This window comes from Vicinamibacterales bacterium (assembly GCA_036504215.1).
GTDB lineage: Bacteria > Acidobacteriota > Vicinamibacteria > Vicinamibacterales > Fen-181 > FEN-299.
Genome location: DASXVO010000028.1, coordinates 1 through 57671, shown reverse-complemented (window position 1 = coordinate 57671; position 57671 = coordinate 1). Strand labels below are relative to the sequence as shown.

51 protein-coding genes (1 of these 51 running past the window's edge) are annotated in these 57671 nt (G+C 66.5%); 24 read left to right on the top strand and 27 right to left on the bottom strand.

Annotated features, from left to right (window positions below; translation table 11 throughout):
* A protein-coding gene (gene secA, locus VGK32_06695; protein ID HEY3381438.1) for a preprotein translocase subunit SecA crosses the window boundary here: on the bottom strand, positions 1–2079 show its 5' portion. The gene continues 813 nt to the left of window position 1, outside the view; only the first 2079 of its 2892 coding nucleotides appear in the window; it begins with the start codon at positions 2077–2079; the stop codon falls past the left edge of the window.
* Positions 2080–2204: 125 nt separating this feature from the next.
* Positions 2205–3122: a M23 family metallopeptidase gene (locus VGK32_06690; GenBank protein ID HEY3381437.1), complete on the bottom strand. Its 918-nt coding sequence runs from the start codon at positions 3120–3122 to the stop codon at positions 2205–2207.
* 252 nt (positions 3123–3374) lie between these two features.
* Here VGK32_06690 and VGK32_06685 point away from each other — a divergent pair, with 252 nt between their 5' ends.
* Positions 3375–4121 carry a Mut7-C RNAse domain-containing protein gene (locus tag VGK32_06685; protein ID HEY3381436.1) on the top strand — a complete coding sequence of 249 codons (747 nt, stop codon included), beginning with the start codon at positions 3375–3377 and terminating at the stop codon, positions 4119–4121.
* A gap of 42 nt (positions 4122–4163) precedes the next feature.
* Here the strand turns inward: VGK32_06685 and VGK32_06680 are convergent, their stop codons facing one another.
* The 4 genes from VGK32_06680 to VGK32_06665 all read right to left on the bottom strand — a co-directional run bounded on the left by VGK32_06680 (position 4164) and on the right by VGK32_06665 (position 10770).
* Positions 4164–6785: an ABC transporter permease gene (locus tag VGK32_06680; protein ID HEY3381435.1), complete on the bottom strand. Its 2622-nt coding sequence runs from the start codon at positions 6783–6785 to the stop codon at positions 4164–4166.
* A gap of 29 nt (positions 6786–6814) precedes the next feature.
* Positions 6815–7180 (bottom strand): PadR family transcriptional regulator, encoded by a 366-nt coding sequence (locus tag VGK32_06675; GenBank protein HEY3381434.1) that lies wholly within the window; start codon positions 7178–7180, stop codon positions 6815–6817.
* Between the two features lie 135 nt (positions 7181–7315).
* Positions 7316–8860, bottom strand: coding sequence for a YifB family Mg chelatase-like AAA ATPase (locus VGK32_06670; GenBank protein HEY3381433.1), 1545 nt, complete (start codon positions 8858–8860; stop codon positions 7316–7318).
* Positions 8861–9024: 164 nt separating this feature from the next.
* Positions 9025–10770 carry a LysM peptidoglycan-binding domain-containing protein gene (locus VGK32_06665; GenBank protein ID HEY3381432.1) on the bottom strand — a complete coding sequence of 582 codons (1746 nt, stop codon included), beginning with the start codon at positions 10768–10770 and terminating at the stop codon, positions 9025–9027.
* Positions 10771–11090: 320 nt separating this feature from the next.
* On the opposite strand from VGK32_06665, the gene VGK32_06660 reads away from it, so the two are divergent.
* From VGK32_06660 to VGK32_06610, 11 genes are all read left to right on the top strand, one after another.
* Positions 11091–11963: a hypothetical protein gene (locus VGK32_06660; protein ID HEY3381431.1), complete on the top strand. Its 873-nt coding sequence runs from the start codon at positions 11091–11093 to the stop codon at positions 11961–11963.
* 28 nt (positions 11964–11991) lie between these two features.
* The gene (locus VGK32_06655; GenBank protein ID HEY3381430.1) at positions 11992–12657 is read left to right on the top strand and encodes a lytic transglycosylase domain-containing protein; all 666 of its coding nucleotides are present in this window, start codon (positions 11992–11994) and stop codon (positions 12655–12657) included.
* A 114-nt stretch (positions 12658–12771) separates the two neighbouring features.
* Positions 12772–13986 carry a type II secretion system F family protein gene (locus VGK32_06650; GenBank protein ID HEY3381429.1) on the top strand — a complete coding sequence of 405 codons (1215 nt, stop codon included), beginning with the start codon at positions 12772–12774 and terminating at the stop codon, positions 13984–13986.
* 36 nt (positions 13987–14022) lie between these two features.
* A complete protein-coding gene (locus tag VGK32_06645) occupies positions 14023–15702 on the top strand; it encodes a GspE/PulE family protein (GenBank protein ID HEY3381428.1) in 1680 nt (559 codons plus the stop codon).
* Positions 15699–16670: a pilus assembly protein PilM gene (gene pilM, locus VGK32_06640; GenBank protein HEY3381427.1), complete on the top strand. Its 972-nt coding sequence runs from the start codon at positions 15699–15701 to the stop codon at positions 16668–16670. Before VGK32_06645 ends, pilM begins: the two co-directional genes overlap by 4 nt.
* Before the next feature lie 15 nt (positions 16671–16685).
* Positions 16686–17288: a PilN domain-containing protein gene (locus tag VGK32_06635; GenBank protein HEY3381426.1), complete on the top strand. Its 603-nt coding sequence runs from the start codon at positions 16686–16688 to the stop codon at positions 17286–17288.
* A 16-nt stretch (positions 17289–17304) separates the two neighbouring features.
* Positions 17305–17874 carry a type 4a pilus biogenesis protein PilO gene (gene pilO, locus VGK32_06630; protein ID HEY3381425.1) on the top strand — a complete coding sequence of 190 codons (570 nt, stop codon included), beginning with the start codon at positions 17305–17307 and terminating at the stop codon, positions 17872–17874.
* A complete protein-coding gene (locus VGK32_06625; GenBank protein HEY3381424.1) occupies positions 17864–18421 on the top strand; it encodes a hypothetical protein in 558 nt (185 codons plus the stop codon). The genes pilO and VGK32_06625 overlap by 11 nt, the downstream gene beginning before the upstream one ends.
* Before the next feature lie 96 nt (positions 18422–18517).
* Entirely contained in the window at positions 18518–21115 is a 2598-nt protein-coding gene (locus VGK32_06620) for a secretin N-terminal domain-containing protein (GenBank protein HEY3381423.1), read from the top strand.
* A gap of 13 nt (positions 21116–21128) precedes the next feature.
* Positions 21129–21644, top strand: a complete 516-nt coding sequence (locus tag VGK32_06615; GenBank protein HEY3381422.1) for a type II secretion system protein — start codon at positions 21129–21131, stop codon at positions 21642–21644.
* Positions 21645–21650: 6 nt separating this feature from the next.
* Positions 21651–22070, top strand: a complete 420-nt coding sequence (locus VGK32_06610; protein ID HEY3381421.1) for a prepilin-type N-terminal cleavage/methylation domain-containing protein — start codon at positions 21651–21653, stop codon at positions 22068–22070.
* Positions 22071–22284: 214 nt separating this feature from the next.
* On the opposite strand, the gene VGK32_06605 is transcribed toward VGK32_06610, so the two are convergent.
* The gene (locus VGK32_06605) at positions 22285–23538 is read right to left on the bottom strand and encodes an Ig-like domain-containing protein (GenBank protein ID HEY3381420.1); all 1254 of its coding nucleotides are present in this window, start codon (positions 23536–23538) and stop codon (positions 22285–22287) included.
* Positions 23539–23562: 24 nt separating this feature from the next.
* Between VGK32_06605 and VGK32_06600 the strand changes: the two genes are divergently transcribed.
* Entirely contained in the window at positions 23563–24336 is a 774-nt protein-coding gene (locus tag VGK32_06600; GenBank protein HEY3381419.1) for a type II secretion system protein, read from the top strand.
* Positions 24337–24606: 270 nt separating this feature from the next.
* On the opposite strand, the gene VGK32_06595 is transcribed toward VGK32_06600, so the two are convergent.
* Together VGK32_06595 and VGK32_06590 are read right to left on the bottom strand one after the other, a co-directional pair.
* Positions 24607–25710 carry a serine hydrolase domain-containing protein gene (locus VGK32_06595; protein ID HEY3381418.1) on the bottom strand — a complete coding sequence of 368 codons (1104 nt, stop codon included), beginning with the start codon at positions 25708–25710 and terminating at the stop codon, positions 24607–24609.
* 6 nt (positions 25711–25716) lie between these two features.
* Positions 25717–26985 (bottom strand): family 10 glycosylhydrolase, encoded by a 1269-nt coding sequence (locus tag VGK32_06590; protein HEY3381417.1) that lies wholly within the window; start codon positions 26983–26985, stop codon positions 25717–25719.
* 153 nt (positions 26986–27138) lie between these two features.
* Here VGK32_06590 and VGK32_06585 point away from each other — a divergent pair, with 153 nt between their 5' ends.
* Complete coding sequence (locus VGK32_06585) at positions 27139–28077, top strand: BadF/BadG/BcrA/BcrD ATPase family protein (GenBank protein ID HEY3381416.1); 939 nt, start codon at positions 27139–27141, stop codon at positions 28075–28077.
* A gap of 7 nt (positions 28078–28084) precedes the next feature.
* Here the strand turns inward: VGK32_06585 and murQ are convergent, their stop codons facing one another.
* A complete protein-coding gene (gene murQ / locus VGK32_06580; GenBank protein HEY3381415.1) occupies positions 28085–29059 on the bottom strand; it encodes an N-acetylmuramic acid 6-phosphate etherase in 975 nt (324 codons plus the stop codon).
* 138 nt (positions 29060–29197) lie between these two features.
* Here murQ and xerD point away from each other — a divergent pair, with 138 nt between their 5' ends.
* From xerD to VGK32_06565, 3 genes are all read left to right on the top strand, one after another.
* Complete coding sequence (gene xerD, locus VGK32_06575; protein ID HEY3381414.1) at positions 29198–30097, top strand: site-specific tyrosine recombinase XerD; 900 nt, start codon at positions 29198–29200, stop codon at positions 30095–30097.
* A 135-nt stretch (positions 30098–30232) separates the two neighbouring features.
* Positions 30233–31387 (top strand): methionine adenosyltransferase, encoded by a 1155-nt coding sequence (gene metK, locus VGK32_06570; GenBank protein ID HEY3381413.1) that lies wholly within the window; start codon positions 30233–30235, stop codon positions 31385–31387.
* A gap of 31 nt (positions 31388–31418) precedes the next feature.
* Positions 31419–33113 carry a CehA/McbA family metallohydrolase gene (locus VGK32_06565; protein HEY3381412.1) on the top strand — a complete coding sequence of 565 codons (1695 nt, stop codon included), beginning with the start codon at positions 31419–31421 and terminating at the stop codon, positions 33111–33113.
* Between the two features lie 167 nt (positions 33114–33280).
* Here VGK32_06565 and VGK32_06560 read toward each other — a convergent pair whose 3' ends face one another.
* The 6 genes from VGK32_06560 to recN all read right to left on the bottom strand — a co-directional run bounded on the left by VGK32_06560 (position 33281) and on the right by recN (position 41278).
* Entirely contained in the window at positions 33281–35641 is a 2361-nt protein-coding gene (locus VGK32_06560) for an LptF/LptG family permease (GenBank protein HEY3381411.1), read from the bottom strand.
* 262 nt (positions 35642–35903) lie between these two features.
* Entirely contained in the window at positions 35904–36698 is a 795-nt protein-coding gene (locus VGK32_06555; protein ID HEY3381410.1) for a ParB/RepB/Spo0J family partition protein, read from the bottom strand.
* A gap of 25 nt (positions 36699–36723) precedes the next feature.
* Positions 36724–37479, bottom strand: coding sequence for a ParA family protein (locus VGK32_06550; protein HEY3381409.1), 756 nt, complete (start codon positions 37477–37479; stop codon positions 36724–36726).
* Positions 37480–37638: 159 nt separating this feature from the next.
* On the bottom strand, positions 37639–38124 hold the full coding sequence (locus VGK32_06545) for a bifunctional nuclease family protein (protein ID HEY3381408.1): 486 nt from the start codon (positions 38122–38124) through the stop codon (positions 37639–37641).
* 92 nt (positions 38125–38216) lie between these two features.
* Entirely contained in the window at positions 38217–39560 is a 1344-nt protein-coding gene (miaB, locus tag VGK32_06540; GenBank protein HEY3381407.1) for a tRNA (N6-isopentenyl adenosine(37)-C2)-methylthiotransferase MiaB, read from the bottom strand.
* 5 nt (positions 39561–39565) lie between these two features.
* The gene (gene recN / locus VGK32_06535; protein HEY3381406.1) at positions 39566–41278 is read right to left on the bottom strand and encodes a DNA repair protein RecN; all 1713 of its coding nucleotides are present in this window, start codon (positions 41276–41278) and stop codon (positions 39566–39568) included.
* Positions 41279–41414: 136 nt separating this feature from the next.
* Between recN and VGK32_06530 the strand changes: the two genes are divergently transcribed.
* From VGK32_06530 to VGK32_06500, 7 genes are read left to right on the top strand one after another with little or no spacing between them, the layout of a single operon-like run.
* Complete coding sequence (locus VGK32_06530) at positions 41415–42188, top strand: MotA/TolQ/ExbB proton channel family protein (protein ID HEY3381405.1); 774 nt, start codon at positions 41415–41417, stop codon at positions 42186–42188.
* A gap of 4 nt (positions 42189–42192) precedes the next feature.
* On the top strand, positions 42193–42654 hold the full coding sequence (locus VGK32_06525) for a biopolymer transporter ExbD (protein ID HEY3381404.1): 462 nt from the start codon (positions 42193–42195) through the stop codon (positions 42652–42654).
* A gap of 10 nt (positions 42655–42664) precedes the next feature.
* Entirely contained in the window at positions 42665–43477 is an 813-nt protein-coding gene (locus VGK32_06520; protein HEY3381403.1) for a TonB family protein, read from the top strand.
* Positions 43477–44850, top strand: a complete 1374-nt coding sequence (gene tolB / locus VGK32_06515) for a Tol-Pal system beta propeller repeat protein TolB (GenBank protein HEY3381402.1) — start codon at positions 43477–43479, stop codon at positions 44848–44850. Before VGK32_06520 ends, tolB begins: the two co-directional genes overlap by 1 nt.
* 15 nt (positions 44851–44865) lie before the next feature.
* Entirely contained in the window at positions 44866–45459 is a 594-nt protein-coding gene (gene pal, locus VGK32_06510) for a peptidoglycan-associated lipoprotein Pal (protein HEY3381401.1), read from the top strand.
* A 20-nt stretch (positions 45460–45479) separates the two neighbouring features.
* Positions 45480–46346, top strand: a complete 867-nt coding sequence (gene ybgF / locus VGK32_06505) for a tol-pal system protein YbgF (GenBank protein ID HEY3381400.1) — start codon at positions 45480–45482, stop codon at positions 46344–46346.
* A 59-nt stretch (positions 46347–46405) separates the two neighbouring features.
* Complete coding sequence (locus VGK32_06500; GenBank protein ID HEY3381399.1) at positions 46406–46849, top strand: single-stranded DNA-binding protein; 444 nt, start codon at positions 46406–46408, stop codon at positions 46847–46849.
* Positions 46850–47034: 185 nt separating this feature from the next.
* Here VGK32_06500 and VGK32_06495 read toward each other — a convergent pair whose 3' ends face one another.
* The 11 genes from VGK32_06495 to VGK32_06445 all read right to left on the bottom strand — a co-directional run.
* Complete coding sequence (locus tag VGK32_06495; protein ID HEY3381398.1) at positions 47035–47403, bottom strand: hypothetical protein; 369 nt, start codon at positions 47401–47403, stop codon at positions 47035–47037.
* Entirely contained in the window at positions 47390–49219 is a 1830-nt protein-coding gene (ptsP, locus tag VGK32_06490) for a phosphoenolpyruvate--protein phosphotransferase (protein ID HEY3381397.1), read from the bottom strand. Before ptsP ends, VGK32_06495 begins: the two co-directional genes overlap by 14 nt.
* The gene (locus VGK32_06485; GenBank protein ID HEY3381396.1) at positions 49207–49485 is read right to left on the bottom strand and encodes an HPr family phosphocarrier protein; all 279 of its coding nucleotides are present in this window, start codon (positions 49483–49485) and stop codon (positions 49207–49209) included. The genes ptsP and VGK32_06485 overlap by 13 nt, the downstream gene beginning before the upstream one ends.
* 82 nt (positions 49486–49567) lie before the next feature.
* Entirely contained in the window at positions 49568–49999 is a 432-nt protein-coding gene (locus VGK32_06480; protein ID HEY3381395.1) for a PTS sugar transporter subunit IIA, read from the bottom strand.
* A gap of 69 nt (positions 50000–50068) precedes the next feature.
* Positions 50069–50986, bottom strand: coding sequence for an RNase adapter RapZ (rapZ, locus tag VGK32_06475; protein HEY3381394.1), 918 nt, complete (start codon positions 50984–50986; stop codon positions 50069–50071).
* Entirely contained in the window at positions 50983–51990 is a 1008-nt protein-coding gene (gene hprK, locus VGK32_06470) for an HPr(Ser) kinase/phosphatase (GenBank protein HEY3381393.1), read from the bottom strand. The genes rapZ and hprK overlap by 4 nt, the downstream gene beginning before the upstream one ends.
* Before the next feature lie 20 nt (positions 51991–52010).
* On the bottom strand, positions 52011–52559 hold the full coding sequence (gene raiA, locus VGK32_06465) for a ribosome-associated translation inhibitor RaiA (GenBank protein HEY3381392.1): 549 nt from the start codon (positions 52557–52559) through the stop codon (positions 52011–52013).
* Between the two features lie 9 nt (positions 52560–52568).
* Positions 52569–53996, bottom strand: a complete 1428-nt coding sequence (gene rpoN, locus VGK32_06460) for an RNA polymerase factor sigma-54 (protein ID HEY3381391.1) — start codon at positions 53994–53996, stop codon at positions 52569–52571.
* 37 nt (positions 53997–54033) lie between these two features.
* Positions 54034–54759, bottom strand: a complete 726-nt coding sequence (gene lptB, locus VGK32_06455; GenBank protein HEY3381390.1) for an LPS export ABC transporter ATP-binding protein — start codon at positions 54757–54759, stop codon at positions 54034–54036.
* Positions 54760–57000, bottom strand: coding sequence for an LptA/OstA family protein (locus VGK32_06450; protein HEY3381389.1), 2241 nt, complete (start codon positions 56998–57000; stop codon positions 54760–54762). It abuts the gene before it with no gap.
* A gap of 5 nt (positions 57001–57005) precedes the next feature.
* A partial coding sequence (locus VGK32_06445; GenBank protein HEY3381388.1) for a DHHA1 domain-containing protein occupies positions 57006–57671 on the bottom strand: 666 nt, incomplete at its 5' end.

The following is a 57671-nucleotide window of genomic DNA, read 5'->3' as shown; positions in this document are numbered from 1 at the left end:
GTTCATCACGTCGTCGTACTCGAGGAGATGCTTGCGGACGGAGAAGTTCTGCGCCTCGACCTGTTTCTGGGCACGCTCGATCGCGCGCGTGACCATCTTGTGCTCGATCGGGACGCCCTCTTCCATTCCCAGCCGCTGCATCAGGCCCGAGATCCGGTCGGACCCGAAGATCCGCATCAGGTCGTCCTGGAGTGACAGGTAGAACTGGGACGAACCGGGATCGCCCTGCCGGCCCGCGCGGCCGCGGAGCTGATTGTCGATGCGGCGCGCCTCATGGCGCTCGGTGCCGACGATGTGCAGGCCGCCGAATCGGACGACCTCCTCGTGTTCCGCATCCGTCTGTCGTTTGAAGTGACCGGAGATCCGCTCCCAGTCCTTCCGGCCGACGCGGTAGAAATACTCGATGTGGTAGAAGTAGACGTTTTCTTCGTCGTCTACGAACCGCTCCTGCCCTTTCGGCAGCTTGTCCGCCAGTTCGTCGGCCAGGCACTGCTGGCGCGCCATGAACTCCGGGTTGCCACCGAGCAGAATGTCGGTGCCGCGGCCGGCCATGTTCGTGGCAATCGTCACGGTGGCCTTGCGGCCCGCCTGCGCGACAATCTCTGCTTCCTGTGCGTGATACTTGGCGTTCAGCACGACGTGCTTGATACCGCGCCGGCGGAGCATCGTCGAGAGGTGTTCCGACTTCTCGATCGAGATCGTCCCAACCAGAACCGGCCGGCCGGCGGCCTGCTTCTCGATGACGTCGTGGACGATGGCGTCGTACTTCTCGCCCTCGGTGCGGTAGATGAGGTCCGGGTCCTCCCGCCGCAGCAGGGGCCGGTTCGGCGGGATGACCATCACGTCGAGGTTGTAGATCTTGCCGAATTCCTCGGCTTCGGTCTCCGCCGTTCCGGTCATGCCGGACAGCTTCTTGTACTTGCGGAAGTAGTTCTGGAACGTGATGGTGGCGAGCGTCTGGTTCTCACGCTCGATCTTCACCTTCTCCTTGGCTTCCACCGCCTGGTGCAGGCCGTCGCTCCAGCGCCGGCCTTCCATCAACCGGCCCGTGAACTCGTCCACGATGACGACCTGGCCGTCCTTGACCATGTAGTCCACGTCGCGCTTGAAGAGCGTGTGCGCGCGCAGCGCCTGGTTGGTGTGGTGGAGGAGCGGCATGTTGGCGGGGTCGTACAACCCGCCCGGCTGCAGGCGGCCGCCGAGCATCTGCTCGGCCTTGGCCATCCCGCTCTCGGTGAGCGTCACCGTCTTGTGCTTCTCGTCGACGAGGTAGTCGCCGGTCGTCTCGAGCGCTTCGCGATCTTCGGCCTTGGTGTCGCCCCGCGTGACGGCACCGGCCTTCAGGCGCGGGATGATGCGATCGACCTCGTAGTACAGTTCCGTCGATTCCTCGGCGGGCCCGGAGATGATGAGCGGTGTCCGCGCCTCGTCGATGAGGATGCTGTCCACCTCGTCCACGATGGCGAAGTGGTGCCCGCGCTGGACGTAGTGCGCGAGCTCGAACTTCATGTTGTCGCGGAGGTAGTCGAAGCCGAACTCGTTGTTCGTGCCGTAGGTGATGTCGCAGCCGTATGCCACCTGCCGCTCGGCGTCGGTCAGTTCGTGCTGGATCACGCCAACGGTCAGTCCGAGGAACCGGTAGACGCGCCCCATCCACTCCGAGTCGCGTCGAGCCAGGTAGTCGTTGACCGTGACGACGTGCACGCCCTTGCCTGCAAGCGCGTTCAGGTATGCGGGCAGCGTGGCGACGAGCGTCTTGCCCTCGCCGGTCTTCATCTCGGCAATCCGGCCCTGGTGAAGCACGACGCCCCCGATGAGCTGGACGTCGAAGTGACGCATGTTCAGCGTGCGCCAGCCGGCCTCGCGGACGACGGCAAACGCCTCCGGCAGCAGGTCGTCGAGCGTTTCACCCTTCGACAACCGTTCGCGGAACTCCACGGTCTTGCCCCGCAGTTCGTCGTCGGTGAGCGGCCGGATTGAGTCCTCGAAGCGGTTGACCGCGGCGATGAGCGGAGCAATCCGCTTCAGCTCGCGTTCGTTCTGGGTTCCGATGACTTTAGCGAGGAGAGCACCAAGCATGTGAGGAGAGATGCCATGACAACGGAGGTATCGACCGATTGTAGGAAACGGCTGCGGGTGTCGTCAAGGGAAGGAAACGGGCGCCATCGATGGACGCCCAAATCCAACGGGCTGGCGCGTCCGGATCACGGACGGTGCGCGCTGGTCAGCAGGCGCAGGGGATTGGTGAGCTGTCCGTTGACCAACAACTCGTAGTGCAGGTGCGGGCCGGTCGCACGGCCGGTCGCGCCGACGTAGCCAATCACCTCGCCGCGATCGACGTGAGCACCAGGCTTGGCGGCAAAGCCGGACAGGTGCGCGTACCGCGTCACCAGGCCGAAGCCGTGGTCGATGACGATCATGTTGCCGTAGTCGCCGCTCCACCCCTCGGATGCCAGCGTGCCATCGGCTGTGGCGTACACCGGCTGCCCCTTGTCGGTCGAGATGTCGATGCCGGTGTGCACGGCCAGGCCGCCGTTGAACGGGTCTTCGCGTTCACCGAACGTCGCCGACAGCGCGCCGTGGGCCGGCCAAATCGAGGGCGTCGCGTTCACGAGCGCCGTGCGCTTCTCGACGTCACCGCGGACGATCTGGAGGCGGCTTCCGAGACGGCCCAGCAGTTCGCGCAGGACGCCGAAGGTATCTTCCGGAGACGCGAACGCGGGGGAGAGCACCGACCGGGAGACCGGCGTATCGGGGTTCGCACCGCCCATCGCACGGGATCGGACGATGCCCGGCAGTTTCGCCAGTGCCCTGGCGGAGTCCGAGTCCAGGGGCGCGTGCACACTGAGGTCGGTGACGGCCGCCTGCACGCTCTCAATCTGATCGGTCAGTTCCTTGGTGGCCGCGCGGTAGCTGTCGTTCTCGAGGCGGAGCGTGGCCGCCGACGCCCGCAACCCACTAACCTCGGCCAGCGCACTCCACCGTGCGCCGAGGCCAACGAGCACCGGAAGGCTGAACAACATCGCGACCACGATCACCGTGGGCCGCAGGCTCATCGTGAAACGACGCACAACACCCGTCGTCCGATCGGCGATCACGATGGTATAGCGTCTTGAGGTCACCTGGCTGCTGCCTCCTCGAGTGATATCAGAAATGGACGTCCTGCGGCGCCAGCCCCTGAAGGACGCCAGAAGCAGCTTTGATACAGAACCGAGACTTTATCACGGGAACGAAGGTATTCCCAAGCCGGAAATTGCAGGCGGCGAACACAAGGCGAACACAACTCGGCTGCCCTCGATTCGGTCTCTTGGATCGTTTATCGGTTCCTGGCGGCATCGGCTTTGTACTCCGCCGGGTGCTAGACTCAATCTGCCGTGCATGCGACGCTGCGGTTCTACGCCGAGCTGAACGACTTCCTGCCTCGCGAACGACGCCAGATCGCGTTCGAGCACTCGTGGGACGGCCAGGTCGCCGTCAAGGACCTGGTCGAGGGCCTGGGCGTGCCGCACACGGAGGTAGATCTCCTTCTGGTCAATGGCGAGTCCTGCGGTTTTGAGCGGCTGCTGCACGACGGCGACCGGGTCGCGGTGTATCCGGTCTTCGAGGCGCTCGACATCGCCGCCGTGACACGCGTGCGGCCCGAACCCCTCCGGGAGCCGGCCTTCGTGCTCGACGCCCATCTCGGCCGCCTGGCCGCGCTGTTGCGCTTCGCAGGATTCGATTCCCTGTACCGAAACGACTTCGACGACAGGGAACTCGCGGAGATATCCGCCGTGGAGCGTCGCATTCTGCTCACCCGCGATCGGGAGCTGCTCAAACGGGCCGCTGTGACGCACGGATTCTACGTCCGCAAGGCCGATCCGATTGGGCAGTTCGCCGACGTCATCGAGCGCTTCGACCTTCGCCGCCTGGCCCGCCCGTTCACGCGATGCTCGCGGTGCAATCGGCTGCTCGAACCAGCGACTGCCGCCAGCGTGGCCGAGCGCGTTCCTCCGCGAAGCCGCGATGCATACCGTCGATTCCTGCGGTGCCCGGGCTGCGGCCGGCTCTACTGGGAGGGCAGCCACCATCGGCGGTTGGCGCAGCGGCTGGCGACGGTTCTGGTTCCGCAAAGCGGCTGACGCCGAGCGAGCGGACTCAACCATGCGGCAGCCGATTCCCGGTCATTCAGATCGCAGCGTCGCCACCGGATCGACCCGGGACGCCCGGTAAGCGGGGATGCAGGCCGCGGTCACGGCGATCCCGACCAGGAGCATGGCCGCCGCGCCGAACGCCGCGGGATCGGTCGCCTTCACCTCGAAGAGCAGCGATTCGATCGTCCGCGTGAGTGCGAGCGCCGCGGCCAGACCGAACAACAGTCCGGCCGCCGCGAGCCTCAGCGCCCGCCAGACGAGCATGGCCACCACCTGGAGCCTGGCCGCGCCGAGCGCCATCCGGATGCCGATTTCGCGGGTCCGTTCGGTGACGGCGTAGGCCACGATGCCGTAGACGCCGATGGCGGAGAGCGCGAGCGCCGTCAGGCCGAAGAGGACCAGGAGGAACATGCTCAGCCTGGGTTCCGCCATGTCCTTGTCCATGATCTGCTGCATGGTCTGGACGTTGGCCAGGGCAAGTTTCTTGTCGACGGACCAGACCGCGCTGCGAACCGACGCCAGTGCGCTGAGGGGATCGACGCGTGTTCGGATTACCAGTGAGAGCCCGTTCCAGGAATTCTGGGTGTGCGGGACGTAGACGTTGTGCGGGACGTCGCCCGCGAGGCTGTAGTATCGAACGTCACCCGCCACGCCGACGATCTCGCGGTAGAGGTTCTCGTCTCGCCACGATCGGATACGCTGGCCGATCGGACTCCGGTTTGGAAACATCTTCCTGGCCATCGCCTGGCTGACGATGATGACCGGTGCGGAGGTTGCCGCGTCGTGGGACGTGAACGCGCGCCCCTCGAGGATCGGGATCTTCATGGCTCCGAAATAGCCTGGCTGGACGACGCTCCAGGCCGCCTCGGTGTCGGTGGACGCGGGCGGGGCTGGCTGTCCCTCCTCGAGAAAGACACGACCGAGGTAGAAGCCGCCGCCGCCGATCGGCAGCGAGCTGGCGGCCGAGGCCGTGACGACGCCGGGCACGCGCCGGACGGCCGCCGTGATGCGGTCGAATGCGTCGGCGATCTGCGGGTCATTCGCGTAGCGCGCCGTCGGCAGCGTGATCTCGACGGTCAAGACGTCTTCTGGAGAGACGCCCGGATCGATGGTCGTGATTCGGCCGACGCTGCGGACCAGGAGCGCGGCGCCGGTGAGGAGCACGATCGCGAGCGCCAGTTCACACACGACGAGCACGCTGCGCAGTCGGCCGCCACGCAGAGTCCCGGAGACCGTGCGTCCGGCCTCGTGGAAGGACCGTGCGGGAGAGATCCGCGCGGCGCGGAGCGCGGGCGCCAGGCCCGCCAGCACGGTGGTCGCCAGGCACAAGCCGACCGAGAACACGAGCACCCGCGCATCGACGTGAGCCTGCTCGATGCCCGGGATGTCTCGCGGCGCGGCGAGGATCAGCGCCCTCAGCCCCCAGTAGGCGAGGACGACACCGGCCACCCCTCCGGTTGCCGAGAGCAGCGCGCTTTCAGCGAGGAACTGGACGGCGATTCGCCGGCGACCGGCGCCAAGTGCCGCGCGAACGGCGATCTCGCGCTCCCGGGCGATGCCCCGGGCGAGCAGCAGGTTGGCCACGTTGACGCAGGCGATGAGGAGCACCAGCAGCGCCGCGCCAAGCAGCACCCACAGCGTCCGTCGGGCCGACGGGCCGACGATGTAGCTGTCCATCGAGTGGAGCTTCCAGCTCGTCTCGGCGCGGTTGGTCTCGCGCTTGGCGATCACCGCGGCCACGACGGTCAGCTTCGCCTGCGCCTGTTCGATCGTCACTCCGGGCTTGAGACGCGCCAGCGCGCGGTACACGTGATTGTCCCGGCGCAGCATGTCGGCGTCGGGCTGCCCCCCCGTGCCGAGCGGGCGGACCAGTTCGGCGTCGGCCGGCCAGATTCCATCGGGCCGCGCCACGCCGACGACGGTGGTTGGGACGCCGAAGATCTCGACGAGGCGGCCGATCACACCCGGGTCGGCGCCAAACCGGCGCGTCCATAGCTTGTGAGACAGAATCATGACGCGTGGTCCGTTCGGGAGGTTTTCCTCGGGCGTGAAAAACCGGCCGAGCAGCGGCGTCATGCCCATCACGCGGAAATACACGTCGTCGGCGCGGAGGGCAGGAACGCGCTCTGGCTCCGCCCCCTCCGTAATGTCCGCTCGGCTGGGGTTGTAGGCCGCCACGATGTCGAGCAGGCCGCGCTCGGCCCTCCAGTCCATGATGTCCGCATAGGCCACGCTGCCGCGGTCCGTTCCGAGCCGCTTGAACACCGTGCACGGGACCACGAGGCGATCGGAGTCCGGATAGGGCAGGGGTTCGAGGAGCACAGCCTGGACGAGGCTGAAGATCGTGGCATTCGCGGCGATGCCAATCGCCAGCGTCATCACGGCGACGACGGTCCATCCTGGGCTCCTGCGGAGCAGGCGCGCTCCGTATCGGAGGTCCTGGCCGAGCGCCTGCAGCGGGGCGAAGCTCCGCAGTTCGGCACGCGTCTCCTTCAGGAACGTCACGTTGCCGAACTGGCGGACCGCCGCGTGCCGCCCCTCGTCCGGCGTCATGCCCTCACGCACGAATCTCTCGGCGAGCAGACCGATGTGGGCCTCGACTTCCTGGTCGAATTCGCGATCCGCTTGGCCGCCCTCGAAGAGACCTCGCACTCTGGCCAGGAATGCCGAGAAGCGCGCGATCAGAAGTCACCGCCGGGTGCCAGCTGCAGCAGGCGGGTGATGACACCGGAAATCCGCTCCCAGTTCTCCGTTTCGGTGACGAGCTGCTTTCGACCCCGCCTCGTGATGGAGTAGAAGCGCGCCTTCCGGTTGTTCTCGGAGACGCCCCACGCGGAGGCGATCCAGCCCTGCTGTTGGAGACGGAGCAGGGAGGTGTAGACGGTGCCCTCGTTCAGGCGGAGGACGTCGCGACTCAGTTGCTCGAGCCGGCGGGCGAGACCGTACCCGTGCAGCGGTCCCAGGGCCTCGAGGGTCTTGAGGACCATGAGATCGAGGGTGCCCTGGAGGACGTCGGACTTCTTGGACTCCGGTACTCCTATGGTCATTGCACAGAAGCTATCATCGCTCCTGTGTGATGTCAATAGGAGCGATCGATGGTCAGCATCGCGCGGTGCAGGCACAGGATATCGACGCAGGCGGTGTCTCTTGGCGTGGCGTGGCGCGTGGCCTCGCCGCGGCGTTCACCTCGAAGACGGGCGGCCCTGTCCATCAGGCTCCTGCGTGCGGTACTGCAGCGCTTCACCGACATGTTGGGCGGCAACCGTGTCCGCGCCGGCGAGGTCGGCAATCGTCCTGGCCACCTTGAGCACCCGCGTGTAGCCCCGCGCGCTGAGACCGAGGTGCTGCACGGCGCGCTCGATCAGGCGGCGCGCGGCCGGCTCCGGCCGACACTGTCTCAACACCCAGCGGCCCTGGAGAGCCGCGTTCACGCGGACGCCAGCGACGAGGTTCCGCGCCTCCTGTCGCGCCCGCGCGTCGAGCACCCGCGCCCGAATCGCGGCAGACAACTCGGCGCCGGCCTCCTCTCCGAGCGCGGTCGCCGGCACGGCGGGAACCTCCACGACGAGATCGAGGCGATCGAGCAGCGGACCCGACAGGCGGCTGCGGTAGCGCTGGATCTCGTTCGGTGTGCACCGGCAGACGCGTGTCTGGTCGCCGAGAAACCCGCAGGGACAGGGGTTCATCGCCGCGATCAGCATGAACCTGGCAGGGAAGACCGCGGTCCGCGCCGCGCGCGCCACGGCGATCCGGCCTTCCTCGAGCGGCTGGCGCAGGACCTCCAGGACCCGGCGGTCGAACTCCGGCAGTTCGTCGAGGAACAGCACGCCGTTGTGCGCGAGACTGATCTCGCCCGGGCGGGGCAGCGACCCGCCGCCGACGAGCGCGATGTCGGAGATCGTGTGGTGCGGCGCGCGGAACGGACGTTCGATCAGGAGGCCGGCGCCCGGAGGCAGCAGCCCGCACACGGAGTGGATGGATGTGGACTCAATCGCCTCGTCGAACGACAACGGCGGCAGGATGCCCGGCACGCGTCTCGCCATCATCGTCTTGCCGGCGCCCGGCGGACCGATGAGCAACACGTTGTGGCCCCCGGCCGCCGCCACTTCGAGCGCCCGGCGGGCCAACGCCTGCCCGCGCACCTCGGCGAAATCGACCGCGTCGGCGCGCGCCTCGGGAGCGTTCGATACCGTCGAGGGCGGTCCGGGCCAGGCCGCCGGGGCGTTCAGCGCCTCCACGGCCTGCGCCAGCGAGTCCACCGGCATGACCTGCAACGGCTGGACGATGGCCGCTTCCTGGGCGTTGCCCGACGGGAGCAGGATGGCGCTCAGACCCTCGCGCCGCGCGGCCGCCGCGATCGGGAGCACACCGCGCGTTGCCTGGATGCCCCCATCGAGCGAGAGTTCACCGAGCAGGACGATATCGTCGACACGGCGCCGTTCGACCACGCCGCTCGCGGCCAGTACACCCAGGGCGATCGGGAGGTCGAACGACGAGCCGGCCTTGCGGACGTCGGCCGGGGCCAGGTTGACCGTGATCCGGTGCGGCGGAAACTCGAATCCGGAGTTCCGAATGGCACTGCGCACGCGGTCGCGGCTCTCGCGGACGCTCGGGTCGGGGAGACCGACCATCGTGAACGAGGGCAGGCCGAACGTGACGTCCACCTCCACGTGCACGGGATAGGCGTCTACGCCGAAGACCGCCGCGGTGCGCAGGCAGGCGAGCACGCGGCAAGCCGATGCAAGCCGCGGCCCGGCCTCGAACCGTGCGAGATCCTCAGAAAAGAGAGGGGTTGGCGCCTCATGACCCGAACGCGTGGCGGAGAGTGCACGGCTCCGGGCCGTGGAAGCTGGCAGTTCCTGCCGCCCGGTCGCCTCGGTTCAGCAGGCCCTCAGTGATGCTGCGCCTGGTAGCCGCGTGACGCGAAGATTGTCAGGCGAGCGCCCGGGACGAGCCGGTCGTCTCGCAGGCTGTTCCACTGCTTGAGCGAGGCCACGCTCGTCTGGTAGACGCGCGCCACCGAGTACAACGTGTCGCCGGACTTCACCCGGTAGACCAGTCTGACGCGCTCGGACAGATCGCCTGACGGCGTCTGCAGGACCAGTCTCTCCGAAGAGGCCGCCGGGCGCGACTCTGCGAGCGGGGCCGGACGATCCGGCCGACCGGCCAGGAGCAGCGTGGGTTCGACCGGAATGATCAGGTTCTGACCTGGGGAGACCCGGGCCTTGGTCGACAGGTAGTTTGCGTCGGCCAGATCGACGCGGCTGACACGGAGCTTGTTGGCGATCGAAACCAGTGTCTCGCCCTTCTTCACGGTGTACCGCTTCAATGCGGCGAGATCGGTCGGCGCAAGCTCCGCCAGCCGTTCCTCGACGGTCCCGGCCGTCCCCCGGGGGACCTTGACCTCGTAGTCCGGATAGCGCACCGGCGTCGTCCAGCGTCGGAGTTCCGGGTTGAGTTCCTGGATATCCGACACGTTGACCCCTGCCCACTCGGCAATTCGGCGCAAGTCCACGGGGCGCGGCACCTTCACCTTGTCGTACTCGACAGGCGCACTCGGGACCAGGTCGAAACCGTATTGGGCGGGATTGCGTGCGATGACGACCGCTGCGAGGATCATCGGGACGTACTCTCGCGTCTCCCGCGGCAGCGCCTTTGGCATCTGAGACAGCGACCAGAAATCGACCAGCCCGGTTCGCTTGACGGCACGCTGCACGAGGCCCGGTCCGCCGTTGTAGGAGGCGAGCGCCAGGTGCCAGTCGCCGTCGAAGAGGGTCGCCAGGGTTTCCAGGTACCGGGCGGCGGCGCGTGTGGCTTTTTCGGGATCCGAGCGTTCATCCACGTACCAGTCGCGCTTGAGCCCGTGCTCGAGGGCGGTTCCGGCCATGAACTGCCATACGCCCTTGGCTTTCGCGCGCGACACGGCGTTCGGATTGAAGGCGCTTTCGATGAGGGGGACGTAGGCGAGATCGAGCGGAAGGCCTTCCGCTCTGAACACCTGCTGGATCATCGGGAGATAGCGGGCGCCACGTCGGAGGCCGGTCCCGAACCATTCCCGCAGACGCCCCTGGAACAACTCGATGTACTCCAACACCCGGGCGTTCAGCGGAATGGCGATGTCGTGCGTCGTGCTCCGCAGGTCCGACGCGACGGCCTGCTTCAACGCATCCGACGGCGATGACGGTGGCGTCGTCGACAGATCGAGGAGCGTGTCGATCGGGGCCGGCTCGTACCGTTTCTCGGTGAACCCGTCGCCCTCGGCGAGGGCGACGACCTCGTACGCGCTGATCCGATCCACGAGGCGATCGAAGTGCTCCCGGAGTCGGGCGTCGTACCGCGCGCCATAGGGTGACTGCAGCAGCACGTCGACCGCCTGGTTGAATTCCTGCTTGGCCCGATCCAGGTGGCCGATGGACAGTTCCTGCTGTCCCGCCTCGAAGTGCCGTTGTGAGGACTGGATGAGCGTCGCGATCGGGTCGGCGGGCGCTGCGAGTGGCGGAGTGGGCTGCGCCCGCTGCGCCACGACCGGCGGGGGCGCAACCACCGGCAGACGCGCGTGCGACCGCGTCGAACACCCTGCGATCGTCGTGGCAAGCACGGCCACTGCAAATACCGGCCGCGCGTCACGCAAGACCATTGAGAACTCCCCGGCAGGCCCGACCCGCTGGGATCGGACGAAAATTCGGGACGACGCCTGAACACGCGCCGCAGATTTCGGGTCGGGCAAGGAGACACCGCGCGGCGCCGGGGGGCGGGCACCGTGAACGCGGCAGTGACAATGCGACCGAACCATACCATGCGGCCGCAGCGCTGGTCAATCATTCCGCGACTGCAAGTCCTTCCACCTCAATGGTAAAGCTCGGTTTGCCTCCAGTTCCACTCCTGGGCTACCATGAATTGCCTTCGTCTATTCGACGCCACAGGTTCTCGGTCCGACAGCAATCTAGCGGAGTTGCCATGAAGAGTCGCGTGTTCGCCTGGTTTCTCATCGCGTTGACCGTGGTCGCGGTCGGCTGCCGCAAGTCAGCCAACGAACCGCCCGTTGCAACGCCCACACTGGCACTCGACCATCTCCGCGTGCCGCTCGGCAGCCCGCTCAACATCACCTACGAATTCAAGGTGGCGCAGAACGCCCCGGCCTTCACCGAGGACTACCGCGTCTTCGTCCACTTCGTCGATGCGGACGACGAGATGATGTGGACCGACGACCATTTTCCCCCGACGCCGACCACGCAGTGGAAGCCAGGTCAGACGATTAAATACAACCGGCTGCTGTTCGTTCCCGTCTACCCGTATGTCGGCGAGGCCACGATCGACATTGGTCTGTACAACAAGGGCGGCAAGCGTTTGGTACTGGCGGCCGCCGACAAGGGGCAGCACGCATATCGGATGATGAAGATTCAGGTCCTGCCCCAGACCGAGAACCTCTATCTGACGTTCAAGGACGGCTGGCACCTGACGGAAACGGCGCCGGACAATCCGGGCAACGAGTGGCACTGGACGAAGAAGGATTCGACGATCAGCTTCAAGAACCCCAAGAAGGACTCGATCTTCTTCCTGGAACTCGGCGGCCAGCCCAAACTGCTGGCAGAGCCCCAGGCCGTGACGGTGAGCGTCGGCGACCAACTGATCTCGGCCTTCACGCTGGCACCGAACCGGGAGTTGAGGCAGATCGCCATCACCGCAGCGCAGTTCGGACAGGCTGAGCAAGTCGAGTTGAAGTTGCACGCCGACAAGACGTTCGTGCCGACCGTCGCGAGCAACGGCGCACAGTCGGACAACCGGGAGCTCGGCTTGTGCGTCTATCACGCATTCGTCCAGCCCAAGTAGTCGTGCGAATGCGGTAAGCTGGGAGGACATGGGACAGACCCTCCGGCGAGCACTCTGGACGGCGGGCGTCGTCCTGCTGGCGTGGCAGGCGACCGGAGGCGTGTGCGCGGCCGAACTGGTCTTCCTCTCGAGCGGCCGGACGCTGTCTGTCCGCTCGCATCGCCTTGATGGTCCGTCGATCGTGCTGACGCTCAGGACGGGCGGGGAGATCACATGCGAGTCCGCGCTGGTTGAGCGGATTGCCCCCGACGAAGTGCCGTATCCAGCGCCGGAGACAACGGTGCCGGCGCTCGGTACGGAGGCGTTGCTCCCAGTACCCTACGCGGAGGTCATCGACAGAGCGGCCGCTCGCGAGGGGATTGATCCCAGACTCGTACGGGCGGTCATCCAGGTGGAATCGGCCTATCAGCCCAGGGCGCGTTCCCGGAAGGGGGCCATGGGCCTGATGCAACTCATGCCGGATACGGCGCAGCGCTACGCCGTGGAGAATCCGTACGATCCTGGTGCGAACATCGAGGCCGGCACCAAGCATCTGAAGACGCTGCTCGCACGATTCGATCTTTCGCTGGCCCTGGCGGCGTACAACGCCGGCGAGGCAGCCGTCGAACGCTTCCGTGGCATCCCGCCCTATCCAGAAACGCAAAACTACGTGCGCCAGGTGCTTGGCCTCCTCGGTCGCCTCCCCGCGCGCTAGTCGCCGGGATCGGCGGCGCCGGCCGCGGGCGCCCTGCCGGAAGCCCGGCAGAAACTTGGTATAATCAACTCATTACCAACGTCATGCCAATTATTGACGTCACAATGGCTTGCGATGGAATTCCGCTGTAGGCTCTCGTCTCCGGGCGGCGAGATCTCCGAGGGGATTTACGCTGCCGATAGCGAGGAGCGGCTGCGCCGCGACCTCGAGCAGAAGGGCCTGTGCGTGCTGGCCTTGCGGCCGCGCCACGCCATCGGCGGATGGTCCCCGCGGCTGCCGGCCCGGCGTTCGATACCGGCCCGTGAGTTCGTGGTCTTCAACCAGGAACTGGCCACCCTGCTGAAGGCCGGAATGCCGCTCGTGCAGTCGCTCGACATCCTTCGCCAGCGGACCAGTTCGCCGCTGCTCAAGAGGGTGCTCGACGAGGTCCACGAGGAGGTGCGTGCCGGCACCGCCCTGTCCGATGCGTTTGCCGCGCGTGGCGATCTGTTCCCGGGCGTGTACACGGCCTCATTGCTGGCCGGCGAGAAGAGCGGCAGCCTCGAAGCGGTGCTGCGCCGCTATGTGGCGTACGTGAAGGTGCTCTCGGCAGTGCGCCGCCGAACGTTGTCGGCCCTCATCTACCCGACGGTGTTGCTCGCGCTGGCGTGTGCGGTCGTGGGGATCATCGTGATTCGTGTGGTTCCCGCCTTCTCGGACTTCTACGGACAGTTCGGCCACGAACTGCCGCTGGTCACGCGGGCCATCGTCGCGCTGTCGGATGCCATCCGGTCGCAGTGGCTGCCGATCCTGATCGTGCTGGCCGGCCTCGCGCTCGGCATCAATACCTGGCTGCACCGTCCCGGACAGCGCGAGCGGTTCGACCGGCTGCTGTTGCGGCTGCCCGCAGTTGGTCCAACCGTGCGCAGGTTCTCGACGTCTCAACTGGCGCGTACGCTGGCCACATTGCTCGGGGGCGGAATCCCGCTCGTGAACGCGATCGAGATTGCGAGCCGCTCCATCGGCAATCGATCGATGGCGGCGGCGCTGGAGATGGTGGGCCACCGGGTGCGCGAGGGCGAGCCGTTCGCCGCCGCCATGGCGGCCCGACACGTGTTTCCGGATGTCGCCATCAAGATGGTCGAGGTGGGGGAAGCGACGGGCGCGCTTCAGGAGATGCTCAACAGCCTGGCGGACTTCTACGACGAGGAAATCGAGACGGACCTCGGACGGTTCGTCACGCTGGTCGAGCCCGTCTTGCTGGTCGTCATGGGGCTGGTCATCGCAGGTCTGCTGCTGGCGCTGTACATGCCCTTGTTCCAGTTGTCGTCGGTTGTCGGGCCTGCATAGCGGCCGGTTTCCAGGGTCGGGTGAGAGAGGACGCGCGTGGATCCACGGGTTCCGAACACGGCATCGCCACGGGGAGCGGCCACGACCACGGCCGCCCCGTTCTATGCGGACGGCATTGCACCGGTTGGAGAGGAACGCACCGAGGAGGCGGCACAGGCGCGCCGCCTCGCGGAGCGCTACGGGCTGGAGTTCGTGGACCTGGAACAGTTCCAGATCGATCACGACCTGTTCCGATCGATTCCCGCCGATCTGATGCTGCGCTACGGCTTCGTGCCGCATCACCGCGACGGCCGCTCCCTCGTCATCGTGGTCTCCGATCCGACCGACCTCCCGATGATCGACGAGCTGGCGCTGCTGCTCGCCGCGCCGCTGAAGGTGACCGTCGGCGCGAGGTATGCGATCGAATCGATCCTCAAGAAGAGCGAGAGCTCGCAGCGCGTGCTCGAAGAGGCCACCGAGGGATTCGAGATCACGCTCCTCAAGGAGGAGGAGAACGGCGACGAGAGCCTGACGGTCGAGAAACTGACGAGCGACATCAGCCCGATCATCCGGCTGGTGGACTCGACGATCTTCACGGCGATCCAGCGCCGGGCGAGCGACATCCACATCGAGACGCAGGACGATGCGGTGTACGTGAAGTACCGGATCGACGGCGTCCTGCAGGCGGCGATGAGGCCGATCGCGAAGCAGTTCCACGGCGCAATCATCTCCCGCATCAAGGTCATGGCGGAGCTCGACATCGCCGAGAAACGCGTCCCGCAGGACGGCCGCTTCAAGCTGCGCGTGCCGGGGAAGACGATCGACTTCCGCGTGTCGATCATGCCGAGCGTCCACGGCGAGGACGCGGTCATCCGCATCCTCGACAAGGAGTCGATCAGCGAGCAGTTCTCGGAGCTGCGTCTCGACATCCTGGGGTTCCCCGAGGCCGAGCTGCGACGCTTCCGGAAGTACATCGCCGAGCCGTACGGGATGGTGCTGGTCACCGGTCCGACCGGCAGCGGCAAGACGACGACGCTCTACGCCGCGCTCTCGGAAATCAAGTCGCCCGAGGACAAGATCATCACGATCGAGGACCCGGTCGAGTATCAGCTCCAGGGAATCACGCAGATCCCGATCAACGAGAAGAAAGGGCTGACCTTCGCGCGCGGCCTGCGGTCGATTCTCCGCCACGACCCGGACAAGATCATGGTCGGGGAGATCCGCGACCCGGAGACCGCACAGATCGCGATCCAGTCCGCGTTGACCGGTCACCTGGTGTTCACCACGGTGCACGCCAACAACGTGCTCGACGTCCTGGGCCGCTTCCTCAACATGGGCGTCGAGGCGTACCAGTTCATTTCGGCGCTCAACTGCGTGCTCGCGCAGCGGCTGGTTCGGACGATCTGCCCGCACTGCAAGCGCCCGGTGAAGATCGGCGCCTCGCTGCTCATGGAGTCCGGCCTGGATCCGGCGATGGAGCAGACGCACGTCTTCTACGAGGGCAAGGGGTGCATCGAGTGTGGGGGAACCGGCTACAAGGGGCGGCAGGCCATCTGCGAATTGCTTGACCTCTCGGACCGGATTCGGGAGATGATTCTTGCCAAGCGTCCCAACACGGAAGTCAAGAAGGCGGCGCGCGACGAGGGGATGCGGTTCCTGCGCGAGTCGGCCGTGGAGCGCGTGATGCAGGGCGTGACATCGCTCCGCGAGATCAACAAGGTGACCTTCGTCGAATGACTCTGACCTCGCTCTTCGCCGCACAGCCGCCGACGGTGGCCGTCCAGATCGCCGCACGTGTCGTGTCGGCGATCGCGGTCACGCGGCCCGCCGGTGGCACCGTGATTTCGGGCCACGCGATCGAGCCGCTGCAGGCCGGCGTGGTGACGCCGGCGCTCACAGGCCAGAACGTCAGCGACGCCGCCGCGCTCGGTGAGGCGGTCGGACGCGTGCTGTCGCGGCTCGGAGGCCGGACCCGGCGGGTGGCACTCGTCCTCCCGGACAGCATCGCGAAGGTGTCGCTGATCCGCCTCGAGACCGTGCCGCCGCGGGAGGAGGATCTCGACCAACTGATTCGCTGGCACGTGCGGAAGACCGCGCCGTTCCACATCGACGAGGCCCAGGTCACCTATTCGCCCGGCATCGCCGTGCCCGGCGGAGGCCGGGAATTCGTGGTGGCGCTGGCCAGGCGCGACGTGGTGAAGGCGTACGAGGACGCGTGCGAGGTTGCCGGCGCGCAGGCGGGGCTGGTGGACCTGGCCACCTTCAGTGTCGTGAACGCGGTACTGGCGGGGGAGGCCGGCAGTTCGGGCGATTGGCTGCTGGTCAACGTCACGCCCGAGTACGGCTCGATTGCGATCCTGCGCGGCGCCGATTTGATCTTCTTCCGCAACCGTGCCGAAGGGAGCGAGGACACGCTGCCCGACCTCGTGCACCAGACCGCGATGTACTACGAAGATCGCCTCGGTGGCAGCGGTTTCGCGCGGGTGCTGGTCACCGGCAGCGGTGCCGACGGATGGGCGTCTGGTGCAACGGCCGGACTGGAAGCGACCCGCCGGCTCATCGATACGCGCCTGAACGTGAAGACCGAGACGGTCGATCCTCAGCGCAGTGCCAGGTTCGCGGACCGGATTGCCGCCGATCCCGCGCTGCTGAACATCGTGACACCGCTCGTCGGCGTGCTCGCGCGCGCCGGCGCCGGGGTGTAGGGAGCGAGCGACCGGATGCTGCGCACCAACCTCTCGACGCGGCCTTTCTACAACGAGCGGCTCGTCCGGGTCGCACTCCTCGCGACCGGCGCCCTGATCGTGGCGCTCTCGATCTTCAACGTCGTGGAGGTGCGCAGCCTGTCCGCGCGCCACGCCGACCTCGTGGGACGGGTCCGACAGTCCGAGGAACGCGCGGTGCAGCTGCGCGAACAGGCGGCGCAGGCACGCCGGAGCATCGATCGGAAGGAACTCGAAGCGGTCGGCACGGCCGCGCGGGAAGCGAATGCGCTCATCGACCAGCGCACGTTCTCCTGGACCGAACTACTGAACCGCCTCGAAACCACGCTTCCGGCTGACGTGCGGATTGAATCGATCCGGCCATCGACCGACCGGGACGGCCATCTCACGGTGGCGGTCGTCGTCCTCGCGCGCAGGGCAGAGGACGTGGAGACGTTCGTCGAGGCACTCCAGGGTTCGGGCACGTTCCTCGGGCTGTTCTCGCGCACCGAGACGACGACCCCGCAGGGACTGCTCGAGGTGGCGCTCGAAGGCCGGTACATGCCCGTGACGCGCCAGCTTTCGACTGCCGCCGGCTCCGGAAGCAAGCCGAAGAAGTGACAATGAGGATGACACCGTGCTGCGCCGCATCCTGACCGAACAGCGAACGTTCGTCCTGATCCTGGGGATCGTGCTCGCGATCAACGTGGGCGTCTACGCGGCCGTGGTCTACCCGCTGTCCGTCCGCGTCGGCGATGCCGATGCCCGCGCGTTCAGGGCGGAGGAGACGCGCCGCGCGGCGCAGCGTGAGTACCAGGCCGCACGCGGCATTGCCGCGGGGAAGGAACGGGCGGAGGCCGAACTCCAGACGTTCTACCGCGACATCCTGCCGAGCGACCTGAGCGCGGCCCACCGGTTGACGTATCTGAATCTCGCGCAGCTGGCCCGCAAGAGCAATCTTCGCATCCAGCGGCGAACCGCGACGCCGGGGCACGTGCGCGGTGGCAGCCTCGACGTCTTCACCATCGTGATTCTCCTCGAGGGGAACTACGAGGACATCCGGCAGTTCATCTACAACCTGGAGGCGGCGCCGGAGTTCGTGGCCATCGAATCGGTGGCGATCGACCAGGGGCACGAAGCGAGCGGCTCGCTCGCCCTCACCCTCCAACTCGTGACCTATTATCGGGTCGTGGCCAATGCCGGCTAGCCAGTCCAGGCGGCAGCTCGTGGCGCTGGCCGGCCTGGCCCTCGCGCTCGTAGCCGTGGTGGCGTATCAGTGGCGCGGCGGGAAGACACCCGCATCGCCACAGTCCACGGACGCCGTGCGAGCCGCGAGCGCGCGAGGCGCCGCCGCGGGCGAGCGCATCGAACCCGTACCCGACGTCCGGCTGTCCGAACTGACGGCCGCGAGACCAGAGCCGGCCGGGAGAGGCCGAAACCTGTTCCGTGAACAGCCGAAGGCACCGCCGCCAATGCCGCCTCGAGTCGTGACGCCCGTGGCGCCACCCCCGCTGGACCCGAACGCGCCGCCGCCGCCCCCGCCACCGCCCCCGCCGATCCCGCTGAAGTTCATCGGCGTCGTGCAGGGGCAAGGGGGCGCGATCGCCGTGCTCAGCGACGGCCGCGACGTGTTCTATGGCCGCGAGGGACAGGTGATCGAGGGACGGTACAAGATCATCAAGATTGGCGTGGAGTCGATCCAGATGTCGTACGTGGACGGCCGCGGGACCCAGTTTATCCGGTTGACGGGCTGAGTCGGGCGGAAACGGTCGCGACGCGCAGATTTCTGACCCGAACGAAACCTGGCAGGCCGGTTATGTTCTCTGACCTGCTGGCGATTGGAGGCTGGCTTGAGATCGGAACTTCTGAAAGCAGCAGCGCTGGGCCTGATGATCGCGGTCGCCGCTGCCGGCTGCACGGCGGGGCGGGCCTTCAGCAACGGTGAACGGGCGGCGCGCTCCGGCGACTGGGACTCGGCCGTCCTCTACTACCAGCAGGCCACCCAGGCGAATCCGAACTCGGCCGAGTACAAGATTGCGTTGGAACGGGCGCAGTTGGCCGCGTCGCGCAACCACATCGACAAGGGACAGCAGCTCGAGGCAAAGGACGACATCGAGGGGGCGATTCGCGAGTACCGGAAGGCGGCGGAGTTCGATCCGGGCAACCGCCGGGCGACGACGCGCGCCGTCGAGCTCGAGAAGATCCTCCGCGACAAGATCGAGGCCGCCAGGCCCAAGCCGCAGATCGAGCAGTTGAAGGATCGCGCACGCCAGACGAGCCAGGTACCGGAGCTCAATCCCGCCTCGCGGCAGCCCCTGTACTTCAAGTTCGCGCAAGGGGTCATGGTCAAGCAGATCCTCGACTTCCTGGCCCAGACGAGCGGCATCAACGTCATGTACGACACAACCGTGCAGGACAAGGCGAACCCCTCCGCGCTGGAGCTCGATGGCGTGACGCTCGAGCAGGCCCTGAACCTCGTCTTCACGTCGAACGGCTTCTTTTACAAGGTGCTGAACGCCCGCACGATTTTGGTCATCCTGGACTCACCGCAGAACCGTCAGAAGTACGAGGACCAGGTCATCCGTACCTTCTACCTGTCGAGCGCGGACGCCACGGAGATGCAGACCCTGCTCACCCAAATCATCGTGCCGCAGGGCGGTGTCTCGATCAGCCGGCCGCAGATCTCGGTGAACAAGGGCGCGAACACGGTCACGATGCGCGGAAGCTCGGCGATGGTCGCCATCGCGGAGCGTGTGATCGAGATGAACGACAAGCCGCGCGCCGAGGTGGTGGTGGATGTCGAGATCCTCGAGGTGAACCGCACGCGGGCGAAGTCGTACGGCCTGAACCTGTCGAATTACGCCGTCGGCCTGAACTTCTCGCCCGAAGCGCCACCGAGCGGGAGCAGCGGGAGTACGCCGGGAGCCGGCGCCACGGCGACGACGTCCGGCGGTTCGTTCAACCTCAACACGGTCGTGCACGGCATCAACACCGCGGACTTCTACCTGCAGGTGCCGTCGGCCACCATCAAGTTCCTCGAGTCGGATTCCCAGACCAAGCTGATCGCCAAGCCGTCGCTGCGCGGTCAGGAAGGCACGAAGCTCACCGCGAACCTCGGCGACGAGATCCCGGTGCCGTCCACGACATTCAGCCCGCTCGTCACCGGAGGCACGGCGTTCAACCCGATGACGTCGTTCAGCTACCGGTCGGTCGGCGTCAACCTCGAGGTCACGCCCCGCGTGACGTACGACGGCGATATCATCCTCGACCTGATGGTGGAGAGCAGCACGAAGGCCGCCGACGTGAACGTGGCGGGCCAGAACCTGCCGTCGTTCGGCTCACGCAAGGTCACCACGAAGATGCGCCTGCGCGACGGCGAATCGAACATGCTGGCCGGCCTGCTGCGCGATGACGAACGGAAGTCGCTGAACGGGTTCCCGGGCGGGATCCACGTGCCGGTGATCAAGCAGTTGTTCTCGGCGAACGAGAGCCAGATCTCGCAGACCGATATCGTGATGCTGCTGACGCCGCACATCATCCGGACCCACGGCCTGACCGACAGGGACTTCCAGCCGGTCTACATCGGCACGTCACAGAACCCCACGCTCGGCGGAACACCGCCGCTGCTCGGCGTGGCCGGAACCGACACGACCACGGATCAGCCCGCGGGGCAGCCCACTGCAGCACCGGCACAGACTCCGGCACCTCCCATCACGACGCAGCCGTACGGGACGCCTGGCGCCGCACCGGTGGGTGGCGCACCCGTCGGCCGCCAGACGCAGCAGGGAACGCCGGTCATTCCGCCGGGGAGTTCACCGGTCCCTGGGACGGTGATGATGCCGCCGGCCCAACAGCAGCCGCAGGCTCAGCCAGTGGCGCCGCCGACGATGCCGGCCGTCCAGCCGCCACTACCGACTGCGCAGCCAGCCGGCCAGGTGTCGGCGCCGTCGCCGGCCATTCTCCAGCCAGCGGCCCCACCGCCTCCCGCCGGCGCGCCGGCAGCGGCAGCGACTCCACCGCGGGCGGCGCCCCTGCCGCCGGCGGTGATCACCGTCACGCCGCCGGGCACCGAGCTCCGCGTGGGCGGTGGCCCCTACACAGTGGCGCTGTCGGGCTCCGCGATGAATCGCGCGTCCACGCTCAGCCTCACGCTCACCTACAGCCCGACGGCGCTGCGCGTGCGGACGGTACAGGAAGGGGGGTTCATGAAACAGGGGAACGCGACGACCGCGTTCGCCCAGCAGGTGGACTCCGCCAACGGGCGTGTTGACATCACGATCACGCGCACCGGCGACATCGTCGGCGCGACGGGTGACGGAATGCTCGCGGCAGTCGTGTTCGATGCGATCGCGCCGGGAGCGGTGAACTTCAGGATCAGCGGCGTGGCGAACGGGCCGTCGGGGGTCATCAGCCTGCAGTTCGCGCCGGCATCCGTGACGGTGAAGTAGGACGAACCGAGGAATGGACACGAGAAGCCATCGATCGATCGTTCGGCGCCTCGCGCAGCTCCGTGATGCGAGCGCAGGGTATACGTTCGTCGAACTCGTCGTCGTTGGCACGATGCTGCTCATCCTGGCCTCGGCGATCCTGCCGCTGGCGAAGGTGACGATGCAGCGGCAGCGCGAAGCGGAACTGCGCCGCACGCTGCGCGAGATGCGCGTGGCGATCGACAAGTACAAGGACGCCGTGGACCAGGGCATGATCGGTTCGACCGACGTCCGCCTGGGGTCCGAGGGATACCCGCCCGACCTGGACACGCTCGTCGAGGGCGTCAAGGTCGCCAACGACGCGTCGGGCCGGAAGCTGAAGTTCCTCCGGCGGATTCCGATCGATCCGATGACCAAGAGCACCGAGTGGGGCATGCGGTCCTATCAGGACGATGCCGACTCGACGAGTTGGGGCGGGCAGAACGTCTTCGACGTCTTCACGAAGAGCGCCGGCACGGCACTCGATGGGACGAAGTACAAGGACTGGTAGCTCACCATGCTGACACTCCGAGGGTTTCGGCGTCGGCTTGGCGCTGAATCCGGATTCACGCTGATCGAATTGATGGTCGTGGTCGCGCTGGTCGCGGTGCTGGCCGGCATGGGCGTCGTGCAGTACCGCAACGGCGTCCTCCGCACCAGGGAAGGCGTGCTGAAGGAAGACCTCTTCCGGATGCGCGACGCCATCGACCAGTACTATGCTGACAAGGGAAAGTACCCCGCCAGCCTCGACGCGCTCGTGTCGGACGGCTACATGCGGCAGCTCCCGAAGGACCCGATGACCGAGTCCACCGACACGTGGCAGCCGATCCCCTCGGAACCCGACCCCGGCAATCCGACGGCCGAAGCCGGCGTCTTCGATGTGAAGAGCGGGGCAGAGGGCACGTCGCTCGAGGGCACCGCCTACGCGGAGTGGTGATGCGGAGTGGTGATGCGGAGAGTGGTGATGCGGAGAGTGGTGATGAGGAGAGTGGCACGGGCGTCCCGCCCGTGTAGGTGACGAGTGGAGTGGCACGCTGGAGTGGCACGGGCGTCCCGCCCGTGCGGGGAAGCCAATACTGACGAAGGCCGGGAACCTCCAGGTGAAAATGGAAATCCCCGGCCTCTGCGCGGTTTGGGGCGTCAGTGGGCGTCTACAGCGTGATGAACACGACGGTGCTTCCTACACCAATGCGCCCGTCTGAGCCCGTAGCTGTGACGCTGACGACTACCTGATTGCCAACCGGCACCACGAAGTAGACCTTTGAAGCCGAACCGACAGTCGTGGTCGTGGACGTCCCATCGCCGAAGTCCCATCTGTAGCTCGTGATGGCCGGCGCACCCGCACTGGGCGTAGCGGAAATCGTCACGGCTGTGCCGACCCTTGCCGACGGCGCCGTCACCGTCAGCGTGAACGGCACGGCGGGGAAGACGTTGACCGGTATCGACACGGAGTTCGACAGGAAGTTGGCGTCGGTAGCGGTCGCGGTAACCGTGAACGTTCCAGATTTCAGATAGATGTGCGGAATCGACGCGGATCCGGTCAGGGCCCCCAAGTTCAGTAGACCGCTGCTGTCGCCGAAGTCGATGGTGGCGCTCCGGATTGGCGCCCCGGAACTCGCCCCCTTCGTGACGTTCACCGTAAATGTCGTGCTGAGACCGACGGAGGGTGTTGTGCCCGGGCCGGTGAGCGTGACGGTCGGCGCGTCGATCGCGACGACCTTCACCGTCGTCGTCACCTTCGATCCCGCGGTGACCGTAACCGTGGACGACTGGCTCGTCGAGAGGGTGCAGGAGGCCTGGCCGCCCGAGTTCGTCGTGGCGATGCCTGGCGTCACGGTTCCCAGGTCCGTCGTGAAGGTGACCGGCACGCCCGGCAACGGATTGCTGTTGGTGTCCACGACCGTCGCCGTGATCGTCGACGTGCCTCCCGTGGAGGGCACGCTCGACGGCGACGCCGTCGCGGTGACGGCGGTGACGGCCGCCGATCCAATCAGGATCTTGACCGTGGACTTGGCCGAGTTCGAACCGGAGAATGCGTTGATCTCAGCCGTGCCCGATTGGGTCCCGGCGTTCAACGCGACAGTGGCCTTGCCGTCGTTCGTCCGTGCCTCGGCCGGACTCAGGGTTCCGAGCGACGTCGTGAATGTGATGAGCGTGCCGTTCTGGACCGGGTTGCCGCCGCTCTCGACGATGCTGGCCGATATCTGCGCGGTGCCGTTGAGTGCCACCACCTGCGCGTTCGAGTACAGCGTGATGGTCGTCCCGGTCGGCGCGAACAGCGGCACCTTCTCGCAGGCGGCGACGAGCGCGAGGCCGCAGACAGCCAGGGCCGGGACGATGCGACCGCGCGCGGCCTTTCGCCTCGCCACGCCCCGGAAATCGGTCGAACTGAGGTCTGGTATCATGGGGTTTACCTAGCAGTGTACTACATGAAAACACCGGGTCAAGCGCGGATCGGCGAGCGCGGCTACGCAATGGCCGCACTGCTCGTCATGCTGGCGATCATGGCCGTCGCGATGACCGTGGCGATGCCGACCTGGCGCCAGTTGGTGCGCCGCGAGAAGGAGGCCGAACTGGTCTTCCGCGGCGAGCAATACAAGCGCTCGATTGCCCTGTACCAGCGGAAGTACGCCGGCGCCTATCCGCCCGACGTCGACACGCTGCTCAAGCAGAAGTTCCTCCGCAAGAAATACGGCGATCCCATGGTCGAGACCGGCGAGTTCCGATTCGTGCGGTTCGGCGAACCGCCGCCCGGATCCCAGCAGGCCAGGCCCGGCGGCGGTCAGGGAACCCAGCCTGGCGGTCAGCGTGGAGCGCTGGGAGGCGGACAGTCGGGAGACGCGGGACGCCAGCCGACGACGTCGTTCGATGCCCAGTCGAGGGATCAGGGACGCCCAGGCGTTGGTCCGCGCGGTGGCATCGTCGGCGTGGCGAGCACCAGCACAGAGGCCTCCATCCGCACGTACAACGGGCATACCCACTACAACGAGTGGGACTTCACCTACACGCCAAACCGCTTTGGCCCTGGACAGATCCGCCCCGGTGGTCCGCGGGGCCAGCCCGGCCAGGGCGTGCCGCCGGGCGGGGGCTTTCAACCGGGCATCGGGATCGGCGGCGGTCTCTCTGGACCGGGCAGCGGTCCGCGGGGCGGTTCCGGTGACGCTCCCCAGCCACCACCTCGTCCACGGAAGCCGGGCGGCTAGCGAAGCTTCGCCTCAAACCGCCGAACTCGCTTCGCTAGCCCACGTTGTTTCTGGACGACGCCTCCGGCGTCGTCATCGACATCTTCCAGGGGCGGAAGCGCGGCGCGAGAACGTGCTTCATTCGTCACGCTCTGACCCCTGGAAGATGTCTAGCGACGCTTCGCCTCAAACCGCCGAACTCGCTTCGCTGCCCACGTTGTTTCTGGCGTTCGACGCGACACCATCTTCGGTGTGGACGTGGCACGCGAGACCCTGGTTGGATTTGTCCGCCTATGAAACCGCGTTCATGACGGCGTCGTGGAACGCACGCCGGACGGCGGTCATCGGTTCGCCCGGGCCGGCTTCGGGATGAACGCGGTTGGTGAGCAGCACCACGTAGATGTCGGCCACCGGATCGATCCACAGTGAGGTTCCAGTGAATCCCGTGTGGCCGAAGGCCTGCGGCGACATGTGCGTGCCGCATGACGAGGCGGGCAGCATCGTGTCCCATCCGAGCGCGCGGGAGCTGCCGGGCACGCGAGTGGTCCGGCGGGTGAAGCGCTCGACGATCGCGGGTGGTGCGATGGCGAATCCGTCACGGCGCAGCCGCGCGCCAAGAATCTCACGGGCACACCAGCCGACCGCCGGGGCGGTTCCGAACAGTCCAGCGTGTCCGGCCACGCCACCGAGCGCCGCCGCGTTCGGGTCGTCCACGGTGCCAGGTCTCGAGCGGCCCGTCGTCGGGTCGCTGCGGGTGGGCGCCATTCGCCTCAGCCATTCGTTCCGGGGATGGAATGTCAGGTCGAGCGAACCCGCGTCGGGGACCGGGCGTCCGCATACCGTCGCGGCGTGACCGGCGTTCCGCAGCACGCCATCAAACTGCTCGTCGAGCGCCGCGCCGCCGGCCGACTCGACCAGGAATCCGAGGAGGATGAACCCGAGATCGCTGTAGACGGAACGTGACCTGGGCGGGTATTCCAGCTCTTCTCGGCAGATCGCCGCTTCAAACGCTGCGCGACCAGACGACGACTGGTAGAGCGGCCGCACGCCAGGCAGCCCGGACGCGTGTTCCAGGAGATCGATGACTCGCACATCGTCGCGTCCGTCCCCGCGCCACGCCGGGAGCCACCGGTTCACCGGCCCGTCCAGGTCGATGGCCCCGCTGTCCACGAGCGTCATGGCCAGCGTCGTCGTGGCGAGGACCTTCGTCAGTGAAGCAAGGTCGAACAGCGTGTCGGGGGTGGTGGGCGAGGCCTGCGCCGAGTAGTCGAGCCGTCCGAGGCCTTCGCGCCAGACCCAGCCGGACGTCCGGCCCACTTCCACAGCGGCCGCAGGGAAGACGCGTTCGGCCACGGCCTTGTCGAGGATTTGCCGCGCCGCGTCGAAGCCTGCCATGGCGTGCTACTTGGAGAAGGCGGCGCGTGCGACCTGGGCGAGGTATTCCACGCCCTTGGGCAGGCTGATGAGACTGTCGTAGGAGAAGAGGACGACGCCGCTCACGCCGAGGCGGCGCGCGATCTGGATGTTCTCAATGGTCTGCGACGACGACAGGCGGTAGGCGCCGATGCCGGCCCACACCTGCCGCGATCCGGCCGCCTGGCGGGTACTGGCAACCTGAGCGGTGAATGCCGCGGCATCCGTCGCATAGGCCATCGGGCAGACCACGTCGAGGAGTTGCTGCTGGAGCCACGTGCCCCAGTCCTGCAGTCGGCGCGACGACGCTTCGGCGGCGTCAGGCAGGACGGCGGCCGAGAAGAGCGCCTCGGGCCGTCGCGTCTTGACGCTCTCACGAAGCCGTGTCACCAGCGTCGTCAACCGGTCGCGCCTGAACTCGCGCCACCGGTCCGGAAAGGCATCGGCCCATCCCACGAGATCCGGTCCGAGGGCGCGTTCCCGTTGTCTCCGCTCGGACTCGTCGAGGCTCTGCACCACGCTCGCCTTGAATGCCTGGAGTGCCTCGCGGCTGTAGTCGAACTCGTCGTTCGGATATCGAATGTAGTCCAGGTGCACGCCGTCGACCGGATAACGGGAGACGATGTCGGCAACAATGGCCACCGTGGCGTCCGCAGCTTCCTGCGGGATAGGGGAGGCGTAGAGGCCCTCGACTTCGCCGGACTGCGACCGGGCCCAGCGCATCAGCTTGTCGAGATAGAGTTGGCTGTGCGCGTCGAGGAGGACCATGTCGCGGGCCAGCGGACGCGGCACCATCAGCCATTCGGGGTGAGCGTAGACCATGTGACCGCGCGAGGCCGGCGCGTCGATGGCGCTCGCCACGAGCGCGATGTTGATCCACGCGTGAACCCGGATGCCCTGGGCGTGCGCGAGCTTCAAGGTGGCCGCCAGGGGATCGAACGAGTCGGGCTGGCCCGCGAGGGCCGCCGCGCGCGGTTCGAGGCCGTCGTTGAAGTACGCGTCTCCGCGTCCCCGCACCTGGACCAGGAGCGTGTTGAACTGGCCCGCCTGCGCGCGCCGGACCATCTCGGCGACGGCCGCCGGGCTGGTGAGCGACGTGCGCACCACCCACAAGGCTCGGACCTCCCGATCGTCGGTGGGGCGGGCCGGCGCGGCACTGGCCGGCGCGAGCAGGAGAACGGTCAGCACCGCCGTGCACGTGACACCGATCGATCGGGCCGCCGCGCGCCCGACATGGGAACCGAAGCAAAAGTGCATAGAACCGATCGAATTTATCAGGGGGTGCGCCTCCTGTCAAACGCGGCACACACGCGACGCGCACACGCGCCGCCGGTTGACACGGCGCCAGCCTCTCCGTATCCTCCGACCGGTCGCATGAGGTCTGTCGTCCGAATGTCCTCGGGAGTGCCCATGAAGTACGTGGTCGGAATCGACGCGGGCGGTACGAAGACGGTCTGTCTGCTGGCGGATGAGAACGGAGAGGTCATTTCTCACGCGCGGGCCGGGGGCGCGAACCTCAGCACCGCCGGAGAGCTGGCCGTCGAAAAGGCGTTGCACCAGGTGATGGAGGACGCCATCGGAGACCGCGACATCGTGCCGTCGGCGATCTGCCTGGGGCTCGCGGGAGCCGACCGCCCGTCTGACAGCCAGATTGGCCTGGGCATTCTGCGGCGGATTGGGTTCAGGGCCCGGGCCCTGGTCGTCAACGACGCGCTCATCGCGCTCGTCGCCGGCGCCGGCGCCGGACCGGGAGTCGTGCTGATCGCGGGAACCGGGTCGATCGTCTACGGACGCAACGCGCAGAATCGAGCGGCCCGTTCGGGTGGATGGGGACACGTGCTCGCCGACGAGGGCAGCGGCTACTGGATCGGCCGGCGCGCGCTCAGTGCGGTGATGCGGCAGGCTGACGGCCGCGGACCCCGCACCGCGCTGACCGAGGCAGTCCTGCAGCACTGGCGGCTCGAGAAGGCGACCGACCTCGTGCAGTTGGTGTACTACAAGGAACTCGCGCTGGCTTCGATCGCGGCCATTGCGCCCATGGTCGATCGGGCGCGCGAGGAAGGGGATGCCGTGGCCGCGTGCATTCTCGCCGAGGCAGCCGACGAACTGATCCAGGCGGCGTCTTCCGTCGTCCGCCGGCTCGACATGGCCGACACCAGCTTCCCGTTCCTGCTGTCCGGGGGGATCCTCGGCGGCATTCCCTGGCTGGCGAATGAGGCCGCGCGCCGGATGTCCGTGATTGCGCCCGGTGCCGACGTGCAGCGACTCGAGGAGCCCCCGGCGATGGGAGCGGTCCATCTGGCCCTGGCGGAGTTGGGGGGCGGGGCGAAGGTGCCGGCCTACGTCTAGGACCGGCCTATAGGGGAACGGGCGCGTGCCTTGGCTTCTCGGCCGCGTCGAGCAGTTCGCGCAGGCGCGGTTCGATGTCCTCGCCGATCGCTTCGCGCACGAGGTCGTCGGCCTTCCGCAGCTTGGACTGAGCCTTCCGGTACGGCAAGCCGGTCTTCTGCATGACGATCGCCGTCTTCACGTTCCAGTGCGCGCGACGCAGCACGCGGTCGGCGCTGTCGTAGTCGATGCCGCTCACGATCGTCAGGATCCGTCGGGCTCGGTCCTTGAGCTTCTCCGAGCCGGTCCGCACGTCCACCATCAGGTTGCCGTAGGTCTTGCCGATCCGGACCATCGCGCCGGTCGTGAGCATGTTCAGCACCATCTTCGTCACCGTGCCGGCCTTGAGGCGCGTGGATCCGGCGATGACTTCCGGCCCGACGCTCGGGGCGATCGTGAGATCCACGAAGGTCTGGAGTTCGGTCCCCGGATAGCAGGTGACGAAGATGATCTTCGCGTTGGCGTTGCGCGCCCGGTTGAGCGCGCCGCGCACGAAGGGCGTGATGCCGCTCGCCGAGACGCCGACGAACACGTCCTTGGCGCTGGGCCGAAGCCGCGCCACCGACCGCGATCCCTGCTCGAAGTTGTCCTCGACGCCTTCTCGGGCGCGGACGAGCGCCTTGGTGCCGCCAGCCATGATCGCCCGGACGAGCGACGGGTCCGTCCCGAACGTCGGCGGGATCTCTGCCGCTTCGAGCACGCCCAGCCGTCCGCTCGTGCCGGCACCCACGAACACCAGCCGGCCGCCTTTGCGCAGCGACTGGCTGATGAGTTCGACGCCGAGGGCGATGCGTTCCTTCTCGCGGGTCAGCGCCACCAGGATCTTGCGGTCCTCGTCAACCATGAGGTCGATGATCGCCGTTGGGGAGAGCTTGTCGATGCCCAGACTGGCCGGATTGATGGCTTCGGTGGGCAGTTGTTGCCACTTGGATTGGGTAGACATGGTTTCAGCCGGTGCCCCGAGGGAAGCCGAAATACTAGTCCTCGGGTGCAGGCCTGTCAAACGCCGGAAGTCGCCACAGAACCTCTTCGAGGCGGCCCGCTTGACTTGGCGTCGCACCCGGTCGAAGCTAGTGCGCGAATGCCGACGACGGATTCCTCGGATGTCATCGACGCCTTTCTCGATCATCTGCGCGTCGAGCGCCGGCTGGCCGCGAACACCCTCGAGAGCTACAGTCGCGACCTGGCCGCCCTCGGCCGGTACGCTGAGGAGACCGGGGTTCCTGCCACCGCGTTCACGCGCCAGGACCTCGAGGCGTTCGTACGCGCCATGATGTCGGCCGGACTTTCACCCCGCTCGACCGCCCGGACCGTTGCGTGCGTCCGAGGCTTCTACCGGTTCCTCGTGCTCGACCGGCGCCTGGAGTCGAGCCCCGCCGACGACCTGCGCGCCCCGCGGGCCTGGCCCGCGTTGCCACGGTTCCTGACAGAGGACGAGGTCGATCGGCTGATCGCCGCCCCGGACGTGTCGACGCCGCGCGGTCTGCGCGACCGTGCGATGATCGAACTCCTGTATGCCACGGGCCTGCGCGTGTCGGAACTCGTCGGGCTTCGCCCGGTGGACCTCAACCTCGAGGGCGGGTACCTGACGTGCACGGGGAAGGGCGACAAGCAACGCCTCGTGCCGATGGGGGACCAGGCGATCGCGTGGGTGCAGCGCTACGTCCGCGATGGCCGGCCGGCGATTCTCAAGAACCGCCCCTCACCGCGCCTGTTCGTGAACGGGCGCGGTGGACCGCTCTCCCGAGTCGGCTTCTGGAAGATCCTCAAGGGCCATGGCCGGACCACCGGCCTGCCGCGCGACCTCAGTCCGCACGTGCTGCGGCACTCGTTCGCCACGCACCTGCTCGACCACGGTGCCGACCTTCGGGCCATCCAGATGATGCTCGGCCACGCCGATCTGTCGACGACCCAGATCTACACGCACGTCCTCGACGCCCGCCTGAAGACGATCTACGAACAGTTCCATCCGCGGCGCTGAACGCCCGCCGGGTCTCTTGACCGGAAGCCGCGCCGACAGATACAGTTAGCGGATCGGAGACAGACCACGCGGCTGTCGCGTACAGGCCGCGCCGCGCGTCTCCACCAACTGCCGCTAGTGCGGAGGACTCGACGAATGAGCCGTGACGGCCGCCATCTCTTCACGTCCGAATCGGTGACCGAAGGCCACCCGGACAAGATCGCCGACCAGATTTCCGATGCGATCCTCGACGCGATCCTCACGCAGGATCCCGTTGGACGCGTCGCGTGCGAAACACTGGTCACGACGGGACTCGCCATGATCGCCGGCGAGATCACCACGAGTTGTTACGTGGACTTTCCGAAGATCGTCCGCGAGACCATCAAGGAAATCGGCTACACGCGGGCGAAGTACGGCTTCGACTGCGACACCTGCGCGGTGCTCTCTTCGATTCACGAACAATCACCCGACATCGCCATGGGTGTCGATCCCGGCGGGGCCGGCGACCAGGGCCTGATGTTCGGGTACGCCTGCCGCGAGACCGACGAGCTCATGCCGCTGCCGATCATGCTCGCTCACAAGCTGTGCATGGGGCTCTCGCGGGCCAGGCGCGACGGCATCCTCGACTACCTCCGTCCGGATGGCAAGTCCCAGGTGACGATTGAGTACGTCGATGGCAACCCGGTCCGCATCGACGCCATCGTCGTGTCGAGCCAGCACAGCGCGCTCGTGGACAAGGAGACGATGCGCGAGGGAATCATCGAGCGGGTGATCAAGCCGGTTGTGCCGGCCACCATGATCGACGACCGCACGAAGATCTATGTCAACCCGACGGGGCGCTTCGTCATCGGCGGGCCGCAGGGCGATGCCGGTGTGACAGGCCGCAAGATCATCGTGGACACCTACGGTGGAGCCGCTCCGCACGGTGGCGGTGCGTTCTCGGGCAAGGACCCGACCAAGGTGGACCGCTCGGCCTGCTACATGGCGCGCTACATCGCCAAGAACTGCGTCGCGGCCGGACTGGCCGACCGTGTCCTGGTGCAGCTCGCGTACGCCATCGGAGTGGCCGATCCGGTCTCGGTGATGATCGAGACGTATGGAACGGGCCGCATCTCCGATGCGAAGATTACCGAACTGGTGCGCTCGCACTTCAAGCTCACCCCGCGCGGCATCATGGAGGAACTCGACCTTCGGCGGCCGATCTACCGCAAGACGGCAGCGTTCGGCCACTTCGGCCGGAACGATCCCGACTTCACCTGGGAGCGGACCGACCGGGTCTCGGCGCTCCAGACGGATGCGGGCCTGAAGTAGGCCGATAGCCCGAGGCCAGATCGAGATCGTGATGTCCGGAATTCGCGTGCTGAGGGGCGCCGGGGTCGTGCTGGCCGTGGCGCTCCTCGCTGTTCTCGTCCTCATGCCCCCCGCGCCGGCGAGGCTGGTTCCGCCATCGTGGCAACCCCAGACCACCGCGCGGGGCGTCTTCCACATCCACACACAACGATCGGATGGAACCGGCACCGTCGATGAGGTGGCGGCGGCCGCGGCCCGGGCCGGACTGGATTTCGTCATCATCACCGACCACGGGGACGGGTCGCGTCAACCGGATCGGCCCGCCTACCGGGCGGGCGTCCTGGTGATCGATGGCGTCGAGATCAGCACGACCGGTGGTCACTACGCCGCACTCGGGCTTGGACGGACCCCGTACCCGCTCGGCGGGGAACCGCGAGACGTCGTGGAGGACGTGCACCGCTTCGGCGGCTTTGGCGTCGTCACTCACCCGGATTCTCCGAAAGCCGCACTTGCATGGCCCGAGTGGGAACTGCCGTTCGACGCGGTGGAGTGGCTGAACGGCGACAGCCAGTGGCGCGACGCCTCGGCCCCCCGGCTCATCCGAGCGATCGCGACGTACCCGCTGCAGCCGGTTGGTACGCTCGCCGCGTTGATCTCGCGGCCGGCCACGCTCGAACGGTGGAGCCGCCTTGCGGTCCAGCGCCCGATCGTTGCGCTGGCGGGAACCGATGCGCACGCGCGGGTCGGTTGGCGACACCGACCGGACCCGTACGAAGACCACGCGTTCGTCAGGCTGCCGTCCTATGAAGCGTCGTTTCGGACATCATCCCTGCAGGTCCTGCTCCTGCATGGACTGAGCGGCCAGCCGGCCGAGGATGCCGCAGCTGTTCTCGACGGGATTCGCGCGGGCCGCGTGCACAGCGTCCTCGATGGGCGCGCGGGGCCGGCGGTGTTCGAATTCAGTGCACGCAGCGGGCCAGCGGCGGCGAGGGAAGGGGAGACGCTCGCTCTGACGGACCCCGCCGTCATCCGCGTCCGCGCCAATGTACCCGCCGGAGGGCGCATCGTGCTCTTCCGGGACGGAGTGGAGGTACACCGGGTCCGGGCGCAGGAGTTGACCTACGCGACCGACCGTCCGGGCGGGTATCGGGCTGAGGTCTGGCTGTCAGCCGGAACGCGCGCCGTCCCGGTTCCGTGGATCGTGGGCAATCCCATCTACGTGGGCACGAGACCCCGGACGCCTGCTCGTGATCCAATTGCCGCCGGGGAGGTTGTGGCGAAGGTCACCCCGGCGGGTGCGTGGCACATGGAGCGCGACGGCGTGTCTGCCGGAGATGTGGGGCGACTCGGTGATGACGTTCGACTCACGTACCGCCTGGGACCCTCTGGAACGGTCGCCCCGTATGCCGCCCTCATTGCCGGCATCGCCGTGCCGGCTGGGGCGTCCTTCCTTACGTTCCATGCCGTCGCCGACCGCCCGATGCGTGTCTCCGTCCAGCTGCGCAAGCCGGCCGGCGGGGAGGGGGAGCGGTGGCACCGCTCCGTGTACCTCGATCTCGCGCCCCGAGAGATCGTCATTCCTCTTGTCGAGATGACGCCGGTCGGCGCCACGTCCAGGCGCTTGCCCGCACTCGCCGCGGTAGACAGCCTCCTGTTCGTCGTGGACACGGTGAACGCCGGCCCCGGCGCCAGTGGCTCGTTCACGGTATCGAACGTCAGGCTCCTCGGCGCCCAGGCCTCCCGGTAGCCGGGCGCTCCCGCGCAAAATTCAGGGTCGGAATCGTCGCGGCACACTCGCAGAAACCTTCAGGGAAAGACATACGAAACAGTTCGTACTGCTTTCTACGAAGCGCTTCGTATTAACCGGCGACGCCCGCACCTCCGCAGGCCCCTCGGGGACGCCACCACGGCAGGCTATGTTCTGACAGTCAGCAGCAGGTAGGCGGCGCTCGCGCCGAACAGCAGATTTGGAGCCCACGCGGCCAGGGCGGGCGAGATCATCCCCGCGACTCCGACGACGCCGAACATGTTGTTGGCGGTCCAATACACGAGAGCCAGCACGATGCCGACGCCCACGCCGTAGAGGGCGCCGCGCCGGCCAGTCGTCACGGCAAAGGGGACCGCCAGCAGCGTCATGATGATGGTGACGAAGGGAAAGGACAGTTTCCGGTGGAGGCCGACGAGCGGTTGAACGACATTGAGGCCGGCCGACCGCATCTCCTCGATGTACTGCCTCAGCTCACCGTAGGTCATCCTGTCCGCCTCCGGCTGCTCGGTCCCGAAGTAGTCGGGCGGCTCCATCGTCAGCGAGCGGTGCGTGAAAGCTGAGAACGTCCGGGGGTCGCCGCGGGCATCGAGCTCCCGGACTGAACCGCGGTCGGCGATCCAGGTCCCGACGCTCCCGTCCGCCACCGCAGACGAGGGCACGAATCGGGCTGCGCTGACGTAGGTGACGCGAGACAGCCGCCAGGTCTTTCGGTCGAATTCGAACTTGGACAACTCGCGGAGCTCGGCCCGGCGCGCGTCGAAGAACAGGTAGTGGTAGATCTCGCCGTTGCGCCCGACGACCCATCGACGGTTCAGCATCCCCGAACTTCGCACGGTGCCGATGCGAATCAGGTGCTCGAGTTCCTGCGCCTGGCGATTCGAGTGGGCGAGCAGATGCTCCTCGAGCGCAAACAGCAGCACGCTCGCGGCCGCGCCAAACGCCAGGAGCGGCACCGCGATGCGATAGAGACTGATCCCGCAGGCCTTCATGACCACCAGCTCGCTGCTCCTGGTGATCGCGCCAATGGTGACCAGACTGGCGAGAAGGACCGAAATGGGCAGGACGTAGTAGATGAACTGCGGCGTCTGGAAATAGAAGTACCGCAGCATCACGTCCGCCGTGGTCTTGCCCTTGAACAGCTTGTCGGACAGGTCGATGAACGTCGAGATGTAGAAGATCCCGAGCAGGCTGACGAACGTCAGCGCCTGGACGCGGAGATACATCTTCGAGAGGTAGCGATCGAGAATGCCGGGGCGCGGCAGGCCCAGCTGAGGCACCTTCACGACGAGGATGACCCGCGCCGCCGCCTGGCCCGCAGGGGAGTGAGCAACCGCCGGGCGGTCGTTCTCGTCGTTGGGGCGCGCGGCAGACGGGAGGGAGAACCGCAGGCCTCGCCCGGAGGAGCGGGTGCGCCCGACGACGATGAGAAGGGCCAGGGGGCCGAGCACGATGTTGGGCAGCCATGCGGCAAGCCAGCCCGGCATCAATCCGCCGATGGACATTGCACGCCCCGCATACATCACCACGTAGTAGGCGAAGATCACTCCCGTTCCGAGGGCGAACGCCGCCAGCTTGCCACCGCGGCTCGTGCTCACGCCGAGACCGAGGCCCATGAAGGCGAACACCAGGCAGGCAACTGGAATCGAGAATTTCTGGTGGATGTAGATCTCGGGCCGATCGGCCGGGCGTCCCTCGCGACGAAGTTCTGCCGCCATCTTGCGCAGTTCCGCGACGGTCATCTCGGCCTCGCCCTTCTGCGGGCGGTCCTGAGGGAACACCTGCTTGGGGTCCAGGTCCCGGATGAGGCTCTGGAAGCTGTTGGCGTCGTAACGGTCCTGGCCGGTCGCATCGGTGCCGAGCTTGTGACTGATGCCATCCTCCAGCACCATTTCGATCTTCCGATGCTCGCGGTCGATGAGCATCCGGCCATGGCGGGCGACCGAGACGACGGGCGGCCCAGGCTGACCGGTTTCGGCAACGAACACATCGATCCAACCAGGGACCCCCTGTGCGACGTCGCGGGCGTACAGGACCAGGCCGGGGAAGTCCTCGAAGAAGACACGCGGCTTGATTTCGCTTTCCACGCGGGCGGCGACGACTCCGTATTCCAGCTCGCGGAACGATTGGTTGCACCAGGGAACCGCCACGACGAGGACCCACTGCGTGGCCGCCCAGCAGACCAGCCCGAGTGCCAGGACGGGCTGGAGCAGCTTTGCGAGGTTCACGCCGCACGCCTGCATGGCGGTCCATTCGCTGTCGCCGGACAGACGGCCGAATGCGACGAGGAGTCCCAGGAGGAACGCCATCGGGATGGTGACGGCGAGGGCCTGCGGGACCAGCAGCAGGAGCATGCGGCCGATGACGGGGACGGCGACGCCCTTGGCGAGGAGGGCCTGGGCGACGCGGTCGATGGGCCCCATCATCAGCATGAAGGTGAAGACGAGGAGCGCCAGGAGCGTGGGCGGCAGGATTTCGCGGACGACGTAGCGGTCGATGATCCGGAACATGAGCGCGGGAACACGATAACACAGTCGCCGGGCACGGGCGCCGGCGCGTTATGGATGGCGGCGGGCGGGGCTGGAATCAGGTGAGGATTGGGGCGGACGGTGAGGGTGAAGGATCCGCAAGATATGCACAGGGGCAATCTGGGCGTGTTTTAAATCGTGTCTGATAATGTATGTTATGTTAACTTGCGATACCAAGGAGGCCACGAGACGCTTCGGTCTGGGGCCGATGGACTCCATCCGCTGCTCCGTCTGGCGCAGCTCGCTACTCCGCCTGGCGCAGCTCGAGCAGGATGTTCTCGAGGGTCTCAATAATCTCCTGCCGCTCAACCGAACCCTTGCGGAACCTGAGTTGTAGCGAAAAGGCCTTCGTTGGTGGCTTGTAGTTGAATGTGAACGGGGCGGGTCTGCCTGGACGCGCAGCCTTCGGCTTGGCCGTCTCCCTCCGCACGTCCTCGCGGGTGGATTGCCTCGAGGCGATTCGCTCGACCAACGCCATCATTTTCTGATGGTCTGATTGCCTAACTATCTCTAGAAGCAAAGACTTAGACGAAATGTCGGCCAGCCGACAAAGGTTTCGCACATCCTCTGGCATCTTCGTGAGTGAGAGCGACTCGGTAATCGAGGTTCGCGAACGGCTCAGGCGCCTGGCAAGGTCTTCGTGCGTGTAGGCGCAGCCCTGCACGAGTCCCTGAAGCGCGTCCGCCTCCTCGAACGCCGTCAGGTCCTTCCTCTGGAGGTTCTCGACCAGGGCCAACTCGATCACCTCGGTGTCATCGGCGTCGCGCAGGACGACCGGGAGCTCGTTGAGGCCAGCCTGGACCGCGGCCTGGTATCGACGCTCACCCGCCACGATTTGATAGCGATCCCCTCTCTGCCTGACCAGTAACGGTTCGAGGATCCCCTTCTCGGAAATCGAGGCGATGAGCTCGGAGAGATCGCCCATCATCTGCCTGGGCTGCGAGGGGTTGGGATCGATCTGCTCGATGGCGACGACCCGTCCAATGGGAGATCCGGCAGACGCGGTCAGCGTCTCGACGTAGTGCTCATCGTGACGCATGCGTACCGTTTCAGGGAGCCCTCGCCTAGACACGATCCATTACCTCCTCGGACAGCGTGTAATACTCGGTCGCGCCGCTGGAGTCAGGCGCGAAGGTGAAGATGGATTCCTTGTACGCCGGACTCTCTTCGAGCCGAACGCTCTTGGTAATCACGGTATTGAATACCTTGGCGCCGAAGACCTTCTGGATCTGCGCCCGGATGTCGCGCGCCAGGGACGTCCGCTTGTCGTGCATCGTGATCAGAACCCCCATGATTTCGAGCGCCGGATTCGCACGACTGCGCACCTTTTCCACCGTCTCGAGCAGATCGTCAGTACCCTCCAGGGCAAAATACGATGACTGAATGGGGATCACTAAATGCGTCGCGGCAACGAGCGCGTTGACGGTCAGGAGGCCGAGTGCCGGCGGACAGTCGATGACAATGATGTCCTGTGTCTTGGTCACAGGCTCGAGCCTGTCCTTCAACCGGAAATGCGCATCCATCTCCCCCACCAGCTTCGCCTCCAACTTGGCCAGTCCGATGCGCGACGGAAGGATTGATAGTTTCTCGACGGGAGACGGGAGGATGATGTCGGCGATGGCACAGTTGTCCTCGACGAGCGCGTCATACAGGCTCCGCGAGACGCCCCTGATGTCGAGGTAGGACATCGTGCTGTTGGCCTGCGGATCGAGGTCGACGAGAAGCGTCTTGTAGCCGCGCAGCGACAGCGCCGCGCTGAGATTGATTGCGGTCGTGGTCTTTCCGACCCCGCCCTTCTGGTTTGCAATCGCAAGGATCATGGGTGGCGTTCAGTAGACGGGTGTGCGCAGTCGAGGACCCGGTGGGCTTCGCTATTCTAGGAACGGGGAGCTGAACTGTCAATTGCAATACGTAAGGTGCGGCGGCGCACACCCACGCCACCGGCCGCGCCGGGCGGACAACTCGGGGCCGAAGACCTTCTACATCTTGTACTTGCCCAGTTCCTCGGGGTCCAGGCTCTCGAGCCACTTTTGCAGGCGCTCGGTGTCGCCCTTGTCCGTGCTGAAGTCGATGCCCTTCGCATTGTCGATCACGGTTTCCTCGACGAAGATAGGAGCCTGCGTTCGAAGCGCCAGGGCAATCGCGTCGCTCGGGCGGGCGTCGATGGCGACCGTGTCGCTGCCGTTCTGAACGTAGATCAGCGCGTAAAACGTATTGTCGCGCAGGTCGGACACCACGATCTTCGTGACGTTCCCGTTCAGATCCTGGATGATGTTTCGAAGCAGATCGTGGGTCATCGGCCTCGGCGTTGCCACGTTCTCCATCTGAAGCGCGATCGCATTCGCCTCGAAGATGCCGACCCAAATCGGCAGAACCCGCTGCCCGTCTCCGTCCCGGAGGATGATGATCGGCATGTTCGTGATGGGGTCAACCATGAGCCCCTTGATGGTCATCTCGATCTGCATGGAGTCTCCAAAGGCCCAGCCGGCGTCGCGTCTCAGGCGCGTACAACGTAGGCGCCAGTCGCGGCGCTGTCAACGCTGCTTCGAGCAGCGTGTCATGCGAACTGCCCGTCAGGGGATATCGTCACTTCACCCCAGAGACTGTTGGGCCCCGCTCTGAGGATCGTCACCGGAAGGGTCCGCCCCACCCAGTCGGCCTGGCCCGGAAAATTGACGACCGTATTGCCGCTGGTGCGACCCGCCAACTCATGACTGCGTCGCCGGCTCCTCGAGTCAACCAGCACGTCGCACGTCGTGCCGACCATCGCTTCGTGCAGCGTTGACTGTATCCGCCGCTGGAGATCCAGGATGGCGGTCAATCGCCTCCCCTTCTCCGCCTCCGACACATCGTCTTTCATGCGCTTGGCGGCGAGCGTGTTCGGCCGTTCGGAGTATTTGAAGGCGAACATCGAGTGGAACCTGACTTCCTCGGCCAGCATCAGGGTGTCGTCGAAATCACGATCGGTTTCCCCGGGGAATCCGACGATCACGTCCGTGGACAAGGCGATCCGAGGGATTGCTTGCCGGACCCTAGCGACGAGTTCGAGGTACTGGTCGCGGGTGTGGCGCCGACGCATCGCTTCGAGCATTCGTGTCGAGCCCGACTGCACGGGGAGATGCAGGTGCTTGCAGACCTTCGGCAGGTCCCTGATGGCGTCGATGAGTCGGGGCGAGACGTGGCGCGGATGCGGGCTGGCGAACCGGATGCGTTCGACGCCGGCCACGTCGTTGACGGCCTCGAGAAGTGCCGGGAAGTCACAGGTCGGATCGTCCGGTGCCTGGTAGTGATTCACGATCTGCCCGAGGAGTTGAACCTCCCGGTGGCCTGACTCGACAGCCTCCCGGATGTCGGCCAGGATATCAGCCTTCGGGCGCATCCGTTCCTGGCCTCGAGTGTACGGCACCACGCAAAAGCTGCAGTGGTCGTTGCAGCCCTCGAGAATGGTCACCCACGCACGCACGGCGTCCGATCGCCTGACGATGCCCAGAGGGAAGCTGACGTCTTCATAGGGGTTGAGGTCGATCGCCGTCCGGCCCGTGACGGAGGCCCGATCCACCAGGACGGGCAACTGTCGGGCCGCCTGGGTGCCGACAATCACGTCCACGTAGGGTGCGCGCTTCAGCAGTCTCTCGCCCTCCTGCTGGGCGACGCAGCCCGCCACGGCAATGAGCGGACGATGGCCCGTCTCCTCGCCCTGGACGCGGAGCTCGCCGAGTCGCGAGAAGATTTTCTCGGCGGCATGTTCCCGGACGCTGCAGGTGTTCAGCACGACGACATCGGCATCCAGCGCGTCGCCGGTTGACTCATAGCCCGCCTGCTCGAGCAGCCCTGCCATCCGCTCCGAGTCGTGGAAGTTCATCTGGCAGCCAAACGTTTCAATCAGGTACTTGCGTGCCATCCTGCCTACCGCCTCCGTCCCTTCGCCTGTGAGGTTTCGCTTTCGCCTTTCGCATGGTCTGCGCTTTCGCCTTTCGCCTCTCTGGTGCCGACCTGCCGAGTCCGAAGCAACTCCCGTGCGCTTTGGCGTGCCGCAGAGGAGATCGCTACCCCGCCGATCATCCGAGCCAGTTCGTCCTCACGGCCGGCCGCGTCGAGTGACTCGACCCGAGTCGTCGTGCGTCCGCCGCGGACCTCTTTCTGGATCCGAAAGTGGCGCGTGCCATAGGCGGCAATCTGCGGCAAGTGGGTGATGCACAGAACCTGGAAGGCCTGTCCGAGCGCCTGAAGCTTGCTCCCGACCGCATCCGCGACCCTTCCCCCGATCCCTGCGTCCACCTCATCGAACACCAACGACTTCCCCGGTTGGTCCAATGACGCTAACGTCTTTATTCCCAGCATAATACGCGACATCTCCCCACCCGAGACGATGCGAGTGAGGGGACGGAGGTCTTCGCCAGGATTAGGTGAGACGTAGAACTCGGCGGAGTCGATGCCCCGGCTCACCCATCGATCCTGTGCCAGCGGCTGGGGGTTGAACCGCACCTCGAATCGGGTGTGTTCCATGGCGAGGTCCGCCAGTTGTCGCTCCAGATCGTGAGCAAACGTCGCCGCGGCCGGCCGCCTGAGGCTGGAAAGGCGCGATGCGGTCGCGCTGAATTGGCTGGTTGCGTCTGCCACTTCCTTCTCAATTTCAGGCATCCGTTCCGCGATCGACTCGAGCAACGCGCGTTCGGTCCGCAGGGCCGTCTGTGTCGCGATCGCGTCCGACAGCGTCGGGCCGTGCTTTCGCTTCAACCGCTCGAGGGTGGCCAGGCGGTCCTCGACCTCCTGCAGTCTTGCCGGCGAGGTATCGATGCTGGCCGCGTACCCGCGCAGGAACGTCGCCAGATCGTCCAACTGTGACTTGATGCTGTCGCGGCTCTCGACATACGGAGCGAACCGGGCATCGAGCGACGCCAACTCACCCACCCGGCGCCACACCTGGCCGAGCCCCGCCAGGACCGCGTCGTCGCGATCGTAGAGGATGGCGTAGCTCTCGTCGGCCAGGCGTCGAACGCGCTCGGCGCTGGACAGCAGCATTCGAAGCGCGGACAATTCGTCGTCCTCGCCCGGCTTCGGCTGAATGCGCTCGAGCTCGTTGAGCTGGAAGTCGATCAGCTCGAGACGGGACGCCCGCTGCCGTTCCTGTTGCCTGGCTTCGTTGAGCGTGGAGCGTGCGGCCTGGAGCCGGGCGAACGCCTCCTCGGTCTCGCGCCGTTGGGACTCGACGGCGCCGAACCGGTCGAGCAGATCGAGGTGGCACTCCGGATCGAGGAGCGCCTGGTGCTCGTGCTGACCGTGGAGGTCCACCAGGCGAGCGCCCAGTTCGCGCAGGGCGGCGGCGGTGACCAGGCTTCCGTTGACGAACGCGCGGCTCCGGCCTTGGGTGGTCACCTCGCGTCTGATGATCAGGTCATCGCCATCCTCGCCGTCGAAGACCGCCTGGACTGTGGCGCAGTCTTCTCCGGTTCTGACCAGATCGGGCGAGGCGCGCTCGCCGAGGAGCAGGCCGACCGCCTCGATGAGGATGGACTTGCCAGCGCCGGTTTCGCCGGTGAGGACGTTGAGTCCCTCGCCGAACTCGATCTCGACCGCCTCGATGACGGCCAGGTTGCGGATGTCGAGGAATCGGAGCATGCGTGTCCCCGCGAGGACCAGGGAGAAAAGCCGGGAACCGCAATGATATCATACATTTGACAGCCATTTTGACGCGTGCTACGCTAGCGTATCTGCGCTGTCCCAGCGGCGCGTCAACCATGAAGCGGAGGCCTGCTTGCGCACGCTTGGATACCTGGCGCTTGCACTCCAGGTGCAAGGCGCTGCCGCGCCCGAGGGCGGCCTGGGCGGGAATGTGTTCCGTCTGGTTGCCCGCTCCAGTCCGATCGCTCAGGGCGTCCTCCTGATCCTGATCCTCTTTTCGATCGCCTCCTGGGGCATCATCCTCTTCAAGCTGTGGTCGTTCCGGCGCTCCGAGCGCCAGTCCGGCACGTTCCTCGACGTCTTCCGCAAGAGCAGCAAGTTCTCCGAGGTGCATGCGGTCTGCAAGACGCTCGGCGACAGTCCGCTCGTGGGCCTCTTCCAGTCAGGGTACGCGGAGTTGAACAGCCAGCTTCGCCAGCCGCCCTCGGTGTCGGTGACGGCTCAGACGCTCGCCCCTGGGAGCGCGCCGGCGCGCCCAACGCTGAAGAGCATCGTGGCGCTCGATCGGGCGCTCCTTCGCGCATCGAGCGTGGAGATCAACAAGCTCGAGAGCCGGGTGCCGTTCCTCGCCACGACGGCCAGCATCACGCCGTTCATCGGCTTGTTCGGCACGGTGTGGGGCATCATCTCCGCGTTCGACAGCATCGGCCAGACGGCGTCGACGAGCCTCGCGGTCGTGGCGCCCGGAATTGCCGAAGCGCTGATCGCGACGGCTGCGGGGTTGTTCGCCGCGATTCCCGCCGTCTATTTCTACAATCACCTCGCGCACCGCGTGAAGCTGTTCGCGACGCAGATGGACGACTTCGCGCTCGAGTTCCTGAACATCGCCGAGCGGAATTTCACGTAGGACGATGCCGAAGGTTCAAGCGATCGAGACCGGCGCCGGCAGCGGGCGGGCACGGACGCGGCGGGTCGTGTCCTCACTGAACGAGATCAACGTCGTCCCGCTGGTGGACGTGATGCTGGTGCTGCTGATCATCTTCATGGTGACGGCCCCGATGCTCCAGCGCGGCCTCGACGTGAACCTTCCCTCGGCGCGGCGTGCACAGGAGATCAACGACCAACGGATATTCGTGAGCGTGCCCCTCTCCTTCCGGAACGATCACCTCGTGCATCTGGGCGACGAGCCGGTGCGCCTCGAGATCCTGCAGGAGCGAATCCGCCAGGCGATGGTTGGGAAGGCCGACCATCAGGTCTTCCTGCAGAGCGATGCCGGATTGAGCGTGCAGGACTTGATCAGCGTGATGGACAAGCTGAAGGAAGGCGGCGTCGAGAAGGTCGGCATCGTGGCGAAGTGGCCGGATCAAAGGTAGGGCACGTGCGATGGAACCGGTGACCGCCGTCCTGCTCGATCGCGAACACGACCCGCGGGGCCTCTCGCGGATGGTCGGGTTCTCGCTCGTGCTGCACGGTGGGATCATCGCGATGCTGCTGTTCGGCCCCGGGCACTGGCTGGGGCGTGTGCAGCAGCATACGCCGGCCGTCGTGATGTCGATCAGCCTGGGCAGCGGTATGGGGCCGATGAACGGCGGCGCGAATCCGATGGGCGGCCGCCCGGTGCAGGCGGCGGTGTCCGAGCCGCCGTCGCGGCCGCAGGCGGTGCGCCCGCCTGCGGCGAAGACGCCGGAGATGACGCTGCCCGTGCCGTCGCCGAAGGTGAAGACGAAGGCCGTGGCGACCAAGGCGCCAGAGAAGCCGCAGCCGGAGATCAAGACGGCGCCGGAGGGGGCGCGAGGAAGGATTCCGGTCACCGGCCCGCAGGAGAAGTTCGGCTCGAGCCTTGCGGACACGGGCGTTGCGGGCCTTGGGATCGGCCTGTCGACGGGCGGCGGCGGCACTGGCGGCGGGTTCGACATCGGCAACTTCTGCTGCCCGGACTACATTCAGACGATGGTCCGGCGGGTCGGCGAGAACTGGAACTCGCAGCAGCAGGTGGTGGGCACCACCGTGATCCGGTTCACGATCTTGCGCGACGGACGTATCACGTCGATCGAGGCGGAACAGTCGAGCGGTTCACTGGCGCTCGACCTGACGGCGCAGCGGGCGCTGCAACTGCTGCGTCAACTGCCGCCGCTGCCGGCGGCGTACACCGAGCCGGCCCTGACGGTTCACTTGACGTTCAAATACAGACGCTGATGCTGCGAAAGAACCTCTCGACGCTCTTCATCCTCGTGGCCGGGTGCGCGGCCGTTGTGCTGGCGGTTCCCCAGCAGCCGCCCGCGCAGAATCCCGTGCCGCCGCAGCAAGGCCAGATCGCGGTGCAGATCACCGGCGAGCCAGGGGCGCCCCCGCGCTTTGCGGTGCCCGACTTCGTGGCGCTGACGACCGACGCGGAGACGGTCGAGGCGGCGAAGACGATGGGCCAGGTGCTCTGGGACGACCTGAGCTTCGAGCGGGAGTTCGACATGATCCCGCGCGACACCTACGGGACGATTCCGGCGGCGCGTTCGCTGACCGACGTGCCCTTCGATCGGTGGCGCGAACTCGGCGCGGATGGTCTGATCATCGGTACCGTGCAGAAAGTGGGCGACGCCATCCGGGTCGAGGCGAAGATGTACAAGGTGCGCGAGCGTCAGTCCGTGTTCGGACGCGAGTACACGGGGTCTGCTGCGAACCCCCGGCTCTACGCGCACACGATCGCGGACGAAGTATTCCAGGAGCAGCTTGGCCTGAGGGGCGTGGCGCGCACGAAGCTCGCGTTCGTGTCGGATCGGGACGGTGAGCGCGTCGGCGGCACGGTCGAGCCCCGCAGCGTGAAGGAGATCTACATCGCTGATTACGACGGAGCCAACCAGCGGCGCGTGACCGTGAATCGCAGTCTGAACATCAATCCGGCCTGGTCGCCCGACAGCCGCGCGCTCGCGTACACGTCGTACCGGCGCGGGAGCCCCGACATCTTCGTGTCGTCAATCTACCAGGGAACGATCGAGAACCCGACCAAGGGGCAGGGAGAGAACTTCCTGCCGGTCTGGTCGCCCGACGGGACTCGGATTGCGTTCATGTCGACCCGCGACGGCAACCCCGAGATCTACGTCATGAACCGTGACGGATCCGGCGTGCGACGGCTGACGAACCACCCGTCGAGCGACGTGACGCCGACCTGGTCCCCGACAGGCACGCAGATCGCCTTCACGTCCGACCGCTCCGGTTCGCCGCAGATCTACGTGGTTGGCGTGGACGGCCTGAACCTGGTGAGGAAGACGTCGGAATCGTATTGCGACCGTCCCACCTGGTCGCCGGCACCCTACAACGAGATTGCGTATTCCTCGCGGACCGGCCCGGGATACGACATCAAGGTGTTGGACCTGGCCAGCGGCGAGCGTCGCCAGTTGACCTTCGGCGAGGGCAGCAACGAGAGCCCGGCCTATGCTCCGAACGGCCGACACCTGGCATTCAGCTCCACCCGAGCAGGCAAGCGCCAGATCTACACGATCGAGCGCACGGGCAAGGACCTGAGGCAAGTCACGAAGGTCGGAAACAACCAGACGCCGGACTGGTCGAAGCAGTAATCTAGAGGAGAGAACATGCGAACTCGATGGGGCGTCCCCGCTTTGCTCGTGCTCGTGGCCGTGCTGATGCTGGCCGCCGGTGGGTGCCACAAGAAGGTGCCGCCGGTCGCCCGTCCGGTCCCGCCTCCCCCGCCGCCGGCCACCGCCGTGCCAGCGTCCCCGGTCAAGCCGCCGGCGCCGCCCGAACCAGTGACGGAACCAACGGTCGTGGCGCCCTCGCCCATCAAGGAAGCGAGCATGTCGTCGCGGTCGCTCGACGATCTGAACAAGGACTCCCCGCTCAAGCCCGTCTTCTTCGAGTACGACAGCGCGGAGATCTCGTCTGACGGCCAAAAGCGGCTCGACGGCAACGCGGACCTGCTCAAGAAGTACCCGACATGGATCGTCACGGTCGAGGGCCACTGCGACGAGCGGGGAACCGCGGAGTACAATCTTGCGCTCGGCGAACGGCGCGCCGTGGCGGCGCGGACGTATCTCGTGTCCCTCGGCATCGCCGCCGACCGGCTGCGCACGGTGAGTTATGGCAAGGAGTTCCCGTTCGATCCCGGGCACTCGGAAGACGCCTGGGCGAAGAACCGACGGGATCATTTCGTGATCACGCAGAAATAGCGCGGATCAGGGTTACACGTATGGCTCGACACGTTTTGCTGCGCGTTGTCGTCGGCGCGCTGTTGATTCCGGCGATGTCCTTTCCCGCGCTGGCGGCCAACAAGGAACACCAGCAGATGATGGCGGACATCCGGATGCTGCAGGAGCAGACGCAACTGCTGCAGGTACGGCTCGCGGCGCTCACTGATGCGCTCCGGACGATTGCCACGAAGCTGGACGAACAGAACGGCACGACGCGGAAGGCGTTCGCCGACCAGAAGCTGCTCGTGGACACGATCTCGACCGACGTGCGGGTCGTGCGCGAGAAGGTGGACGACAACAACGTCCGAATCAGCTCGCTCTCGCAGGAACTCGAGGCGCTGCGGATGGCGATGCCCGGTGGAGGTGGCACGCCGACGGTGACGCCGGCCGGCGATCAGCCGCCTGCGGGCGGGCAGGTGGCGCCTGCCGGGCAGAATCCGCCGTCGCAGGCCGTGAACCCCGGCATCTCGCCGCAGCGGCTCTACGACATGGCCTGGGCGGACTACGCCGGTGGTCAGTACAATCTCGCCGTCTCCGGATTCGAGAACTACATTCGAACCTTCCCGCGATCCGAGCAGGCGGGTGACGCGCAGTACTACATCGGGGAGAGCTACTATCAGCAAGGCATGTTCCGCGAGGCGGCGTCGGCGTACGACCGGGGCGTCGCGGACTATCCGAACAGCAAGCGGATCCCCGACATGTACTACAAGCGGGGGCTCGCGCTGAACGCGCTCGGCCAGACGGAGCGGGCCCGCGAAAGCTGGGAGTTCGTGGTGAAGAACTACCCGAACTCGGACGCCGGGCGACTGGCCCGGCAGCGACTCGAGCAGTTGACGCGTCGAGTACCCGGAACCAGCCAGCCCTGACGGCAGACGGCGGCTCTTCCACTCGGCGTTCGTGAAACGACATTCGAAAGGACTTTGCGATGGGCACCGTGAACCGGGTCATCCTCGTGGGCAATCTGGGCAGGGACGCCGAACTGCGTTATACCGGTGGCGGCACGCCCGTGGCGAACTTCAGTCTGGCCACCACCGAGGTCTTCAAGGACAAGGACGGCAATCGCCGCGAGGAGACCGAGTGGCATCGCGTGTCCCTGATGGGCAAGCAGGCTGAATCGGTGAACGAGTATCTCCGCAAGGGCAAGCAGGTCTACGTCGAAGGCCGGCTGCGGACCCGCAGCTGGGACGACAAGGAAGGCAACAAACGGACGACGACCGAGGTCATCGCGAACCGGGTGGTGCTGCTCGGTGGCGGGGGCGGCGGCCGCAGCCAGACCGGCGAGCGCGAGGTGTCCCACGAGCACGCCGGCGCCGGCGCCGGCGCCGACCTGGGTGCCGGGCTGCCGGCGGACGATGAGGTGCCGTTCTAGAACGTCGGATTTGCCAACGCAGTGTCTGGCGGTCGACACAGAGGTCGCCGAGACCTCAGAAGACGAAGCCACCGAGCCAGTGCCCATGCCGGGGAGCAGGTCTCGCGGCCTGCTCCGACCACTTTCTCCGGGGCCCTGGATCGCCGGATGGAGCATGGCTCGAGCCGTGCTCGACGTGCGCCAGCTCACGTTTTCTGCGCATCCTCCCGCCCGTAGCGATCCTCCAACCTCACCACATCGTCGATTTCTGGCGTCGAGACCTCGAAGAGATCGCAGTCTTCGATGGCGGTCATGCGATGAACCGTCTTCGGGGCGACGTGGATCCTGTCGCCCGGCTTCATCTCGGTGCGGATCAGCGATCCGTTCCGTTCGATCTCGAAGGCCAGCAGGCCCGACCACAGCAGAATCGTCTCCTCCTTCCGATTGTGATACTGGAGGCTGAGCGCGTGCCCGGCGGTGATGTGCAGGATCTTGCCCACGTAGCGATCCGTCTTCGCCCAGTGCAACTCGTAGCCCCAGGGCTTGTCGACCTTCGTGATGTCACTCGTCGTCACCCGAGCCTCCAGTACCGGACTCGCTGCCCGGTGAAACGGGGCGGGCCGGCATCCCGCCCCTGGCGCGCGCAAGATATCGCTCGATCTCCGCCCCAGTCGTGAGGCGCATCACGCGCGCCACGAGGCGACGGGCGTCGGCGAGGCGGAGGCCACCGATGACCTGTCGGGCCAGCGGCAACGCCGCCGGGCTCATGCTGAAGTCGGTCAGGCCCATTCCGACGAGCAGCGGCAGCACCGCCGGATCGGACGCCATCTCGCCGCACAACGACACCGGGAGGTGGTGCCGCGCGGCGGCCCGGACGATCATTCGCAGCGTGCGAAGCACCGCCGGGTGCAGCGGTTCGTACAAGTGTGACACGCGGGCATCGGTGCGGTCCACGGCCAGCAAATACTGGATGAGATCGTTGGTGCCGATGCTGAAGAAGTCCGCCTCGCGTGCCAGCACATCGGCGGTGATCGCGGCGGACGGAATCTCGATCATCACGCCCACTGGCGGCAGGGCCGCAGGCGCCTCGCCCCGTGCCCGCAGTTCCTCGGCGGCCTCCACCAGGAAGGCGCGCGCCTCGCGCAGTTCCTCGACGCCCGACACGAACGGGAAGATGATCCGCAGGCGCCCGTGGCGGCTCGCACGAAGGAGCGCGCGCAGCTGGTTCTTGAAGACGTCGCGCCGATCCAGGCTCAGCCTGATGGCGCGCAGTCCCATCGGGCCGCGCGAGGGCCCCGGCGCCCTGCCTCCCGAACGGTCGCCGACACCCCCGCTACGAGGCCACGCCAGGAGTTGGTCCTCCTCCACGTCGAACGTGCGGACGGTCACCACGCCGGGAGCCATGCCCGCGACCAGCGTGCGGTAGGCTTCGTACTGGATGTCCTCGGTCAGCGTGTCCGCGGGCGTCATCGCGAGCAGGAACTCGGATCGGAACAGGCCAATGCCCCGGGCGCCGTAGGCGCGAGCGGTGGCGATATCGTCCGGCAACTCGATATTGGCCTGCAGCCCGATGGGCGTCCCGTCGGCAGTTTCGGTCGAGGCCGGCAGCCGCGCCGAGGTCCTGGCCCCGGCGAGTCCCGACACCGCCGCGACCCGTGTCCGCACCGCCTCCACCATCCCGGCTGGAGGATCGATGACGATCTCGCCCGCCGTGCCGTCGATGATGACCATGACCCCGGGCTTCACCGCCTGGCTCGCCTGGCCGAGACCAACCACCGCCGGTACGTGCAGGGACCTGGCGAGGATCGCGGTGTGGTGCGTGCGGCTCCCGGTGTCGCTGGCAAACCCGAGAATCTTCTGCCAGTCCACCTGGACGGCCATCGAGGGGGTGAGTTCGTCGGCGATGAGCACCGATGCGGCGTCCACGTCGCGGAACAGCTCCAGACCCCGACCTCGGCCGCGGCCGAGGTTCATGCGGAGGCGCCCCACCACGTCGGCGACATCACCCTTGCGTTCGCGCAGGTAGGCATCCTCGACCCCGTCGAAGATCCGCGAGAGGTCCTCGAACGCATGCTGCACCGCCCACTCGGCGTTCACGCGCTCGGAGGCGATGAGATCTCTGGCCCTCGCCACGAGCATGGGGTCGTCGATCATGAGCAACTGTGCTTCGAACAGGTAGCTCAGCTCGGCGCCCGGACCGTTTGCCACTCGAGCCTTGATCTGGTGGAGTTGGCGTCGCGATCGATCGCGCGCCTCCTCGAGGCGTGCGATCTCCTCCTCGACACGATCGGTGCCGATCGGAAAGCGGATGACCAGTGGGTTCTGCTTGAGGAGCACCGCGCGTCCGACCACGATCCCTGGCGAGACGGCGATACCGGTCAGGCGGCGCACGGCCCCTCGCCAAAGCCCGACTCGACGAGCAGACAGAGCGCCTCGACGGCCGCCCTCTCGTCGGCCCCCTCGGCGGAGATGGTAATGTCGGATCCGCAGGCGGCCGCCAGCAGCAGGACGCCCATGATGCTCTTGCCGTCCACCACGCGCGTGCCCCGCCCGACGCGGATACGGGCCTCGAAGGCGCTCGCCGCATGAACGAATCGCGCCGCGGCCCGCGCGTGCATTCCCAATTGATTGCGAACCGTCACACTACGCGACACCATACGGGCAGCACCTCGTTTCCTGCCCCGTCCGTCTCACTTCTCGCGACTCACTTCTCGATTCGCACGTCCGGCTCCTGGCCATTCACTTCTCCGTCTTGTCGTCCGCTGTCCGGCTCTCCGAATGGAGGAGGTCGGATGCCACCCAGATGGCGTTTCGGCCGTGCTCGCGCATCTCGCGGGCGACGCCGAGCAGTGTTGCAGGTTTCTGCACGCCGGCGAGCTTGATGAGCATCGGCAGGTTCACGCCGGTGATGATCTCCACGCGATCGGTCTCGAGGAAGGTCAGACCCAGGTTCGCCGGTGTCCCGCCGAACATGTCGGTCAGGATCAGCACGCCTTCCGGCCCTTGCACCCGTGCGATGGTCTGCTTGATCTCCTCGCGGGCGTCATCCACATCGTCGTGCCAGCCGATCGACACCGCCGCGAACTGCGGCAGATCGCCGACAATCGTCTCGGCCGCATTGACCAGCTCGGTCGCCAGTTGTCCGTGCGTGACGACGACCACACCAATCATGGCTTGCTCCTCTGCTTCTCCGCAGGCGGCCCCGCGCCGCACGCGGACGGCCACGTCGCGCCGGCAACCTCACTCGTTGACGATGTCGATGTCCCGGTGACGGACGCGCAGGCGAACGTCTTCCATGTCCGCCAGGCCCCGCTTGAGCGCCTCCGCCATCATGACCGACCGATGACGACCTCCCGTGCAGCCAATCGCGACGGTGAGATAGCTCTTCCCTTCCGCTACGTAGTGCGGCACGACGAACCGCAGGAACTCCGTCAGCTTCGACCGGAAGTCGACCGTGACCTCGTGTTCCTCCATGTAGCGCACGACGCGGCGATCCCGCCCGGTCCGCGCCCGCAGGCCCGGCACGAAGTGCGGATTTGGCAGGCACCGGACGTCGAACACCAGGTCTGCCTCCGCTGGCACCCCGTGCTTGAAGCCGAAGCTGAGGAGGGTGATCAGGAGCCGCCGGCTCCTCGGTTCCCGCCCGCGCGACAGCGTCATGAAGACTTCGCGCAGCTCGTGCACGGTCAGATCGGACGTATCGATGGTCACATCGGCGAGCGCACGGATCGGACCGAGGCGTTCCCGCTCTTCGCGGATGCCATCGACGATCGGCCGGTCATGGGCCAGCGGGTGCGGACGGCGCGTCTCGCTGAACCGCCGCACCAACGCCTTGTCGCTGGCCTCGAGGAAGATCAGCGCCGGCTTCAGGCCGCGTTTCGACCGGAGCTTCCGAAGCACTTTCGGGAAGCGCGAGAGGAAAGCGCCTTCCCGCACGTCCACGACGATGGCGACCTTCGGGATTTCGCTCTCCGCGCGGTGGGACAGCTCGGCGAGCGTGGGAATCAACGTGATGGGCAGGTTGTCCACGCAGAAGTAGCCGAGATCCTCGAGCGCCCGGATCGCCTGCGACTTGCCCGCGCCGGACAGGCCGGTGAGCACCACGAACCGGCTTCCGCTCGTGCGGCCGGCATCGTGCTTTCGGATCGCGGCAGTCACGACTCTCCCTCCGCGCGGTCGTCGGTGTCGGGCTCGCCATCCTCGTCCTCATGGTCCGGGTCGAGCAGTTGGCGGTCGAGACGCTCGGCCAGCTTGCGCGCCGCGTGGTGCCCCTTGGATACCAGCAACTGGTTCCGCGCCGCCACCTCGACCAGGATCGACACATTGCGCCCGGGCGCGACGGGCATCCTGAGCAGCGGCACGGGAAGGCCCAGGATCTCGTAGTGGGCCACATCCAGGCCGAGGCGGTCGTACTCGCGGCCGACTTCCCACCGCTCCAGCTGGACGACGAGTTCGACGCGCTTGGATGCGCGGGTCGATGCCACCCCGAACAGATCCTTGATGTTGATGAGGCCGAGGCCGCGGACCTCCATGTGATTGCGCGTGAGCTCGGGACAGGTCCCGATGAGCACGCTCTCCGCCCGTCGCCGGATCTCGACCGTGTCGTCGGCGACGAGCCGGTGTCCGCGGACGATCAGATCCAGGGCGCACTCGCTCTTGCCGATGCCGCTCTCGCCCACGATGAGCACGCCGAGGCCGAGGATGTCCATCAGCACGGCGTGCATGATGGTCCGTTCCGCGAGCGAGTCCTCGAGGATCGCGCTCACCTTGGCGATGGCGAGCGGAGTGGGGACCGGCGTGCTCAGCAGCGGGACGCCGGCCCGTTCGGCTTCGATTTCGAGCTCGGCCGGCGCGGCAAACCCGCCCGTGACCATCACGGCCGGGATGCCATGCGCGAACGTGCGGCGCAACGCGTCCACGCGCGACGAGGACACGAGGCTCTCGAGATACCGGATCTCGCTCTCACCGAAGATCAAGATGCGCCCCGCCGACAGGTAGGCATCGAACCCGGCCAGGGCAAGACCGGTCTTCTGGATGTGGGGACTGGTGATGCGGCGATCGATGCCCGCGCCGCCCGCGAGGAGCTCGAGTGGCAGCCCGAGGGCCTCGGAGCGGCTGCGCAGGAGCGCGCCGACGCTGACGCCGGAGATCGCGGTGGCCATCGGGTGGCGGCCAGCCGGGATCAGCCCTCCGGCTCGATCAGCCCCAGATGTCCGTCCTTGCGGCGGTACACGACGTTGATCGAGTCGGTGGTCGCGTTGCGGAAGACGAGGAACGAGTCATCGCCCGAATCCACGCTCATCGCGGCTTCATCCACGGTCATCGGCTTCACCGGATATCGCGGCACGCGACGCACCCGGCGCGTCTTGGCGCCCGCAGGCCGGGTAGGCGCCGGCTCCCCGTCGGCCGGCATGACTCGGGCCGACGTGGCGCGGCGCTTGCGCTCCTGGTACTTGCTCTTCACTTTGACGATTTGCTGGGTGATCCTCTCGATCGCATCGCTGATCGACGTGTCCCAACTGTTGGTGTCCCCGATGCCGTGCAGGAAGTGCTCGCCCCTGGTGTGCACTGTGATTTCCGACTTGTGACGATACCGCTCGAGCGCGAGTACCGCCTGGACGGAGACAATCCCGTCCTTCATCAGACGATCGACCTTGGCGAGTTTCTTCTCCACCTGCTTGCGCAGGTCCGGAGTGATGTCGACGTGTCGGCCGGTCAGTTCGAGTCGCATAGGCAGCCGTCAGTACAGCACCTTGCGCTGGTTGGAAGTAGGAATCTTCAGCTCCTCGCGGTATTTCGCGATCGTGCGACGAGCCAGGACGAGCCCTTCCTTCTGCAACAGGCTCACGATCTTCGAGTCACTCAGCGGCTTGTGCGCGTCTTCGTTCTCGATGATCTTCCGGATGCGCTGCTTGATCGTGACCGACGAGACGCTCTCTCCGTACGAACTGCTGATGCCGCTGTGGAAGAAGAACTTCATCTCGAACACGCCTTGCGGCGTGTGCATGTACTTGTTCGTCACCACGCGGCTGACCGTCGACTCGTGCATCCCGATGTCGTTGGCCACGTCGCGCAGCACCAGCGGGCGAAGGTGCTCGATGCCATGGTCGAGGAAGTCGTGCTGGAAGTTGATGATGCTCGTGGCGACCTTGTAGATCGTCTTCTGGCGCTGCTCGACCGACTTGATGAGCCACAACGCCGATCGGAACTTGTCCTTGACGTAGGCGCGCGTCTCGTCGCTGTTCTCGGATCCCTTCTCGAGGAGGCGGCGGTAGGCCGGGCTGATCCGCAGCTGAGGCAGCCCCTCTTCGTTGAGCAGGACCACGTACTGATCCTCGACCTTCACAACCGTCACGTCCGGGGTGACGTATTGCGACTGCGGCCGGTTGTACCGGCTGCCCGGCTTCGGGTCGAGATGCTGGATGATCGCGATGTGCTGTTTGAGCTCCTCGACCGACAGGCTCAGCTTGCGGGCGAGTTCCGGAACCTGGTGGTTCTGCAGGAGCCGCAGATGCTCGGTGACGATCTTCTCGGTTGGCGTGCCTTCGAGTCCCAGGTGTCGAAGCTGCAGCCAGAGACACTCCTGCAGATCGCGCGCCGCCACACCAATCGGGTCGAAGCCCTGCACGAGCGTCAGGGCGTTCTCGACGTCGGTCACCGGCCAGCTTCCCATGGCCGCGATCTCGTCGACCGAGGCCACCAGATATCCGTCGTCATCGAGGTTCCCGATGATGGCCGTGCCGATCTCGCGCACCGCGTCGTCGTCCGACTTGATCGAGAGTTGCCAGAGCAGGTGATCCGAGAGCGACGTCGTGGTCGAGAGCGTGTTCTCGATCGGCGGCAGCTCCTTGATCTCCTGCTGCGCGCGGGGCCGGTACCCCTCGTCCAGGTAGTCACCGAAGAAGTACTCGTAGTCCTGGTCGTCCCACGCGTCGGTCTTCTGCTCCTTGGGCGGCTCTTCGGCCTTCTCGGGCGTGGCGGCTGGCTCGGCGGCCTGCAGGTCCTCGGTCGGGACCTCCTCGAGCATCGGATTCTCGACCATCTCCTGGGTCAGCAGTTCGCCGAGCTCGAGGGTGGACATCGGCAGCAGCTTGATGGCCTGCTGCAGCGATGGCGTCAGAATCAGCTTCTGGACGAGCTTGGTGTGGAGTCTCTGCTGGATAGCCATGGCCTAGCGGTCCGCCGCAACGCGAGTCCAATCCATCTTAGTCCAACCTGAAGTCGGTCCCGAGGTAAATCCTCCGCACGTCTTCGTCGCCGGCCAGGCTGTCCGGGGTCCCGCTGCGGAAGATAGCCCCGTCGTGCACGATGTACGCCCGGTCGGTGATGCGCAGCGTCTCGCGTACGTTGTGGTCGGTGATCAACACTCCGATGCCCCGGTCCTTCAGATGGAAGATGATCTTCTGGATATCCGCCACCGCAATCGGGTCAATCCCCGCGAACGGTTCGTCGAGGAGGATGAAGAGCGGGGATATCACGAGCGCGCGCGTGATCTCGACCCGTCGCCGCTCCCCTCCGGAGAGCGTATAGGCCGGCGCGCCTGCCAGCGGGGTCAGGTTCAACTCGGCGAGCAGTTCCCGGAGGCGGACGCGGCGCGCCTCGCCGTCGAGCGCCAAGGTCTCGAGAATCGCGAGTATGTTCTGTTCGACCGTGAGGCCTCGGAAGATCGAAGGTTCCTGCGGGAGGTACCCAATCCCCTTCCGCGCCCGCAGGTACATCGGGTCGTCCGTGACGTCCTTGCCGTCGAGCAGCACGCGCCCGGCGTCGGGCGCCGTGAGTCCAACGGTCATGTAGAACGTGGTGGTCTTGCCCGCGCCGTTCGGGCCGAGCAGGCCGACCACCTCGCCGGACGCAACGTCAAGGCTCACGCCGCGGACGACTGTGCGGCCGCCATAAGACTTCGTGAGTTCGAGCGTCCGCAGCGTGGCCATTCAGTCGAAGCGAGGCCCCGGGCACTTTCCGCCGCCCTTGGTTTCGGTACGTCTCTCCTCGTTGCCGTCGACGATGATCCTATCAGCCGATTTGAAGAAAGTCAAAGATTTCCCAATAGTTTCGCGACATTCTTCCTCGATCCGCACCGGCAGGCCGGTCATGTCGTACCGCTCCTCGGCGGACAGGTACGTCAGTCTCGCGCCGCTCGCCTTCCGATTGTCCGGGGTCCGCATGGCGACGTTCACATACGCCTCGAGCCGATCGACCTCGTTTCCACTCTCCTTCAGGAACAGTTCGATCCTGTCGGCCGTGAGGTCGCCCTGCGGACCCGTGAGGTGGGCCGCACCCGTGTAGGTCGCGCGCCGCAACTTGTCGTCGTAGGCGAGGGCCTTCGCGGTGGCCACTGAGTGCACCCGCTCCTTGGCCTTGGTCTTGTCGTTCACCTGTTCGAGGAGCATCTTCGAGACGACAGCGCCGCTGGCCGACAGGTCACCCTTCTGGTCGTCGAGCACGATCGTATCGGCTTTGATCGTCACGTCCCCCTGCCACAGCTGCGCGTGGCCGGTGTACACGGCATGTGACGCGCTGCTGTCGTAGACCAAGCTGTCGGCGGTCGCCGACACCGGCTGATCCTCCTTGAGGATCGACGGCAGGTGCGTCTGGGCGTTGCCGCCAGGCGGGGCCGGTTGTGCGCGTGCCGCACCGGCTGTCGGCGTTGCCGGCTTCGTGGCGCGCATGTCGCTCTTGACCGAGTCGATGGCGGTGATCTTCTTCGCATCGAGCAGGATCTCGATTCGGCTGGCCTCGATGGTCGCGTGTTCGTCGCTGACCTGAGGCGGCCGGCCGGTCTTCTCGTCGGCCCCGGACAGGTTGAGCGATCCGGCGGCCATGCCGTAGCGTGCCTCGCGCGCGGTTCCGACGATTGCCGAGTCCTGGAAGCACGCGCCCCTCCCGAAGCGCGCCGACTCGATGGTCGTGAAGCCGTTCTTGAGCGCCAGATCGAGCGTCCCGGATCGGGCCACGCGCACGCCGGCGGGCGGCGCCGGTTCCCGAAAACACACACCCCTCCCGACCCGTGTCGGATCGACGGTCGGGGTGCCGGCCTTTGGCGCTGCCGACGACTCCTGGAAATCCACGTCCTCGCTGAACTCCGCCCGCGTCAGGCCCACGCCGGGCTGGCCGGCCGCCTGCAGGGCTCCTCCGCGAATGCGTCGCGCAGGTGTGCCTGCATCGGCAGGCAGGTCGAGTTGCACCCGATCCCGCGCGCTCAACCCGGTCACCGTGGTGCCGTCCGGACCAAGCGCCACGTCCACGAACTGCCCGGCGAGGCGGCGCCCAGCGCGACCCGCGACGCCACCGAGTTCGATGACGCCGTCGCCGTTGAGCAGCGCCCGCTGCAACTGCTTTCCATCGGGCCCGTAGGTCAGATTCATGTCGCGGGCCGTCATTCCTTTCATCCCGCCACTCGTGTCGCCCTTCCCCGTGACACGCGACGCTCCCCGGAGTTCCACCATCTGGATCCGCTTCTCGTCGGGCGTCAGGAAGGCCACCGCGCCCTCCGCCTCGATCGTCTGGCCGTCGCGGTCAACCTTCACGTGGCGCTCGAACCGGATGTACTTGTCCCTGCGCGCATGGCCGGCGGCGCCGGCCTCGACATGCGCACTGTCCTTCCCGTTCTCATCCGGCGCGATCTGGATGACAGCCTTGTCGAGTAGCCACAACGTATCCCGGTTCTTGTCGTATGACAGCCCAACCGCCGACCCGCTCATGCGGTTGCGCGAGAAGGTGACCGGCCCCGGCATCTGCACCACACCCTCGGCATCGAGATACGACGCATCTTCGGTGTTCAGCTTGAGTCCGTCGCTCGTCGTCAACTCGACCGAACCGTGCAACTTCACATTGACCTTGGGCTGCTCACCGACGACCTCGCCTTCCTTCGCCGTGACGAGAAAGTCACGGCCGCCTCGCTGCGGGACCCGCGCTTTCACGCCGAGGAGCGTGCTGCGGCCATCCGCGTACTGCACGAGGCGCTCGAAATCGAGCTTGTAGTCGGGACTCGTCCCTTTGGCCAGGAGAATGGTGCCCTTGATCTGCTCGGTCACCGCCTTCGGATCGTTGCGGCGTGTCTTGTCCGGATGCGCCGGCCCGACCGGTCTCCGGATCGACACGAAGAGGATCGCCGCGAAGGCGATGACGAAGAGGCCAAGTCCAACGCGAAGGCGGCGCTGCCAGGGAGTCATCGAATTCAGGTGACCAGCACGGGTTCGGAGGCGCGCACGTCGGCCAGGTTCAGCTCGATGTGCGTCTCACCGTTGAATGTATTCTCTGCGAGAGAGAACGCCAGGTCCAGTGCCCCCCGGTGCTCGAGGAGGAAGGGTTCACGTTCCGCCGAGCGCCAGGCCATCGCCCGGAAGACTCGACCGCGCTGCCGCACCGCCATCTTCAGATGGCGTTCCTTGACCCGGCGGGGGCCATCGACAATCTCGACGGGGCCGGCGGTGAAGACCGGGCGGGGGTTGCCGAGCCCGAACGGCTCGAGCGAGGCGATTTCCTCGACCACCCGCCCCTTGATTTCATCGAGTCCGAGGCGTGCGTCGATCCGCAGGCGCGGACGAAGGTCATCGGGGGCCAGCAGGTCATCACCGTGGGCCTGCATGGCGGCGCGAAACGCGTTGAGCGACGAGGCCTCCAGCGTCAGGCCCGCAGCCAGCCGGTGGCCGCCGAACCGCACGAGGTGTCGGCCGCACACCTCGAGCGCGCCAAGCATGTCGAACGCCGGAATGCTTCGACACGATCCGTGGCCGACCCCGCCCTCCACCGAGATGACGACGACGGGACGGTAGAACGTGTCCACCAGTTTGGACGCCACGATCCCGATGACGCCGCGGTGCCACCCCTCACCCGCCACGAC

Coding starts and splice junctions, on each gene's coding strand:
- VGK32_06545 (HEY3381408.1), bottom strand. CDS start 38,124: ATGCAGATCGAGATGACCATCAAGGGGCTCATGGTTGACCCCATCACG.
- VGK32_06555 (HEY3381410.1), bottom strand. CDS start 36,698: ATGCGTCACGATGAGCACTACGTCGAGACGCTGACCGCGTCTGCCGGA.
- VGK32_06525 (HEY3381404.1), top strand. CDS start 42,193: ATGCCGAAGGTTCAAGCGATCGAGACCGGCGCCGGCAGCGGGCGGGCA.
- VGK32_06635 (HEY3381426.1), top strand. CDS start 16,686: ATGCTGCGCACCAACCTCTCGACGCGGCCTTTCTACAACGAGCGGCTC.
- VGK32_06500 (HEY3381399.1), top strand. CDS start 46,406: ATGGGCACCGTGAACCGGGTCATCCTCGTGGGCAATCTGGGCAGGGAC.
- xerD (HEY3381414.1), top strand. CDS start 29,198: ATGCCGACGACGGATTCCTCGGATGTCATCGACGCCTTTCTCGATCAT.
- lptB (HEY3381390.1), bottom strand. CDS start 54,759: ATGGCCACGCTGCGGACGCTCGAACTCACGAAGTCTTATGGCGGCCGC.
- VGK32_06590 (HEY3381417.1), bottom strand. CDS start 26,985: ATGCACTTTTGCTTCGGTTCCCATGTCGGGCGCGCGGCGGCCCGATCG.
- rpoN (HEY3381391.1), bottom strand. CDS start 53,996: ATGGCTATCCAGCAGAGACTCCACACCAAGCTCGTCCAGAAGCTGATT.
- VGK32_06615 (HEY3381422.1), top strand. CDS start 21,129: ATGGACACGAGAAGCCATCGATCGATCGTTCGGCGCCTCGCGCAGCTC.
- ybgF (HEY3381400.1), top strand. CDS start 45,480: ATGGCTCGACACGTTTTGCTGCGCGTTGTCGTCGGCGCGCTGTTGATT.
- raiA (HEY3381392.1), bottom strand. CDS start 52,559: ATGCGACTCGAACTGACCGGCCGACACGTCGACATCACTCCGGACCTG.
- pal (HEY3381401.1), top strand. CDS start 44,866: ATGCGAACTCGATGGGGCGTCCCCGCTTTGCTCGTGCTCGTGGCCGTG.
- VGK32_06585 (HEY3381416.1), top strand. CDS start 27,139: ATGAAGTACGTGGTCGGAATCGACGCGGGCGGTACGAAGACGGTCTGT.
- murQ (HEY3381415.1), bottom strand. CDS start 29,059: ATGTCTACCCAATCCAAGTGGCAACAACTGCCCACCGAAGCCATCAAT.
- metK (HEY3381413.1), top strand. CDS start 30,233: ATGAGCCGTGACGGCCGCCATCTCTTCACGTCCGAATCGGTGACCGAA.
- VGK32_06480 (HEY3381395.1), bottom strand. CDS start 49,999: ATGATTGGTGTGGTCGTCGTCACGCACGGACAACTGGCGACCGAGCTG.
- recN (HEY3381406.1), bottom strand. CDS start 41,278: ATGCTCCGATTCCTCGACATCCGCAACCTGGCCGTCATCGAGGCGGTC.
- VGK32_06450 (HEY3381389.1), bottom strand. CDS start 57,000: ATGACTCCCTGGCAGCGCCGCCTTCGCGTTGGACTTGGCCTCTTCGTC.
- tolB (HEY3381402.1), top strand. CDS start 43,477: ATGCTGCGAAAGAACCTCTCGACGCTCTTCATCCTCGTGGCCGGGTGC.
- VGK32_06520 (HEY3381403.1), top strand. CDS start 42,665: ATGGAACCGGTGACCGCCGTCCTGCTCGATCGCGAACACGACCCGCGG.
- hprK (HEY3381393.1), bottom strand. CDS start 51,990: ATGGCCACCGCGATCTCCGGCGTCAGCGTCGGCGCGCTCCTGCGCAGC.
- VGK32_06565 (HEY3381412.1), top strand. CDS start 31,419: ATGTCCGGAATTCGCGTGCTGAGGGGCGCCGGGGTCGTGCTGGCCGTG.
- miaB (HEY3381407.1), bottom strand. CDS start 39,560: ATGGCACGCAAGTACCTGATTGAAACGTTTGGCTGCCAGATGAACTTC.
- VGK32_06595 (HEY3381418.1), bottom strand. CDS start 25,710: ATGGCAGGCTTCGACGCGGCGCGGCAAATCCTCGACAAGGCCGTGGCC.
- VGK32_06610 (HEY3381421.1), top strand. CDS start 21,651: ATGCTGACACTCCGAGGGTTTCGGCGTCGGCTTGGCGCTGAATCCGGA.
- VGK32_06665 (HEY3381432.1), bottom strand. CDS start 10,770: ATGGTCTTGCGTGACGCGCGGCCGGTATTTGCAGTGGCCGTGCTTGCC.
- VGK32_06675 (HEY3381434.1), bottom strand. CDS start 7,180: ATGACCATAGGAGTACCGGAGTCCAAGAAGTCCGACGTCCTCCAGGGC.
- VGK32_06655 (HEY3381430.1), top strand. CDS start 11,992: ATGGGACAGACCCTCCGGCGAGCACTCTGGACGGCGGGCGTCGTCCTG.
- VGK32_06600 (HEY3381419.1), top strand. CDS start 23,563: ATGAAAACACCGGGTCAAGCGCGGATCGGCGAGCGCGGCTACGCAATG.
- VGK32_06485 (HEY3381396.1), bottom strand. CDS start 49,485: ATGGTGTCGCGTAGTGTGACGGTTCGCAATCAATTGGGAATGCACGCG.
- pilM (HEY3381427.1), top strand. CDS start 15,699: ATGACTCTGACCTCGCTCTTCGCCGCACAGCCGCCGACGGTGGCCGTC.
- VGK32_06660 (HEY3381431.1), top strand. CDS start 11,091: ATGAAGAGTCGCGTGTTCGCCTGGTTTCTCATCGCGTTGACCGTGGTC.
- VGK32_06650 (HEY3381429.1), top strand. CDS start 12,772: ATGGAATTCCGCTGTAGGCTCTCGTCTCCGGGCGGCGAGATCTCCGAG.
- VGK32_06560 (HEY3381411.1), bottom strand. CDS start 35,641: ATGTTCCGGATCATCGACCGCTACGTCGTCCGCGAAATCCTGCCGCCC.
- VGK32_06625 (HEY3381424.1), top strand. CDS start 17,864: ATGCCGGCTAGCCAGTCCAGGCGGCAGCTCGTGGCGCTGGCCGGCCTG.
- VGK32_06550 (HEY3381409.1), bottom strand. CDS start 37,479: ATGATCCTTGCGATTGCAAACCAGAAGGGCGGGGTCGGAAAGACCACG.
- VGK32_06605 (HEY3381420.1), bottom strand. CDS start 23,538: ATGATACCAGACCTCAGTTCGACCGATTTCCGGGGCGTGGCGAGGCGA.